The following is a 57,671-nucleotide window of genomic DNA, read 5'->3' as shown; positions in this document are numbered from 1 at the left end:
CCTGACGCGCGAAACCGCCGCCCCAGCACCACTGTTCGGCTGCGGACCGCTCCGCTGTCCGCGCGGCGAGAGCGCGTTCGGCGAAGAACCGGGCGCTCCACGACAGGAAGTAGTGACAGCCGAGCAATTGACCGATCGCGCCGTCGGCCGCGGCGATCTCCCGGACGACGGCGTAGGCCGTGGGCCAGTCCGGGCCGCCGACCTGGGACTCGGCGGGCGTCAGGAGCGTCAGCAGTCCCGCCTCGCGCAGCCGGGACACCTCGTCGATCGGGGTTTTGCCCGCCTGCTCCCGGGCCGCCGCGTCCGTGGCCAGGTCGTCCGCCGTCTCGCGGGCCACACGCAGCCAGTGCGCCCGGCCGGGCCCGGTTCGGTCGGACGGCGCGGCGGGGTGGGACGGCGCGGAGGCAAGGCCCATGGAAGTGGTCTCCTCAAGGTCGGCCGCGGAGCGCGGCGTCGGAGCTCGCCTGCCGGCCGGGCAGGTACTTGCGGCCCACGCGCCGAACGGTGACGATGCGGTGCCGTGTCGTGCCGTCAGGCGCGGTGGGCGGGCACGGGCGAAGGTGCGAGTCGCGTGCCTTACGCGCGGCAGCAGGCGGCACTGACGACGTGACCGAAGTCGACGTGCCGACGACGAACGAGTCGTTGCTGCTTACGGGACATGCTCATCATCCTGCGCACCCGCGGCGCACGCAGTCAAGGCTTCCCTAGTAATCCAATAGGAAAAGTAGGGAAGGTCTCACACTCTGAGAGGCCGGCCGTCCACCGGTGACGTAGCCGGGTCAGCCTCGGTGGCGCTCAGAGCACGCAGGAGCGCGCGTGCTACCGCGTCGTTCTGGCGGAAGGCCGGGGCGTCGGTGCGGGGGCGGGCGAAGGCGGCGACGGCCCGGCTGTTGGTGGGGGCGCCGAGGGCGATGCGGCGGGGGTGGGGGCTGTCGAGGGACGGGTCGAGGACGTGGCCGTCCGTGGGGGAGACGGCGAGCAGGCCGGAGCTCCGTCCCACAGTTCGGGCGCGTTGGCGGCGATCCGCTCCAGCAGGCCCGTGGCGCGCGGCCCCGCGCCGACGACGACCACGACGGCCGGCGAAGGGGTGCTGCTCACCGGTCACCGCCGATCGCCGGGCGGGCGTCGGCGGCCGTGGCCGCGCTCAGCCGGTGGCGCACGGCGGTCAGGTGGCCGCGCAGCCGTTGCAGCGGGGTCGGCGGCAGGGCGCGGGAGTCCCCGCGCGCGTAGTGCCGCTCGACGTAGAACTGGCCCGCGCCGAGCACCGTGGTGACCGCGATGTACCACAGGGTGGCGACCATCAGCAGCGGGATGACCTGATAGGTCTGGTTGTAGATCAACTGCACCGAGTACAGCAGGTCGTGCACGGCCAGCACACTGACGATGCTGGTGCCCTTCATGGTGCCGATCAGCATGTTCCCGGCCGTGGGCACGATGGAGCGCATCGCCTGCGGCACCACGATCCGGCGCAGGGTGCGGCGTCTGCTCAGCCCGAGCGCCTGTGCTGCCTCGGTCTGCCCGGAGTCCACGGAGAGGATGCCGCCGCGCACCACCTCGGCGGCGTACGCGGTCTCGTGCAGGGTCAGGCCGATGACGGCGGTCAGGGTGGGGCCGAGCAGATTGACCGTCTTGACGGTGAGGAACTGCGGGCCGAACGGGATGCCGAGGCCCAGCGTCGGATACAGGGCGCCGATGTTGAACCAGAACAGCAGCTGCACCAGCAGCGGCGTGGACCGGAAGATCCACACATAGCCCCAACTCAGCGTGCGCAGAACAGGGTTGGCCGATAGCCGCATCACCGCCAGCACGGTGCCGAGCAGGAATCCGAGCACCATCACCACAGCCGTCAGCCACAGGGACAGCAGCAGTCCGTCGAGCACGGCGGCGGTGGTGAAGTACCGGCCCACCACGCTCCATTGGAAGGCGTCATTGCGGACGACGGAGTTGAGCACCATCGCGAACAGCAGCAGCGCGACCGCAGCGGTCAGCCACCGGCCGACGTGCCGGCGTGGCACGATCCGCGGAAGGTCGGGGCCAGGCGCGCTCGCCTGTTTCGGGGGTTTCGTCGCAGGGGCCGGCGTGACTTCGGAAGGCGTGACCATCGAGAGGCTCTCCGGGGGAGGGAATCGCAGGCGTGGGTGACCACCCGGTGGCACTCGCAGGGAGCGCAACGGCACAGGCGCTGCGTGCCTACGGTGCGGCCGGGGCTCGGCGTCGTCACATTCGCCGCGTCCCTCAACGCGGCCGGAGAGGCTGCCGCGCAGGGCGGCCGATCCGCTGTCGATCGTATGTGCCCAGGGCATCGATGTGTCAACAGCGCCCACGGCAGCGCCGGTCCCGGGCGGTCCGGCATCCGGGCGCTGCTTGACGAGCGCCACGATGTACTGCTCAATTAGTCGCATGAATGCCCAGCAGCGCTTGGTCTCGCGCGATCACATCGACTTCGGTCGGGTGTGGTCCGCCGCGTGTTGCGTCTGACTCGGCAGCGGGCCGTCTGACCGGCCCTTCCCTCCCTCGGTGACCCCGTCGCGGGCCGAGTTCTCTCCTTACGCGCGCTGCCGCAGCTCTGCTTCTCCCGACGCTCGACGTCGTCACGACTGCACCGACCCGTCCGCCTGACGGTCTGTGCGCTCATGCCTGCACGCAAGGCCAGTCCCTCATGCCTGCGTGTCGCCGCACCCGGAAAGGCCATCTCCCATGCCAGTGGAGTTCCTTGGCATCGCCGCCACCAACGACGGCTCCGAAACCACCCCGCGTTCCGGCCCCGCCTTCGACAAGGAGTACACGCTCCGGCTCGCCCGGGCCCACGAGGACCACGGCTGGGACCGGGTGCTGTTCGCCTACGGCTCCGGATCGCCGGACCCCGCACCGGCCGCCGCGTACATCGCGAGCAGGCTGGAGCGCCTGCAGATCCTGCTCGCCCACCGGCCCAATGTCTCCTACCCCACCTTCGCCGCCAAGACCTTCGCCACCCTCGACCAGATCAGCGAGGGCCGGCTGACCGTGCACTTCATCACCGGCGGCAACGACCACGAGCAGGGCCGCGAGGGCGACACCCTCACCAAGGACGAGCGCTACGCCCGCACCCGTGAATACATCCGGATCGTCAAGAAGATCTGGACCACGCACGAGCCCTTCGACCACGAGGGCGAGCACTACCGCTTCCACGACTTCGTCAGCGACGTCTACCCGGTCCAACAGCCCCGCCCGAACGTGTTGTTCGGCGGTTCGTCGCCCGCCGCGTACGCCGCGGGCGGCGCGGAGGCCGACATCTACTGCCTGTGGGGCGAACCCCTCGCGAAGACCGCCGAGCAGATCGAGAACGTGAAGGCCGCCGCGAAGGCCGCGGGCCGCACCGACCCGCCCCGCATCCAGGTGGCGTTCCGCCCGATCATCGCCCCGACCGAGGAGCTGGCCTGGGAGAAGGCCCACCGCACGGTCGGCGTGATCAAGGCGCGCAAGGAGAGGGGCGAGGCGATCACCAAGCGCCACAACGGGCACGCGCGGCCGCAGGCCGCAACACCTCAGAACGTCGGCTCGCAGCGGCTGATCACCATCGCCGAGGCGGGGGAGCGCTACGACCGCGCCCTGTGGACCCCGACCGCCGCAGCGACCGGCGGCGCGGGCAACTCCAATGCCCTGGTCGGCACGCCCGAGACCGTGGCCCAGGCGCTCCTCGACTACTACGACCTCGGCGTCGACATCCTCTCCGCGCGCGGCTACGACCTGCTGGGCGACGCCATCGACTTCGGCCGGTACGTGATCCCGATCGTCCGCGAGGAGGTCGCCAAGCGCGACGCGGAGCGGGCGGCACGCGGGACGCAAACCCTTGCGGCGGTGGGCGAATGACCTCCGTGGCCCAACCGTCATCATCAGCCGGGGACGTGACCGTGCTTCATGTCCCCGTCTGCGACCCGCGCGTGAGACCCCTGCTGCGCGAACTCGGCCGCGAGTACTCCACGCGCTACGGCAAGGACGCCCACGCCGAGATCTCCCGCTACCCCGACGAGGAGTTCACCGAACCGTACGGCGGCCTGCTGCTCCTGCTGCTGGAGCGCGGCGAGCCCGTCGCGGGCGGCGCCTTCCGCCGGTACGACGCGACCACGGCCGAGCTGAAGCGGATCTGGACCCACTCCGCCCACCGGCGGCGCGGCCTCGCCCGCCGTGTCATCGCCGAGCTGGAACGCGAGGCGGGCACACGCGGCTACCGGCGGATCCACCTGACCACCGGGCCACGCCAGCCAGAGGCCCGGGGCCTGTACCTGGCCACCGGCTACACACCGCTGTTCGACACCGAGGCCGAACCGGAAACCATCGGCCCGCTGCCCTTCGAGAAGCATCTGCCGGCCGAAGCACGCGCAGCACGCACGGGAAAGGCAGCCGACCTGTGAACCTTCGTCCGATCAGAAGCCGCCTGCGTATCGCCGCGACCATGGCGCTGCTGCCCGTGCTGGCGCTGACCGCCTGCGGCTCCGGCGACACCTCCGGCACCACACCGGCGGGCGCTCAGGCGTCCCTCGCGCCGACCGACGACCCGGTGGCCGCGGTGCGCAAGGTGGATTCCGTCGCGGCCCTGCTCCCCGCCGACGTACGCAAGGCGGGGACGCTCCGGGTCGGCAGCTCGGTCGGATTCCCGCCCGGGGCGTACTACCCGAACGGGCAGGACAAGCCATCTGCCGGCCAGGACATCGACATCGCCGACGCGGTGGCCAAGGTCCTCGGTGTGAAGCTGGAGCGGCAGGACGCCTCCTTCGAGACGATCCTGCCCGCCCTGGGCAGCGGCAAGTACGACTTCGGGACCGGCAACTTCGGCGTCACCACCGAACGCTTGAAGACCATCGACTTCGTCACCTACATCAACGACGGTCAGGGCTTCGCGGTGAAGACGGGCAACACCGCCGTCGGGGAGAGAGTCACCGACCTCACCCAGCTGTGCGGGCTGACCATCGGCACCGGCGCCGGGACCACCTTCGAAGCGACCCTCACCGCGCAGAAGGGGGTGTGCGCGAAGGCGGGCAGGAAGCCGTACGACGTGAAGGTCTACTCGGAGAACGCGGCGACCCTCACCGCGCTCCAGCAGGGCCGTATCGACGTGATCATGTCGACCATCAACGGCCTGCGTCACCAGGCGGCCCAGCCCGCCTCGCAGACCACCTTCCTCGGCGAGTTCCACCGCCTCGACGTCGGCTTCGCCTTCAAGAAGGGCTCCCCCCTCACCAAGGCCTTCCAGGCCGCCGTCAACGAGCTGATCAAGGACGGCACGTACGCCCGGATCCTCAAGAAGTGGGGCACCTCCGCCTCCGCGATCGACACATCGCGCGTCAACCCGCCCGAGCACACCTGAGAGTTGAGCAGGAACCTTCACGATGTCCACGCTGCCGTCCACCACCGACACCGCGCCGCCCGGCGCGGCCACCCCGGGCACCGGCCCCGGGGCCCCGCCCGCACCGGACGATCCGGCCTCCCTCAAGGTCGTCCCCGCCCGCCACTACGCCCGCTGGGTGGCGGCCGTCGCCGTGATCGTGCTGGTCGCCCAGTTCGCGCACGGGCTGGCCACCAACCCGGTCTGGGAGTGGGGTGTCTTCGGCGACTACGTGCTGTCCGAGACGATCGTGCAGGCGGTGTGGGTGACCCTCCAGCTCACCGCCTACGCCACCGTGCTCGGTTTCCTCCTCGGCACCGTGCTGGCCTTCATGCGGCTGTCGCGCAGTCCGGTGCTGCAGACCGTCGCCTGGACCTACATCTGGATCTTCCGATCCATCCCGATGATCGTCCAGCTGGTGTTCTGGTTCAACCTGAGCGCGCTGTACGAGGAGTTGGGCTTCGGCATCCCCTTCGGCCCGGTGTTCTGGTCCGTCGACAGCAACAGCGTCATCGGCACCATGGGCGCGGCCATCATCGGGCTGACGCTGCACCAGGCCGCCTATGCCGCCGAGATCGTGCGCGGTGGTGTCATCGCCGTCGACCACGGGCAGCTGGAGGCGGCCGCCGCGCAGGGCATCCCCCGGCTGCGGCAGATCCGCCGGATCGTGCTGCCGCAGGCCATGCGCGCCATCCTGCCCACGGCCGGCAACGAGATCATCGGACTGCTCAAGGGCACCTCGGTGGTCTACGTGATGTCCATCGGCGAGCTGTTCTACCAGGTGCAGGTGATCTACGGCCGCAACGGCCGGGTGATCCCGCTGCTGCTGGTCGCCACCGCCTGGTACGTGGTGCTGACCTCCCTGCTGTCGGTCGCGCAGTACTACGTGGAGCGCCGCTACGCCCGGGGTGCCAACCGCACCCCGCCGCCCACCCCGATCCAGCGCGCCCGCCGCTTCCTCCGCACCCTGCGCGCGGCCGCCGCCCAGCGCAACCAGCCCGTCATACCCCTGAAGCCCTTGGGAGACAGCCGATGAGCGACGTGATGGTGGACGTCCACGGCGTCCACAAGAGCTTCGGCCCGCTGGAGGTGCTGCGCGGCGTCGACCTGAAGGTCCGCGCCGGCGAGGTCACCGTGATCCTCGGCCCGTCCGGCTCGGGCAAGTCCACGCTGCTGCGGACGATCAACCACCTGGAGAAGGTCAACAGCGGCTGGATCAGCATCGACGGCGAACTCATCGGCTACCGCCGCTCCGGGAGCAAGCTGCACGAGCTGAAGGAGAAGGACGTACTGAAGCAGCGCACCCACATCGGGTTCGTCTTCCAGAACTTCAACCTCTTCCCGCACCTGACCGTGCTGGACAACCTCGTCGAGGCACCGGTCTCCGCGCTGCGCCGCCCGCGCAAGGCAGCGGAGGAGACCGCCCGCCGGCTCCTCGACCGGGTGGGCCTCGCCGACAAGGCGGACGCCTACCCCCGGCAGCTGTCCGGCGGCCAGCAGCAGCGCGTGGCCATCGCCCGCGCGCTCGCCCTCGAACCGAAGGTGCTGCTCTTCGACGAGCCCACCTCGGCGCTCGACCCGGAACTGGTCGGCGAGGTCCTCGACGTCATCAAGGACCTGGCAGGCACCGGAACCACCATGATCGTCGTGACCCACGAGATCGGCTTCGCCCGCGAGGTCGCCGACACCGTGGTGTTCATGGACGGCGGTGTCGTCGTGGAGCAGGGCCCGCCCGCGGCCGTCCTGGACGACCCGCGGCACGAGCGCACCCGCGCCTTCCTCTCCAAGGTCCTCTGACCACCCTCACCCCTTTTCGCCGGCAAGGAGCCCGACCATGTCCACCTCGATCACCCGCCGCACCGCCGCAGCCGCGCTCGGGCTCGCCACCGCCCTCGTCCTCGCCGCGTGCAGCAACCCCGACGACGGCGGCACGACCGAGGTCGCGGCCGCGTCCGGCGGCAAGACGAAGATCAACATCAGTCCCGACCAGAACCGCGTCACCACCGACAAGGTCGGCTCCATAGCCGCCGAGGTCCCCCAGAAGATTCGCGAGAGGGGCACCCTGGAGATCGTCGACTCGTCCGGCTCCGCCGCGCCGCTGACCTTCTTCGCCACCGACAACAAGACCGTCATCGGCGTCGAGCCCGACATCGCCTCCCTGGTCGCCGACGTGCTCGGCCTCAAGCCGCACATCAACACGGTCTCCTGGGAAAACATCTTCGTCGGCCTGGACAGCGGCAAGTACGACGTCGGCTTCAGCAACATCACCGTCACCGAGGAGCGCAAGGAGAAGTACGACTTCGCCACCTACCGCGAGGACAACCTGGGCTTCGAGGCGAAGAAGGGCAGCGGCCTGAAGGTCACCGGGCCCGAGGACGTGGCGGGCAAGACGGTCGCCGTGGGCAGCGGTACCAACCAGGAGAAGCTGCTCATCGAGTGGAGCAAGGAGAACGAGAAGGCCGGCCGCAAGCCGGTGAACATCAAGTACTACCAGAACGACAGCGACACCTACCTCGCCCTCCAGGCCGGCCGCATCGACCTCTACCTCGGCCCCAATCCGACCGCCTCCTACCACGCGGCCACCACCGGCAAGACCGAGGTCGTCGGCACCTACTCCGGTGCCGGCTCCACCCTCCAGGGCCTGATCGCGGCCACCACCAAGAAGGACAGCGGCCTGGCCAAGCCGCTCGCCGACGCCCTCAACCACGTCGTCGAGAACGGCACGTACGCCAAGGTGCTCAAGCGCTGGGGCCTGTCCGACGAGGCCGTGACCAAGTCCGAGATCAACCCGCCCGGCCTGCCCAAGACCAACAAGTAGCCGACCCGGGGTGCGCGGACCGTACGACGCCTGCGCACCCCCGTCTTCGTCCAGGACACGAGGCCATGCCCGGCGAACCCCACCTCTCCATCCCACTCGACGGGACCGGCCACCTCGCCGCTCACTCCCCGGCGTCGACAACACCACCGGTCATCCGCACGTCCGCGAAGGAGTACGCGTGAACTGGTTCAGAACCCGTCATCCCGTCCGTCCCGTCCTGGTGGCGCTGGGCTCGGCCGTCCTGCTGGCCGCCTCCGTCAGCGTCCCGTCCGCCGCGGCTGCCGTGGTGGAGGAACAGCCGCGTTCGTCCGTCGCGCTCGACTGGTACGACACGACAGCGGCCACCATCGCGGCGGACGCCGCCCCTACGCAGATCACGAACAGCCGTACCTGGGCCGTCAGTTGGCTCGCGGCGGCCCGAGCCACCCGCGTGGTGCCGTCCGGCGTCGACCGGGGCGACTTCCAGGACGCGGCCCTGGCGTCCGCCGTACACGGCGCTCTGGTGGCGCTGGTCCCCTCCCGCACTCAGGAACTGGACGCCGCTCTGCGCGCGACGCTTCAGGGCGTTCCCGACGGAGCGGCCGAGTCGAAGGGCGTGGCGGCCGGCGCCCGCCAGGCGCGGCTGGTGCTCGCCGCCCGCGAGGGTGACGGCCTCGACCCGGCCTCGGTCAACGCGCCGTTCACCCTCCCACCGGCGGCTCCTGGAGTGTGGCAGCCGACCCCGCCCGCCTACGCCCCGGCCGCGCAGTACGGCAACCGGCTCGCCCGGCCCTTCCTGCTGGACAGCCCCGACCAGTACCGGCTGCCCGCACCGCCCGCCCCGGACTCCGCGCGTTACCGCGCCGATCTGGCCGAAGTCCGTGCGTACGGGGCCGTGGACAGCACCGTACGCACGCAGAGGCAGACAGAGACCGCCACCTTCTGGCTCGGTTCCTCACTGACGCTGTACACCGAGCCACTGCGGGTGGCCCTCGCCCGGTCACCGCATTCCAGCGCCGGACGGGCCCGGCTGGTGGCCCTGTTCCACGTCGCCCTGGTGGACACGCAGATCGCCACCTCCGACAGCAAGTACGCCCATCTGCGGTGGCGCCCGGTCACGGCCATCCGTACCGGTTCGATCGACCCCGACCCCGCGTGGACGCCGCTGCACACCACGCCGGCTCATCCCGACCACCCCAGCGGCCACAACACGTTCTCGGGCGCGGCGGAAGCGGTCCTGTCGGCGCTCGTCGGGCCGCGCACGGCGCCCTTCAAGCTGACCAGCCCCACCGCCCCCGGAGTGACCCGCACCTACACGACCTGGAGCCGACTGTCCCAGGAGAACGTGGACGCCCGCGTGTACTCCGGCATCCACACCCGCTCGGCCGACGAGGCCGGTCTCGTCCTCGGCGAGCGGGTCGCGACGCACGCCCTGCGCAACGCCGCGCGCCTGTTCGGCACGCTGTGAGCGGCACCGGCACCAGGTGCGGCAGCCCACGGAGTGTCCCTCGCCATCACCGGACTCGGCGTCGTAGCGGCCGGCCGTCGCGAGCACCCGGGCTCGGGAGGACCCACCGCCTCGCTGTCGAGCCTGCTCACGTCCACGCTCGGTGCGAGGCGGCACCTCTCGGCGCTCGGGCGGACGAATCCACGCATGACCCCAGAGACGGAGGTGGTGGACGTGACGCACATCTTCCACGCCGTCCACCTCCACTCCCGGCCCCACATGGACCTCCAGCGCGTGGCCGGCGCGCTCTGTTGTTCCTGACCCGTTCCTTCACCGCCGTTGCCTCCTCCTGTGGGAAGGGGCGGCGTTCTCGTCACGGACTTCCAGGAAGGCACCCACTCGTGTCCTCGACACCTCCTTCTTCCCTGCACCTTGCCGTCGCCCTGGACGGCACCGGCTGGCACCCGTCCTCCTGGCGCGAGCCGGTGGCCCGCCCGCGCGACCTGTTCACTGCCGGATACTGGGCCGATCTGGTCACCGAGGCCGAACGCGGTCTGCTGGACTTCGTGACCATCGAGGACGGCCTCGGCCCGCAGTCCTCCCACTTCCTGGACCCGGACGAGCGCACCGACCAGGTCCGCGGCCGCCTCGACGCCGTCCTCATCGCCTCCCGCGTCGCACCGCTGACCCGGCACATGGGCCTGGTGCCGACGGTGGTCTCCACGCACACGGAGCCGTTCCACATCTCCAAGGCGATCGCCACCCTCGACTACGTCAGCGCCGGCCGTGCCGGCCTGCGCGTGCAGATCACCGCCCGCCCGAACGAGGCCGCGCACTTCGGCCGCCGCACCATCCCGCGCATCGAGGCCTACGACAGCCCGGCCGCCCAGGAGGTGGTGACCGACCTGCTCGACGAGGCCGCCGACTACGTGGAGGTGGTGCGCCGCCTGTGGGACAGCTGGGAGGACGACGCCGAGATCCGGGACGCCGCCACCGGCCGCTTCATCGACCGCGACAAGCTGCACTACATCGACTTCGAGGGCAGGCACTTCAGCGTCAGAGGCCCCAGCATCACGCCCCGCCCGCCGCAGGGCCAGCCGATCGTCAGCGCCCTCGCCCACGACACCATCCCGTACCGGCTGGTGGCCCGCGCCGCCGACATCGGGTACGTCACCCCGCACGACGCCGACGAGGCCCGCGCGATCGTCGCCCGGATCCGCGCCGAGCAGAACGCCGTGGGGCGAGCCACCGAACCCCTCCATGTCTTCGGCGACCTGGTCGTCTTCCTCGACGACGACCCGGCCGCCGCGACCGCCCGCCGGGAAAGGCTCGACGCGCTCGCGGGACAGCCGTACACGAGTGATGCCCGCATCTTCACCGGCACGCCCGGCGAACTCGCCGATCTGCTCCAGGAGTTGCACGGCGCCGGGCTGACCGGTTTCCGGCTGCGTCCCGCCGTCGCCGGCCACGACCTCCCGGCGATCACCCGGGGGCTGGTCCCCGAACTGCAGCGCCGGGGCGCCTTCCGCCGCGCCTACGAGGCAGACACCCTGCGCGGCCTGCTGGGCCTGGCCCGCCCCACCAACCGCTACGCCGCTGCCTGAGCCGGAAGGATCCCCCACCCGATGACCAAGCCGCTGAAGCAGATCCATCTGGCCGCCCACTTCCCGGGCGTCAACAACACCACCGTGTGGAGCGACCCGAAGGCCGGCAGCCACATCGAGTTCAGCTCCTTCGTCCACTTCGCGCAGACCGCCGAACGCGCCAAGTTCGACTTCCTGTTCCTCGCCGAGGGACTCCGGCTGCGCGAACAGGGCGGAAAGATCTACGACCTCGACGTCGTCGGCCGCCCCGACACCTTCACCGTGCTCGCCGCACTTGCCGCCGTCACCGAGCACCTCGGACTGACCGGCACCATCAACTCCACCTTCAACGAGCCCTACGAGGTCGCGCGCCAGTTCGCCAGCCTCGACCACCTCTCCGGCGGACGCTCCGCCTGGAACGTCGTCACCTCCTGGGACGCCTTCACCGGCGAGAACTTCCGCCGCGGCGGCTTCCTGCCGCAGGAGGAGCGCTACTCCCGCGCCAAGGAGTTCCTGGCCACGGCGAACGAGCTCTTCGACTCCTGGCACGGCGACGAGATCCTCGCCGACCAGGAGACCGGCACCTTCCTGCGGGACGCCAAGGCCGGCGCCTTCGTCCACACCGGACAGCACTTCGACATCCACGGGCAGTTCAACGTGCCGCGCTCCCCGCAGGGCCGCCCGGTGATCTTCCAGGCCGGCGACTCCGAGGAGGGCCGCGAGTTCGCCGCCTCCGAAGCCGACGCGATCTTCAGCCGGCACGCCACCCTCGAAGCGGGCCAGGCCTTCTACACCGACGTCAAGAAGCGCCTCGCCAGGTACGGCCGCCACCACGACCAGTTGCTGATCCTGCCCGCCGCCACCTTCACCCTCGCCGACACCGACGCCGAGGCGCAGGAGCTGGCCAAGCTGGTGCGCCGCCAGCAGGTCAGCGGCGCCACCGCCCTCAAGCATCTGGAGTTCGTCTGGAACCGGGACCTGTCCTCCTACGACCCGGACGGGCCGCTCCCCGACATCGACCCCGACGTCAGCGACCGGCACATCTCCCAGGGCCGCGCCCAGGTCCGCATGTACCGCGACCCGCTGGCCACCGCCCGCGAGTGGCGCGAGCTCGCCGCCGCCAACAACTGGTCGATCCGCGACCTGGTCATCGAGAAGGGCAACCGGCAGAACTTCATCGGTTCGGCGGACACGATCGCCCGCACCATCAACGAGTTCGTGCAGGCCGACGCCAGTGACGGCTTCATCCTCGTCCCGCACATCACCCCGACCGGCCTCGACGAGTTCGCCGACAAGGTCGTCCCGCTCCTGCAGGAACAAGGCGTGTTCCGCACGGAGTACGAGGGCCCGACCCTGCGCGACCACCTCGGCCTGGCCCTCCCCCACTCTCGGCTTCGCTCGAGCGGGGGGACCCTCATCGACGACGTTCGTGAGGAACGGGCAGCGTCGTGAAGTTCCTCGCCATCACCCTGATCGTGCACCGGCCGGATCCGATCACCGGCGGGCACAAGACGACCCAGGACCGCTTCCGTGAGGTTCTCGCGGGCGCCCTGCTCGCCGAGGAACTCGGCTTCGACGGCTTCGGAGTGGGGGAGCGGCACGAGCGGCCGTTCATCTCCTCCTCGCCGGCCGTCGTCCTCAGCCACATCGCGGCACTGACCCGGCGCATCCGGCTGTTCACCGCCGTGACCACGCTCAGCCTCCTGGACCCGGTGCGCGCCTACGAGGACTACGCCACCCTCGACCATCTCTCCGGCGGACGCCTGGAGCTGATCATCGGCAAGGGCAACGGCGCCGCCCAGCGCGAGCTGTTCCATGTCACTCCCGAGGACCAGTGGGACCGCAACGCCGAGAGCTATGAGGTGTTCCGGCAGATCTGGCGGCAGGACAAGGTGACCGCGGCGACCCGCTTCCGCCCTCCGCTGACGGACGCCGAGGTTTGGCCGCGGCCCTACCAGCAGCCCATCCGGGTCTGGCACGGCAGCGCCACCAGCAAGGAGTCGGTGGATCTGGCCGCCCGCTACGGCGACCCGCTGTTCTCGGCGAACGTCACCAACCCCATCGAGCCGTACGCCGAGTTGATCAGGTACTACCGCGAGCGCTGGGAGTTCCACGGCCACGACCCGGCGAAGATCGCGGTCGGTGCCGGCACGGCCGGGCTCCTCGTGACCCGCACCTCCCAGGAAGCGATCGAGGTGTACCGGCCGATCTTCGAGTCGACGCTGGCGTTCCAGAAGCAGTTCGGCCTGCCGGTGGTCTTCGAGACCGTGGAGGACTTCGTCGAGCGCAGCTCCGCCCTGATCGGCAGCCCGCAGCAGATCATCGACAAGGTGCACCGCTACCACGAGCAGTTCGGGCACACGGTGCTCCATCTGCACGCGGACGCGAACGGGTTGACGGACGCCCAGCACCGCGGCTCGCTCCAGCTTTTCCAGTCCGATGTCGCCCCGGTACTGCGCCGTGACATCCCGGACCCGCCCTTCGTCTGGGGACCGGTCCTGCCCGTCACCGAGGAGGAGCCCGCCCATGCCTGACATCCCCCTCGGCGTCCTCGACCTGGTGCCGATACCGTCCGGCTCGACGGCCGCCGACGCCCTGCGCAACTCCATCGACCTGGCACAGCAGACCGAGCGCTTCGGGTACGCCCGGTACTGGTTCGCCGAGCACCACCTCAACCCGGGCGTCGCGGGCACGTCCCCCGCGGTCGTCCTCGCGCTGACCGCCTCCGCCACCTCCACGATCCGGCTCGGCTCCGGCGCCGTACAGCTCGGCCACCGCACCGCGCTCAGCACGGTCGAGGAGTTCGGCCTGATCGACGCCCTGCATCCCGGACGCTTCGACCTCGGCCTGGGCCGCTCGGGCGGCCGTCCGCCGGGACGATCGACCGCAGCCCCTGCGACCGCCACCCCCGTCGTGGACGGCCGGGCCCCGAACGGCCTGCTCATCCCGCCCCGCTTCTCCTTCGAACGCCTCCTCGGCTCACCCCGCATCGCCTTGCAGCGCAAGCTGCTCCTGCTGCCCGGTGCCGAGTCGCAGGACTACGCCGAGCAGATCGACGACATCCTCGCCCTGCTGGCCGGCACCTACCGGTCCCCGGAGGGCGTCGAGGCGCACGCCGTGCCGGGCGAGGGCGCCGACGTCGAGGTGTGGATCCTGGGCAGCAGCGGCGGCCAGAGCGCCGAGGTCGCGGGCGCGCGAGGGCTGCGGTTCGCCGCGAACTACCACGTCAGCCCCGCCACCGTGCTGGAGGCCGTGGACGGCTACCGGGCCTTCTTCCAGCCCTCCGACGTCCTCGACAAGCCGTACGTCAGTGTCTCGGCCGACGTGGTCGTGGCGGAGGACGAGCAGACGGCCCGCGAGCTCGCCACCGGTTACGCGGCCTGGGTCCGCAGCATCCGCACCGCCGAGGGCGCCATCGAGTACCCGACGCCGGATCAGGCCCGGGCCTTCGAGTGGAGTGAGGAGGACCGGGAGCTGGTGCGGGACCGCGTGGACACACAGTTCGTCGGCTCACCGGGACAGGTGGCCGACCGCCTGCTGCAGCTCCAAGAGGCCACCGGGGCCGACGAGTTGCTCATCACGACGATCACCCATGACCACGCCGACCGGGTGAGGTCGTACGAACTGCTCGCGCAGGAGTGGAGCCGGAGGTGAGCGGGCGGAGCCCCGGCACGCGGGAGACCCCGGCGCTGACCGGACTGGCCAGCGTGTGGGCGACCCTCCGGCTGCGGGAGCGGGATGCGCACGTGCCGACCGGACATGCCGTACCTCGCCCTGACCGCGACCTTCGCGCGGCGCCGCTCGCTGCGGCGTGAAGTGCGCAGCACTCCCGCCGTCCTGGTGCCGGGACGGCCGGTGGAGTCGCAGCAGGTGGACCGCGAGCCAGTAGGTCCAGCAGCTGACGGTGGTGCGGCACCTGGTGACCGGCTCTGATTGCGCCGCTTCACGAAGGGGCGTCGCAGCCGCGGGCGTTGCGCACGAACAGGCGGTGCAGATCGCGGGCGGCCCGGGGAACCCGGCCGGAAGGGCGGCTCTGCAGGACCAGCAGCACGTCGGTCGCGTCGTGCGCGAGCGGCCGTACCGTGATCGCGGCCCGCCGCAGCGAACCCGACCGGGTGACGGCCGCGAGGTATTCGAGCTGCTCTATACGCACGACAGCGAGACTGCCCACCGTCGCCGACCGGGTTCAAGGGAATCCCTGTCACAACCTCGTGAATTCCTGCTCTCAGCATGTGGAATCAGCTCCGGGCATTCTTGACCGGCCGGACTCCCCGCTGCTTTGATCGATGACATGAAGCGACAGGACCTCACGCGGCGACGCCACGTCGACCTTGCGCGTGTCTCCAGCTCCTGCTGTCGCTGTCGGGGCTGAGCGCATCCGAGGGAAACCCTCGCACTCGCGCTGATTCTTTCTTCGTGAATTTCACTGCAAGCCGTTGCCCACGGTGATTTCGGCTTTTCCCGGGAACGTCGTCCCCGCACGTCCGGATCCCGGTCACTGAACACGTTTCCCTGTCACGCACACGCCCTTTTCGAGTGCGTACTCACGCCAGGAGTTCCCCCATGCCCGCAACCCCCGGACCCGACCCCGCCCGCTTCGCCTACTGGGTGCCGAACGTCAGTGGCGGCCTCGTCACCAGCACCATCGAGCAGCGCACCGACTGGGGCTACGAGTACAACCGCGAACTGGCGGTCCTCGCCGAGAACAACGGCTTCGACTACGCCCTCAGCCAGGTCCGCTACATGGCCAGCTACGGCGCCGAGTACCAGCACGAGTCGACCAGCTTCAGCCTCGCCCTGCTGCTCGCCACCGAGCGGCTGAAGGTCATCGCCGCCGTCCACCCCGGCCTGTGGCACCCGGGCGTCCTCGCCAAGCTCGGCGCCACCGCCGACCACCTGTCGGGCGGCCGCTTCGCCGTCAACGTCGTCAGCGGCTGGTTCAAGGGCGAGTTCACCGCCCTCGGCGAGCCCTGGCTGGAGCACGACGAACGCTACCGGCGCGCGGAGGAGTTCATCACCGCCCTGCGGACGATCTGGACCGAGGACCACGCCGAACTCGCCGGTGACTTCTACCGGGTCCGCGACTTCTCCCTCAAGCCCAAGCCGCTGAACACCCCCGAGCGTCCGCACCCGGAGATCTTCCAGGGCGGCAACTCCACCGCCGCCCGCGCCATGGCGGGCCGCGTCTCCGACTGGTACTTCAGCAACGGCAAGGACTTCGACGGCGTCACCGAGCAGATCGCCGACGTCCGCGCCTCCGCCGCCCAAGCGGGCCGTACGCCACCGAAGTTCGGCCTCAACGGCTTCCTCATCGCCCGCGACACGGAGGCCGAGGCGCGCGAGACGCTCCGCGAGATCGTCGCCAAGGCCGACACGCCGGCCGTTCACGGCTTCCGGGACGCCGTCCAGCAGGCCGGGCAGTCCACCGCCGACGGCAAGGGCATGTGGCAGGACTCCAGCTTCGAGGATCTCGTCCAGTACAACGACGGCTTCCGTACCGGACTCATCGGCACTCCCGAGCAGATCGCGGAGCGGATCGTCGCCTACAAGCGGCTCGGCGTCGACCTCTTCCTCCTCGGCTTCCTGCACTACCTGGAGGAGGTCGAGTACTTCGGCAAGCGGGTGCTGCCCCTCGTACGCGAACTGGAGGCACGACAGCCCGACTCCGAGCCCGTCGCCGTCCGCGCCTGACCACCCGCGACCCGCACCCACAGCGAAAGGGGTTCCCCATGAGCACCGCCGCACCGGCCGACTGGAAGACCGCCCCCGCCCCGACCGACGCCGCCGGCTGGATCGCCCGCGCCGCCGAGGTCGCCGCCGTCCTCGCCTCCGACGCCGCCGCCCGGGACAAGGCCGCCGCCACCCCGTACGCCGAGGTCCGGCTGCTGAAGGAGTCCGGGCTGGTCACCCTCCTCGGCCCCGTCGAGCACGGCGGCGCGGGCCAGGACTGGCCCACCGCCTACCGCGTCGTCCGCGAGGTCGCCAAGGCGGACGGCTCCATCGGCCAGCTGCTCGGCTACCACTACCTGTGGAACTGGGCCGCCCGGCTGGTCGGCACCCGCGAACAGTGGGAGCACGTCGAGGCCGAGGCCGCCCGCAACCAGTGGTTCTTCGGCGGCGCGGTCAACCCGCGCGACCAGGACGTGGTGGTGAAGGACGAGGGCGACACGCTCACCTTCACCGGCCGCAAGTCCTTCTCCACCGGCAGCAGGGTCTCCGACGTCACCGTGCTGGAAGGCGTCCTGGCCGGCACCGACGACCACGTCTTCGCCATCGTCCCGTCCGACAGCGAGGGCCTGACCTTCCACGACGACTGGGACAACATCGGCCAGCGCCTCACCGAGAGCGGCGGCGTCACCCTCGACGCCGTGCGCGTCCCCTGGTCGGCCGCGGCGGGCTATGTCGGCAAGCGGTTCCGGCCGCGCGTCTACAACACCCTCAACGTGCCCACCATCCAGCTCGTCTTCGTCAACTTCTACCTCGGCATCGCCGCCGGCGCACTGGAGACCGCCGCCACCTACACCCGGACCAAGTCACGGCCCTGGCTGCACGGCGGCCACGAACACGCCGTCGACGAGCCGTACGTCATCGACATCTACGGTGACCTCACCGCCAAGCTGTGGGCCGTCGAGGCCCTGGCCGACGCCGTGGCCGCCGAGGGGCAGAAGCTGCACGACGACCCGGACGCGGTCACCGAACAGGCCCGGGGAGAGTTCGAGGTCCGGGTGGCCGCGGTGAAGGCCCGCGCCACCGACGTGGCCCTGGAGATCACCAACCGCATCTTCGAGGTGACCGGCGCGCGTGCCACCGCCTCCGCGGAGGGCCTCGACCGCTTCTGGCGCAACGTCCGCACCCACACCCTCCACGACCCGGTCGCCTACAAGCGCCGCGAGATCGGCCGCCACGTGCTCACCGGCGAACTGCCGCAGCCCACCTGGTACTCCTGAAAGGTCCCCTCATGGCCACCATCCTCTCCATCTCCGGCAGTCCGTCCGCCACCTCCCGCACCGCCCGGCTGCTGCGCCACCTGGACGACCGGCTCACCGCGCAGGGGCACGAGGTGGTCCCGTTCGACGTCCGGACCCTGCCCGCCGAGGCCCTGCTCGGGGCGGACTTCCGGCACCCGGAGATCATCAGGGCCACCGCGCTGGTCGAGCAGGCCGACGGAGTCGTGGTCGGCACCCCCGTGTACAAGGCCGCCTACTCCGGGCTGCTGAAGTCCCTGCTGGACCTGCTCCCGCAGTACGCGCTGGCCGGCAAGACGGTCCTGCCGCTGGCCACCGGTGGCTCCATCGCCCACGTCCTGGCCATCGACTACGCCCTGCGCCCCGTGCTGAGTTCCATGGGCGCCACGCACATCGTCCCGGGCTGGTTCACCCTCGACAAGGACCTCACCGTGGGCGACGACGGCTCGCTGGTCGTCGCGCCCGGCTCGGCCGAGGCACTGGCCCAGGTCACGGACCAGTTCTCGCTCGCGCTGGGTGGCCGTACGGCACTGCTGGCGGCCACCGGATGAGCGCCCCGGTCGTGATCGGCGGCGACGGCGAGGCCCTCGCCGTCGCCGCCGAGCTGGCCGCGGACTTCCGCAAGGACGCCGCGGAGCGGGACGCGGTCCGCCGGTTGCCGCACGCGGAGCTGCAGCGGCTGTCCGCCTCCGGGCTGCTCGGGGTGACGGTGCCGGCCGAGTTCGGCGGCGCGGACGTCCGTGCGGAGACGCTCGCCGAGATCTTCCGGCAGCTGGCCGCCGCCGACGCCAGTCTCGCCCAGATCCCGCAGAGCCACTTCGTCTACGTCAACGTGCTGCGCCGGCAGGGGACGCACGAGCAGCAGAAGTTCTTCTTCGGTGAGGTGCTGCGGGGCAAGCGGTTCGGCAACGCCCAGTCCGAGGCGGGCACCAAGCACGTGCAGGACATCCGCACCAGGCTCGCGCGGCGCCCGGACGGGTCGTACGTCCTCGACGGCGTGAAGCACTACTCCACGGGCGCGCTGTTCGCCCACTGGATCCCCGTCCTCGCCCGCGCCGACGACGACACCCTGCACGTGGCGTACGTACCGCACGACGCGCCCGGCCTCACGGTCGTCGACGACTGGGACGGCATGGGACAGCGCACCACCGCCAGCGGAACCGTCCGCCTGGCGTCGGTGCCCGTCCCCGCCGACCGGGTCGTGCCCCACCACCTCACCTTCCAGGGACCTCAACTCCACGGCGCGGTGGCTCAGTTGCTGCACGCCGCCATCGACGCCGGGATCGCCTCGGGGGCGCTGGGGGAGGCGGTGGAGTTCGTCCGCACCAAGAGCCGCCCCTGGTTCGAGAGCCTCGACGAGGGACACCCGACCGCGGCCGGGGACCCGCTGCTGATCCAGCGGTTCGGCGAACTGGCGATCCGGGTACGGGCCGCCGACGCGCTGCTCGCCGCGGCCGCGAGGTCCGTGGACGCCGCCCGTGCCGCCCTGACCGACGACTCGGCCGCCGAGGCCTCGATCGCGGTGGCCGCGGCCAAGGTGACGGCCGCGGAAACGGCAGTGGAGATCGGCAGCGCCCTCTTCGAGGTCGCCGGCACCCGCGCCGCCCTCGACTCCCTGGGCCTGCACCGCCACTGGCGTGACGCCCGCACGCACACCCTGCACGACCCGGTGCGCTGGAAGGTCCAGCACATCGGCCGCTACGTCCTGAACGGCACCCGGCCGCCCCGGCACGGACTGCTGTAGACAGACGCACCTGAACGGAGACCCCCACGTGTCCCTCACCTTCCACTGGTTCCTGCCCACCAACGGCGACAGCCGCCACGTCGTCGGCGGCGGCCACGGCACCCCGGCCTCCGATTCCGGCCGTGACCGGCCGCCCTCCGTCGCCTACCTGAGCCAGATCGCCGGCGCCGCCGAAGACCTCGGTTTTGTCGGCGCCCTCACCCCCACCGGCGCCTGGTGCGAGGACGCGTGGCTCACCACCGCGATGGTCAGCCAGAACACCGAGCGGCTGAAATTCCTGGTCGCCTTCCGGCCCGGCTTCGTCTCACCCACGCTCGCCGCCCAGATGGCCTCCACCTTCCAGCGGCAGACCGGCGGACGGCTGCTGCTCAACGTCGTCACGGGCGGGGAGAGCCACGAGCAGCGCGCCTACGGCGACTTCCTCGACAAGGACGACCGGTACCGCCGCACCGGCGAATTCCTCCAGATCGTCCGGGGGCTGTGGGAGGGCAAGACCGTCGATCTGGTCGGCGAGCACCTCCAGGTCGAGGACGCCACGCCGGCCCGGGTGCCCGACCCGGTCCCGGAGGTGTACTTCGGCGGCTCCTCACCGATCGCCGGCGAGATCGCCGCCCGCCACGCGGACGTATATCTCACCTGGGGCGAACCGCCCGCCGCGGTCGCGGAGAAGATCGCCTGGATCCGGAGGCTGGCTGCCGAGCAGGGACGCACCGTCCGGTTCGGCATCCGGCTGCACGTCATCACGCGCGACACCTCCGAACAGGCCTGGGCGGAGGCGAACCGGCTCGTGGACGGCTTCGATCCCGAGGCCGTCAAGGCAGTCCAGGCGGGCCTGGCCCGCAGTGAGTCCGAGGGGCAGCGGCGCATGCTCGCCCTGCACGGCGGCAGCCGGGATGCCCTGGAGATCCACCCGAACCTGTGGGCCGGCATCGGGCTGGTCCGGGGCGGCGCGGGCACGGCGCTGGTCGGCAGCCACGAGGAGGTCGCCGAGCGGATCAAGGAGTACGCGGCCCTGGGCATGGAGGAGTTCGTCCTCTCCGGCTACCCGCACCTGGAGGAGGCGTACTGGTTCGGCGAGGGCGTCCTGCCCAAGCTCGCGGCACAGGGGGTGTGGACCCACCCTTCCCGCACGGCGGTGGACGCACCGCCCGCCGCCCAGGTCCCCTTCGCCGGCGCCGGGAGCCCACGACGCCCCGCGTGATCGCTGACGACTCCGAGACGGTGACCGATCCCTGGGACGTCACCGGCACAGCGGTGCCGTCACAGTGCCCGATCGCCGGGTGACCGAAGCCGGCGTGCGACAGGGCCTCGGCGGAAGCGTGCGGACGTCCAGCGGGATCACCTCGTGTTCTTGTGCGGTGAGCCGGGCGTCGAGATCGCGCAGGAGTCGGGCAGTGCGGGAGGTGGGGGAAGGGCTTCCGGAAACGGAGAGAACGGTCGCCATGCGGGATCTCCTCCAGAGGGCTTTGCCCGGGTTGAGGATGTGGTGCGGGTCGAAGGCCGCCTTGATGCGCTGTTGCAGCGCATGCCGCTGCGGACCGAGTTCGTCCGCGAGCCACCGCCGCTTGAGGGTGCCCACGCCGTGCTCCCCGGTGAGGGAGCCGCCCAGGCGCAGGGCGGTGGTGAAGATGTCTCCCGCCGCCTGCCGGGCCGCGTCCGGGATGCCATCTCGTGGCGCTCGGCGATGGCCGTGATCTCCCCTACTGCAGCGGCCAGTCGGGTCCTGGGCACCGCGATGTCCCCGATCGGCACCCGGCCCAGCCGCTCCAGGGCGCGCGAGCCTGCGGGCCGTGAGCGGCCGGTCCGCCTCCGCCGGGTCCGCGGTGGCCTCGACCGATGTCGCGCGCCCGCGCAGCAGCCCCACCGCCAGTTCCGCCTCGGCCGCCGCGGACCGCCCGTCGCACCGCGGAGGCAGCAGCGCACCGCCGCGGGATCGCAGGTCCGTGCCCTGCGCGTCGTCGACGGCGCCGGGCACCGGCCCGTCCAGCGGTTCTGGGACGTCCCGGTGCGGCATGACCGGCCCTCTTGACGCGGCTTGGACGCGGCCCGACACTCGACTACAGGAATCCTAGCGAATTGGTGGGGAATCATGGGCCGTGCTGCGCTGGAAGCCGGCAGTGACGTCGTCCGTACCGCCGTCCGCCCGCTGCCCCTGCTGACGTCCCGCCGCCACATCGACCTCGTGCGTGTGTGCAGTGCGGCAAGTTCTCGTCGCCCCGGCGGCCCGGCCCCCGTACACGCCTGACCCTCCCGTGCAAGTACCGCCGCCCCGGCCGTGCCGAAGCCGCCGCGTGCCGTCGCCTCCGTATGCCCGTATGCCTGTGACCGAGCACCCCAGGGAGACGCATGCCCGCCACATCCCCGACCGCCGTGCCGTCCTTCCGGAGCAGGATCGGCTGTGACGCGCGCAGCGGCTACTACGCCGCGCCGCACCGCTACCGGCTCCACCTCTCGCTGTCCTGCCCGCACTGTCTGAAGATCGCCGTCGCACACAGCTTGCTCGGCCTGGACGACACCCTCGCGGTGACACTGCTGCCCGCCGTGCCCGACGCCCCCGGCGGCGGACACCGGGCCCTGCGCCCGCTGTACGAGGCCAGCTCGCACCAGCACTCCGGTCCGGCCGTGGCGCCGGTCCTCAGCGACGACTGGACCGGACGGATCGTCAGCACGCACACCCCCGACATCCTGCGCGACCTGGCCCGGCAGTTCGCCGGTCACGGTCCCGATCTCCACCCGTGCGGTGCCGACGAGGCGATCGCGGCCGTAGGCCGGCTCTGCGACCAGGGCATCACCTGGGCCGCCCAGCGCGCCGGGCAGCCCGGCGGCGACCCGGCGGCACGCGACACCGCGCTGGCCACCCTGCTGCGCGCGCTGGACGTGCTGGAGTGGCGGCTCGCCTCCCGGGAGCACCTGCTGGGCGGCGACATCACCCTCGCGGACGTGCAGTTGTGGGTGACGCTGGTGCAGCTGGACACCGTGCACCGCCACCACCTGGATGCCGCAGCGGTGCACCGGATCACCGACCATCCCCGTCTGTGGGCGTACGCACGACGGCTGGCGGCGCACCCCGCCTTCGGCTCCCACCTCGACCTGGACGGCATCGCCCGCAGACACCACGCCCACTGCCGGGGACAGGAGGCAGCCGGCGCGGCGGTGCAGATCGTGGACTGGGCGGCGTACGCGCGACAGGAGGCACCGGAGCCGGTGCGGCAGCCCGGCTGACCGGCAAACGGGCGGACGCCCGGCCTCCGGCTGGTCCTCCACCTGCCAGGACAGCGGGTGCGAGCCCGCGACGCCCACACCCTGCCCGACCGGTACGGGCTGACCGGGCCGGAGGCCCGCGACCCGCGCCGGTTACTCGAAGAACTGCTGCACCACGTCTGGCACGGGCTGCGGCCCGGGCAGCACAAGGCGATCCTCGCGGGCGAAGGGGGCGACCCGGACATCGAGGCGCTCATGTCCACCTCACTCTGGCAGTACGCCGGCACCCGGCCGAACCCGGCGTCGGGGTCGACGAAGCGGCGGATCAGCCAGGCGCGGGCACCGCAGGGACCGGGCTGTCCTGGTCGGTCACGCGGGCAGTCCTGGGCAGCGGTGGTTTCCCGTCGCCCAGAGGGTACGGCGCGGGGCGCGGCTCTGCCGCTGCCGACGGCTGCAACGAACTGTTCATCTTCCCCGGTACCTCGCTCCCTTCCACCTCAGGGAATCGTGAGGTAACCATGGTTGCGCCTCACTGATGCCGCCTGGACGGAGACCTCCGCGGATGACCGCCACCGACCGCCCGGCCTCCGAACCGCCGAGGACCGAGCCCGACCGGGGCGATCTCATACCGTTCCGCGATGCCCTGCGGACCTGGTTCGCCATTTCGCTGCAGACCTTCGGCGGCCCCGCCGGGCAGATCGCCGTGATGCAGCGAACGCTCGTCGAGGAGAAGCGGTGGATCGGCCAGCAGCGCTTCAACCACGCCCTCAGCTACTGCATGCTGCTGCCCGGACCCGAGGCCCAGCAGCTGGCGATCTACACCGGCTGGCTGCTCAACGGCACCCGGGGCGGCCTGGCTGCCGGCACCCTCTTCGTGCTGCCGGGTGTGGTGGCGCTGCTCGCGCTGTCCGCCCTGTACGTCGGCCTCGGTACGACCGCCGCGGTGACCGGGCTGTTCGCCGGGCTCGCTCCGGCCGTTGTCGCCATCGTCGCGCAGGCCGTGTGGCGGGTCGGCCGCCGTTCGCTGACGCACCCCCTGCTGGTGGGTCTCGCGGTGGCCTCCTTCGCGGCGCTGGCCCTGTTCCGGATGCCGTTCCCGGTGGTGATCGTCGTCGCCGGGATGGCCGGATGGCTGATCGCCCGTTGGGCGCCCGCCGTCCTCAAGCCCGCCGCCCACGGTTCCGGCGACGAGGGGCCGGTCCCTCTGATTCCGGACGACGCTCTGCACCACGAGGGCCCGAGCCGCCGCCGTACCGCGCGCATCCTGCTGGCCGGCCTGCTGCTGTGGGCCGTCCCGGTGGCCGTCGTGGCCGTACTGACCGGCACCGGCAGCGTCTTCACCACACAGGGACTGTTCTTCTCCGGCACCGCTCTGGTCACGTTCGGCGGCGCCTACGCCGTCCTCGCCTACGTCGCCCAGCAGGCCGTGCAGACGTACGGCTGGCTGAGCGCCGGCGAGATGGTGCGCGGCCTGGCGCTCGCCGAGACCACGCCGGGGCCGCTGATCATGGTGGTGCAGTTCGTCGCGTTCCTCGGCGCCTACCGGGACCCGGGCTCCCTCGACCCGTGGACGGCCGCACTGCTCGGCGCGTTGCTGACCACCTGGGTCACCTTCGTGCCCTGCTTCCTGTTCATCTTCTTGGGCGCCCCCTACATCGAGCGGTTGCGCGGCGACCGCCATGTCTCCGCTGCCCTCAGCGGCATCACGGCGGCCGTCGTCGGCGTCATCGCCAACCTCGCCCTCTACTTCGCCGAGCACACCCTCTTCACCACCGTCGACAACCGCACCTTCGGGCCGCTGCACCTGGGACTGCCGGATCTCACCACCTTCCGCCCCGTCGCCCTCGGCATCGCGCTGGTCTCCGTCGCCCTGATCTTCCGGCTGCGCTGGAGCGTCCTGCGCACCCTGGGTGTGTGCGCCGGCCTCGGGCTCGCCGCGGCCCTGGCCGGGTTGACCGGGAGCTGATCCGGGCCGGCCTTGGGGCCCTCCTCGGTCGAAGACGCGCCCGTCCGGGGCGTGGTGCCACGTCGGCGGGATCTCGTCGGGCGTGGCGCTGGGACCAGGATGGGCGGCCGTCGCGGAGGATCGCCAGGCCTTGCTGCGGTGCTCCGCGAGCCGCAGCCCGGCGCCACGACCGCGATCACGAACGCGGCGCCGGGCAGAAGCCGGTGAGCGGCGGAGTCCTCGCCCACTCGGCGCTTTCGGTCTCGGTCACCGGGACACCCTGCCGGGGCGGGGCCTGAGCTCTGACCATGTCGCGCGGCTCAGCGCTCAGTTCCTCACGATGCGCCACCGGTTGTCCGCAGTGCCGTCGTCCGAGTCCTGGACCGCGAACGCCCCCACAGCGGTGGAGTTGTTCGCGAGGGCGAGCAACTTGCCGCTGTGCTCGTTGCGGATCTTGTAGGTCCCGTCTCGCTGGTCGAGCAGCGTCCATCTGTGGTCGGCGGTGCCGTTGTCCGACCACTGCAGGACGGTCGCGCCGTCTGCCTTCGACATGTCCAGGACGCCGAGCACCTTGCCGCTGTGGGCGTTGCGGAAGCGGACCGCGTTTCCGTCGGTGATCATTTCCCAGTTGTGGTCGGCGGTGCCCGAGTCGTGCCACTGCAGAGCGCGGCCACCGTCGGCCGTGGACATGTTCTGGATGCCCAGCACGAGACCGCTGCCCGCGTTGGCGAGACGGACGGTGCTACCGGTGTTCCAGTAGACGGTGTAGTTGTGGCCGTGCGCGTCGTGGAAGGGGCCCAGGCCGACGGTGGAGCCGTTGGCTGTGGCGGTGAAGGCGAGCGAACCGCCGCTGGTCCGTGCGATCGAGGAGGTGTCCAGCGACGGCAGGGAGCTGAGCGCCGAGTCGCCGTAGTTGCCGGACAGGACCACCGGGCCGTAGGTGATCGCCGCGACGTTCGGGTTGTCGTTGGCCGCTCGCATGGTGACCCGCATGGGCAGGCGGACGGTGACCGTGTCGCCGGAGGTCCAGGAGCGGGTCAGGGTGGCGTAGCCGCCGGGCGTGGTGGTGATGTCCTGTTGCGTGCCGTTGACGCTGATGGTGGCCCCGGAGGTCCAGCCGGGGACGCGGACGCGCATCGCCCAGGTTCCACTGACGTTGCCGGTGACCTGCAGGGTCGTGGTGTCGCTGACGGGGTACGTCGTGGTCTGGGTGACGGTGATCCCGCGCTCCTGCCAGTTGAGCACCGAGGGCACGAACAGGTTCACGATCAGGGTGTCGTCACTGCGGTAGTAGATGGAGTCCATCAGCCTGGTGTGCATCTCCAGGCCGGTGCCCTGGCAGCACCAGAAGGAGTCGTAGTCGGTGCTCCAGGTGCCGCCGCCCCAAGCGGGGCCCACACCGCGCCGGCCTCCCGGGTTGAGGGGCGTGAAGTAGGTGACGTGGCCGTGGTCGCTCGCCGGGTTCTGCTGGCCGATCATCTGGTTCAGCCATGCCCGCTCGTAGTAGTCGAACAGCGCGGCGCGGTCCGGGTCCAGCGCGAACAGTTCCCTGGTGAGGATGAGCATGTTGAAGGTGTTGCAGCTTTCGCACGTGTCCTTGTTCAGGTAGCCGGCGATGGCGTTCGGGGCGCGGAAGTGCTCCGCCTGGCTGTTGCCGCCGATGGCATAGGTGTGCGAGTCGACGCAGATGTTCCAGGCATTCGTGGCGATGTCCCGGTACCGAGTGGTACCGGTGGCCTTGTACTCCCGGGCGGCCCCGATCCACTTGGGCACCTGTGTGTTGGCGTGCAGTCCGCTGAGCCGGTCCTGGCCGGACGCCAGCGGGTCGAACACCGCGGCGTGGTCGAACCTCCGGGCGACGGCGAGCCACCGCGCGTCGCCCGTCTGCTGGTGGATGTCGGTCAGCACGGCGTTCATGCCGCCGAACTCCGTCTGCAGCATCGCCTGCATCTGCTGGCCGCTCAGCCGGCCGGTGCGCCGGTCGACCCATCCCGCCAGGGCGAGCAGCACGTCCCGGGCCTGTGTGCTGCCGATGTGGCGCCACACGTCCAGCAGGCCGGCAAGGGTCTTGTGGATGGTGTAGTACGGCACGTTCCCGTTGTTCAGGGTCCGCTGCTCGAGAGCGGTGAAGTCGGACTCGGGATAGCCGGAGAGGTACCCGGTGCTGAAACCGGCGGCGCCGTTGTTGGCCTGGCACTTGGCCAACTCCGCGACCATGTGGGTTGCCTTGTCCCGGCAGGTGGTGTCCCCGGTCACGGCGTACAGCTGCGCCCATGCCGTGAGGAAGTGTCCTTGCACATGGGTGCGGAAGGGAAAGGCGGGGGCGTCCCAACCGCCGTTTGCGGCCGCCCCGTTGGTGGACAGCCGGTGGTTGGCGCGGAAGTTGTACAGCAGCCGGTCGACGTCGACGAAACGCAGGTAGTTCCGCGTACGGTTCTGGTTGTCCAGCCAGCGGCTCGCGGTGAGCCGGACCTGGCCGAGTGCGAAGGGGTGTGCGGAGACCCCGATGTCGGCTCTCGCGGGAGGGACGGCCGCGTGGGCGTCGGACGCGCCGACGAGGGATCCGGTGACGGAGCCGGCGGCGGTGGCCCCGGCCAATTGGAGCAGGCGCCGTCTGCTGACGGAGGAAGACATCTTGAACCTTCCGGTGAGGGAGAGTGACTGCGTGGTTCAGCACGAAGGACTGGGCCACGTGCGGACGTCCACGGGCCCGGACGTCAGACACGGGACGTCCAGACGGGCCCGCCGGGATAGGCGTACTCCTTGAGGGATTCGGGGTGCATCTGTGCGCTCAGTCCGGGCAGCGTCGGTGCCAGGTAGTGGCCGTCGGCGATGCGCACCGGGTCGACGAAGTGCTCGTGCAGGTGGTCGACGTACTCGATGACGCGGTCCTCGGTCGTGCCGGAGACCGCGGCGTAGTCGAACATCGACAGGTGCTGGACCATCTCGCACAGGCCGACCCCGCCGGCGTGCGGGCAGACCGGCACCGCGAACTTCGCGGCGAGCAGCAGGATCGCGATGTTCTCGTTGACGCCGCCGACCCGCGCGGAGTCGATCTGCACGATGTCGACCGCGCCGGCCTGGAGGAGCTGCTTGAAGACGACCCGGTTGGCGATGTGCTCGCCGGTGGCGACCTTGATCGGGGCAACGGCCCGGCGGACGGCGGCGTGGCCGAGGATGTCGTCGGGGGAGGTGGGCTCCTCGATCCAGTACGGGGCGAAGGGGGCCAGGGCGCGCATCCAGTCGATCGCCGCCTGGACGTCCCATCTCTGGTTGGCGTCCACCGCGATGCGGATGCCGTCCCCGACAGTCTCGCGGGCGGTGCGCATGCGCCGTACGTCGTCCTGGAGGTCCGCGCCGACCTTCAGCTTGATCTGGGTGAAGCCGTCGGCGACGGCTTCACGGGCGAGACGGGCCAGCTTCTCGTCGGAGTAGCCGAGCCAGCCGGGGGTGGTGGTGTAGGCGGGGTAGCCCCGGTCGAGCAGGCGGCCGATGCGCTGCTCGCGGCCGGGCTCGGCGCGACGCAGGATCTCCAGGGCCTCCTCGGGGGTGAGGGCGTCGGACAGCCAGCGGAAGTCGACCTGCGCGACCAGGTCCTCCGGCGACATCTCGCCGAGGAAACGCCACACGGGCTTGCCGGCCCGCTTGGCGGCCAGATCCCAGGCGGCGTTCACGACGGCTCCGGTGGCCATGTGGATGGCGCCCTTCTCCGGGCCCAGCCAGCGCAGTTGCGGATCGTGGACCAGTGAGCGGGAGAACGCGCCGAGATCACCGCAGACTTCTTCGACGGACAGGCCCACCACGTGTGGGGCGAGGGCCGCGATGGCGGCGGCCTGGACATCGTTGCCGCGGCCGGTGGTGAAGGCCAGGGCATGGCCCTCCAGCCCGTCGCCCGCGTCGGTGCGCAGGACCACGTAGGCCGCGGAGTAGTCGGGCTCGGGGTTCATGGCGTCCGAGCCGTCGAGGTGTTCGGAGGTGGGGAACCGCACGTCCAGGACGTCCAGGGCGGTGATGCGGGCGTCTGCGGGCACGGTGGAGGACATGGCGGCAACTCCTGTGAGCGGCAAGGGGGCATCGGTCCCCTCGCGACGAGACGTGGACGCGGCGGAGGCCGGGCGGCCGGCGACGGCCGCCCGGGTCACTCCTGGACCTTGCCGCCGGTGATGCGGGAGATGGCGAGGGCGACCAGGATGATCAGGCCGTTGAGAGCGCCGATCCACTGAGCGGGGACGCCCGCCAGCGTGAGTACGTTCTGGATCACGAAGAGCAGCAGGATGCCGCAGAACGCGCCGAACATGGTGCCCTTGCCGCCGCCCAGGCTGATCCCGCCGATGACGGCGGCCGCGAAGACGGTGAAGATGTAGCCGTTGCCCTGCGCGGACGCGACGGAGGCCAGGCGTCCGGAGAGCATCAGCCCGGCGAGCGCGGCGAGCACGCTGCCGGTGACGATGACGATCCACAGCACCCGGTCGGTGCGGATGCCCGCCGCCTTCGCCGCGTCGACGTTGCCGCCGATGGCGTACAGCGACCGGCCGAAGCTGGTCCAGCCGAGGACCACGATCGCGACGGCGAACAGCGCCAGGCAGATCCAGATGGACGCGGGCATCCCGAACCACTGTGCGGTGCCGAGGTAGAGCATCGACGACGGCAGCTGGAAGAAGGTCTGGCCCCCGGAGATGCCGGTGAGGACACCACGCAGAACGATCAGCATGCCGAGGGTGACGATGAAGCCGTTGAGCCCGAAGCGGATGATGAGCAGGGCGTTGACCACGCCGACGAGCGCGCCCACGGCGAGGGTGACGGGGATGGCCCAGGCGCCGGGGAGCAGCCCGAGGCCGTGTCCGGCGCCGGTCGGCACCACCAGCCAGGCTGCCACGCCGGGCGCGAGGCCCATGGTGGACTCCAGCGACAGGTCCATCTTCTTCACGATCAGGACCATCGCCTGGGCGAGGACCAGCAGGGCGATCTCGGACATCGTCTGGAGGACGTTGACGAGGTTGTCGGCCTGCAGGAAGACCGGGTTGACGAGCTGCCCGACGATCGCGATGACGACGATCGCGGGGACGAGGGCGAGGTCGCGCAGGCGGGCCAGGGGTATGCGGCCGCCGAGCAGCGCGGTGCGCTTGGGCCGGGGTGCCACGGCCTTGGCGGTCGCGTCCGTGACCACGGTTTCAGGCATGGAGGTCCACTCCTTCCATCGCGGCCACGAGGTCGTGGTCGTGCCAGCCGCGGGCGATCTCCGATGTCACACGGCCCTGGAACATCACCAGGACCCGGTCGCACATGCGCAGGTCGTCGAGTTCGTCGGAGGCGATGAGCACTCCGGCGCCGGTCCGTGCGGTCTCCTCGACCTTGCCGAGGAGGAACTCCTTGGAGCGCACGTCCACGCCCGCGGTCGGGTTGATCAGTACCAGCAGTTTCGGGTCGTCGGCGAGGGCGCGGGCCATGACGACCTTCTGCTGGTTGCCGCCCGACAGAGCGGAGACGGGCAGTCCGGGCCCCGGTGTCTTGATCGCCAGCTTCTCGATCATGCTGCCGGCGAGCCGGTCCCGTCGGTCCCGGCTCAGGAATCCGTTTCTGCCGAGCCTGCGGGGAACGGACAGCGTGGTGTTGTCCGCGACCGACATCTCGGGCACGAGTCCCTGGTGGTGCCGGTCCTGCGGGACGAACCCGGCGCCGGCGGCGAGCGCGGCGGGCACGCTGCCCGGCCGGGGCCGCCGCCCGGCGATCCTCACCTCGCCCGCCGCTGCCGTCCGCAGCCCTACGACGGTCTCGGCGACCTCGGTGCGACCGCTGCCCGCGGCACCCGCCAGTCCGACGATCTCCCCGGCGCCCACCTGGAAGGTGACATCACCGTAGGTGCCGTCACCGCCCAGTGCCCGCACGGACAGTGCGGGCGTGGCGGTGCGGTCCAGGGTGCTCGGCCGCGCCCGCAGCCGGTCGGCCGCCGCCTCGCCGGTCATCGCGGCGACCAGTTCGGTGCGGGGCAGTTCCGCGACCGGGGCGGTCACGATGTGCCGGGCGTCACGGAACACCGTCACCATGTCGCAGATCTCGTAGACCTCCTGGAGGTGGTGGCTGATGAACAGAAAGGTGACGCCCTGGCGCTGCAGGCCGCGGATGCGGTCGAAGAGGCGGTTGATGGCCGACCCGTCGAGCTGGGCGGTGGGTTCGTCGAGGATGATGAACCGGGCGCCGAAGGACAGCGCTCTGGCGATCTCGACGAACTGCCTCTGCTCCACGCTCAGTTCCCCCGCGGGGGTCTGCGGATCGACGTCCACCGACCAGGCCGACAGCAGCTCCTGCGCCCGCCGGCGTACCGCGGGCCAGCTGATGAGCCGGCCGCGGCCGTGGTCGTGCCGGTTCAGGAAGAGGTTCTCGGCGACGGTCAGCGTGGGGATGATCGTCGACTTCTGGTAGACGCAGGCCACGCGCTCCCGCCAGGCGTCGCGGTCCGCCAGTCGTGGTGCGGGGCTGCCCCCGAAGGTCACCGTTCCCTCGTCCGGGGCCTGGAGGCCGGTGAGGACCGACACCAGGGTCGACTTGCCGGCCCCGTTGCGGCCGACGAGCGCGTGGGTCTCGCCGGGCCTGATGGTGATGCGGGCGCCGTTCAGAGCCACCGTCGGACCGAATCGTTTGACCAGGCCCGTCGCCTCGACGACGGGCGTACCCGAGGGAGCCCGTCCGTCGTCCGCCGGGGCGGGCTCGGGAGTGACTGTCCGCTCCCCATCGCTCATCTCAACCGCCCAATCATCGTGAGCCGTTACCTGCCCGGGCCGGGGATCAGCCCAGGTTGTTGCCCCACAGCGACGAGTCGTCGCTCTTGACGCTGGGCACGCCGCCGTAGGTACCTCCGTCAGCGGTGACCAGGGGAGCGGAGAGCTGGTCCTCGAGCAGGCCGTCGCGGACCTGGATGATCGTGCTGTCGTGGTCCGTCTTGCCGGGTTCGAACGTCCTTCCGTCGATCGCGGCCTTGAGGTAGTACAGGGCGTACTTGGCGTAGAGGTCGGCCGGCTGGGAGACCGTGGCGTCGATCTTTCCGGCGGCGATGGACTTGAGCTCTTCGGGGATGCCGTCGTTGGAGACGACGAAGACATGCTTCTTGTCCTTCGGGTCCACCAACAGCCCCTCGCGCTTGAGGACTTGCAGCGTCCCGGACAGGGCGAAGCTGGACTGCATGTAGACGCCCCTGATGTCCGGGTGCTGAGTCAGCCGCGTCTGGAGCTTCTGCGCGGCGACGGCGCCGTCCCAGTTGGTGGCCTCACCGAACACCGTGACATCCGGGTAGTTCTTCTTCACGCAGTCGTTGAACGCCTCCGTGCGGTCACGGCCGTTGATGGAGTCCAGGCCGCCCTGGAGCATGACGACCTTACCCTTGCCGCCGAGCTTGGTGCCGAGGTAGTGGCAGGCCTTCTCGCCGTACGCCCGGTTGTCGGCTCGCACGACCATGTAGACCCGGCCGCTGTCGGGCCGGGTGTCGACGGTGACGACCGGGATCTTCTTCGCCTCCAGCTGCGCGAGCGTCGGGGCGATGGCGGCGGTGTCCTGCGGGGCCATCGCAAGGCCCTTGACGCCCTGGCTGATGAAAGTCTGCGCGTTGGCGGTCAGCTTGGCGACATCGTTCTGGGAGTTGGTGGTCCTCAGGCCGACGCCCAGCTTCCTGGCGAACTCCGGCGTGTACTTGATGTACGAGTTCCAGAAGTCGGTGTCGGAACGCGGGTAGTCGACGCCGACCAGAGGCTCGTCGCCCGACGTGGCCGCGTTGCCGGAGTCCCCGCCGCCGCAGGCGGTGAGCAGCGCCAGTGCGGACAGAGCTGAGGCGGTGGAGCGGAGAGCGGTTCTGAGCTTCATCGGCACTTCCTCGCGCTGGTCCCGGGAGCGGGGAGAGGGCTGTGCAGGGCGACAGTTGCTCTGCCGCCGCATCAGAGAGATGGGATGTATGTATAGGTGGCGGCCTGGAGGTCTGTCTAGGTCTCGGACGAAAGGCTTGAAACAAGACGGGAATTGACCTCTCCGTGACGACCAGGGGTCCACATAGATCCCATCAATCGGTCTCTTCATCCCTGCACGCCCGTTGACATCAGTGCGTCACATGGCCGAGCTTCGTGCCTGACACCCGGCGTTGCAGAACGACGGGCGACGCGTGCCCCCTGGTCCCTTGAATCTCCCCCCACTTCAGGGAAGTGCTCATGTCGAGTTCTCTCAACAGACGCCAGTTCCTGTCCGCCGCCACGTGTACAGCTGCCGCAGCCATCGCCGGCGGCGGCCTCGGGTCCGGCGTCGCACAGGCGGCACCGAGCAGGTACACGCCCGACTGGAACTCGGTCGACCAGCACCCGCCGGCTCCGGAGTGGTTCAAGGACGCGAAGTTCGGGATCTACTTCCACTGGGGCGTCTTCAGCGTCCCCGCCTACGGCAACGAGTGGTACCCGCGCACCATGTACCGGGCCGGCGACAGCGTCAACCAGCACCACATCGCGACCTACGGCCGGCCATCGGCTTGGCCGTACCACAACTTCATCAACGGTGCCCGCGACCTGACGGGCGACTTCGTGAAGTTCGCGCCGAAGCTCAAGTCGGCCGGCGGGAAGTTCGACCCCGACGAGTGGGCACAGCTGTTCGTGGACGCCGGCGCGAGGTTCGCGGGCCCGGTCGCCGAGCACCATGACGGCTTCTCCATGTGGGACAGCCAGGTCAACGAGTGGAACTCGGTGAGCAAGGGCCCCGGGCTGGACCTGCTGGGAATCTTCTCCACGGCGATCCGCGCCAAGGGCCTGAAGCTGCTGGTGGCCATGCACCACGCCTACAACTTCACCGGCTTCTACGAGTTCGCCCCCACTCAGACGGACACCGGCCTCAAGAAGCTCTACGGTCAGCTGGCTCCAGCCGCCGAGAACCAGCTCTGGTTCGACAAACTCAAGGAAGTCATCGACCGCGCCCGCCCCGACATCCTGTGGCAGGACTTCAACCTGGACGCCGTCGACGAGCAACAGCGCCTCGACTTCCTGGCGTACTACTACAACCAGGCCGGCGTCTGGGGGCGTGAGGTCGTCGCCACCTACAAGGACGGCATGCACGGCAAGGGCGAGGTCTTCGACTACGAGCGCGGCGGGCCGGCCGACCTCACCACCCCGTACTGGCTGACCGACGACAGCATCTCCAGCTCCAGCTGGTGCTACACGCGGGGAATCGGCTACTACACCGTCCAGCAGATGCTGCACTCCTTCATCGACCGGGTCAGCAAGAACGGCAACATGCTGCTGAACATCGCGCCGATGGCCGACGGCACGATCCCGCAGGCGCAGAAGGACATCCTCCTCGGTATCGGAGACCACCTGAGGCGCTTCGGCGAGTCGGTGTACTCGACCCGCGCCTGGACCGCGTACGGCGAGGGCCCGACGGCCATGGGCGGCGGCTCGTTCACCACCCCGCACGCGGGCACGCCGCAGGACATCCGCTTCACCCGCGACAAGGCCGGTACGGTCCTGTACGCCACCGTCCTGGGCTGGCCCGGCAGCTCGCTGACGATCAAGACTCTCAGCTCGGACCGGATCAACCTCTCCACGCTGTCCTCGGTGAAGCTCCTCGGCACCACCGCCGGCACCTACATCGACCTGCCCACGCCGACCCAGAACTCCTCCGGCCTCACGGTCACCCTGCCCTCCCCGGCGCCGTACGGCGCGGGCGCCTACGTCCTGAAGCTCACCTTCTCCGGCGCGATCCCCGGCCTGCGGCCGCTCACCGGCGCCGTCGCCTTCACCGACATCGACTACACCGGAAAGGCGGGCGTCTTCACCGTCGGCGACCACACCGCGGCCGACCTGGCCGGGGCCGGACTGGGGGCCGGCACGCTCTCCTCTCTCCGGATGGCCCCCGGTTACCAGGTGGTCGGCTACTCCGGAGACGACTTCACGGGCACCTCCTGGACGTTCACCGCCGAGAACCCCGACCTGCGGGTCTCCGGCAACAACGACCGGATCACCTCGCTGAGGGTCCGGTTCAACCCGGCGACGTACTTCCGGATCACCAACGCCACCAACGGCCTCGCTCTGGACAGCGGGGGCGACGTGGCCTCCGGGTCCAACCTCAAGCAGTGGACGTGGGACGGCAGTTCGAACCTTCAGTGGCAGGCGGAAGCGGTCGCGGGCGGCTACTACAGGCTGGTCAACCGTACGAACGGCATGGTCGCCGACGGCTGGGGCGCCACCACCGACGGCTCTCCGGCCAGACAGGCCCCCTGGAACGGTGGCACCAACCAGCAGTGGAAGATCACCCACCGGGGCGGCGACCGCTACACGATAGCCAACCGCACCACCGGCCTGGTCCTCGACGGCGGCGGCGACGTCGACTCGGGCTCCGTCACCAAGCAGTGGACGTACGGCAGCAGCTCCAACCTGCTGTGGACCTTCACCGCCCAGTGACTCTCGCACCGACAGAGATCGAGCCCCTCGAGCGCCGCGTCGGCACCGGCACGGGCTTCGCCCCGCTCCAGGACGTCACCGGCACCTTCGAGTTCCGCCCCGTCCGGAGCGCCGGCGGACGGGCCCCAGCGCGGTCGCCCGTCCGGCACACGTTGCCGTACCCGCGTCCCAGTATCATCGACGTCACCCTCGGCACGCGGACCCCGGAACGGGTCGGACGTGCTCGAGGGGCACGGTGGGGGAGGTGGTTCGCGGTGTCTCTGACGGACAAGGCCATCGAGCAGATCCGTGAGCTGATCCGGACCGGTGCGCTGTCTCCGGGGTCGAAGCTCCCGCCGGAGCCGGACCTGGCCGCCCAGTTGGGACTGTCGCGCAACCTCGCCCGGGAAGCGGTCAAGGCACTGGCCGTCGCGCGGGTCCTGGAAGTCCGGCGAGGTGACGGCACCTATGTGACCAGCCTGCAGCCGAGCCTGCTCCTGGAAGGGCTGGGCGGTGCGGTGGAGCTGCTGCAGGGCGACTCGGTGGCGCTGCGGGACCTCATGGAGGTGCGGCGGCTCCTCGAACCGATGGCCATGGCCCTTGCCGCCACCCGGATCTCCGAGGAGCAGCTGGCCGAGGTGAAGCGGCACCTGGACGCCATGCGCGAGGCCCGCGACGACGTCGAGCAGCTCAACGCCCACGACGCCGCATTCCACCGCGCCGTCGTCTCGGCCACGGGCAACGAAACCCTCCTCACCCTCTTGGACGGGATCTCCGGCCGCACTCTGCGCGCCCGCATCTGGCGCGGTCTGGTCGACGACAAGGCAGCGGGCCGGACCCTCGCCGAGCACGAGGCGATCTTCAACGCCCTCTCCACTCGTGACGCCGCCCTCAGTCAGGCCGCCGCGCTGCTGCACGTGAGCAACACCGAGCAATGGCTGAGGGAGTACCTGCGCTCGGCGTGAAACGCTCCGCTTGGGGACTGCAACGAGCTTGTGTTCAACGCGTTGATCACCCAGCGCACCGGGTGACGGCGATGGGGACGGGCCCTCTTCCGGGCACGGCCTGGACACGGGTGACGGACAGCCTGACTCAAGCGGGGCGGACGTTCCGCGGCGGCGGACGATCCGGCAGGCAGCGCTCCAGGGAGAGGCCGATGAGCGTTCTCGACCGGATCCTCGCGGGCGGCAGCGCCTCATCGCCGCAGCGGTGCGTGTGCCGTCTCCGGCAACCGCAGGTACACCAGCGACGACAGCAGGCACAGCACCGCGACGTACCACGGGAACAGTCCGGAATGCCCCAGCTCCTTGAACAGGGTGCCGACGTACGGAGCGGTGCCGCCGAACAGCGCGACCGTCAGCGAGTAGGGGAAGCCGATGCCGGCCGCGCGGACCCGGGGCGGGAAGACCTCCGCGTTCACGGCCGCGCTGATCGAGGTGAAGCCGGTCAGCAGCACCATGCCCGCGCAACTCACGAGCAACAGCACGGCGAACGAGTCACGCAGGATGTGCAGCAGGGGCACCGTGAGCAGGGCGAAGCCCAGACCGAAGAAGAGGAGCAGGGGGCGGCGGCCGAAGCGGTCCGAGAGCAGGCCGCCCAGCGGTTGCAGCAGGGCGAAGAAGGCCAGTGAGATCGTGCCCGCGAGCAGTGCGTCCGGCTTCTCGATGCCCGTGTTGAGTTCGGCGTACGTCGGCAGGTACGACGTCCACGTGTAGTAGGCGATGGTGCCGCCCGCCGTGATGCCGCAGATGAGGAGCGACTCGCGGGGGTGCCGGCGCAGCGCCTCGAACAGGCCCGGGCGCGGTGCCCGCTGCTGCTCCGCGCTGCGGGTCTCCTCAGCGCCCCGCCGGATCCAGAAGCCGACCAGGCTCAGCACGGCCCCGAGCGCGAACGGGACCCGCCAGCCCCAGCCGTTCATCTGCCCGTCGCTCAGCGTGTCCACCAGCAGGGTCGCGATGCCGGAGGCGACGAGCTGCCCGACGGTCGTCGACACGTACTGGAAGCTGGAGAACAGCCCGCGCCGGCCGGGGCCCGCCGACTCGACCAGGAACGTCGTCGAGGCCGCGAACTCCCCGCCCACGGACAGGCCCTGCAGCAGCCGGGCGAGGACGAGGATCACCGGCGCGAGCACGCCCGCGGCCGCGTAGGTGGGGGTGAGGCCGACCAGCAGGCTGCTGCCGCCCATCAGCAGGATGGTGACCGTCAGCGCGGCCCGCCGCCCGTGCCGGTCCGCGACCGCGCCCATCAGCAGTCCGCCGACCGGCCGCATGAAGAAGCCCACGGCGAACACCGCGAACGTCGACAGCAGCGGCACCAGCGAGTTGTCCGCGCTCTTCGGGAAGACCTGCGCGGCGATGTAGGTGGCCAGAAACGTGTAGGCGTACCAGTCGTACCACTCCACGGCGTTGCCCACCGAGGCGGCGAGGAGCTGGCGAACGGGCCGTTTCGTCGGCGGGGAAACCGTCTGCGTCTCTGTCACGCCCCTCACCCTCCCCTGCCACGGCCCGGGCACACCTGCCGTACCGGCGACTTTCACACGAGTGTCACGCGCCCCTTCCTTGACGTTTGGTGTCCCTGAAACACTCCTTCCGCGCAGATTCCGTCACGTTCCGGCCATCCCGCACCTCAGGATGAGAGGTCTGTCCTACATGTCCGAAGTCAATCGGCGCCGCTTTCTCCAACTCGCGGGCGCCACAACGGCCTTCAGCGCACTGTCCGCCAGCATTCAGCGGGCGGCCGCGCTTCCGGCGAACCACCGCACCGGGTCGATCGAGGACGTCGAGCACATCGTGGTCCTCATGCAGGAGAACCGTTCCTTCGACCATTACTTCGGCACCCTGAGAGGCGTCCGCGGCTTCGGCGACCCCCGCCCGGTCACCCTCGACAACGGCAAGACCGTCTGGCACCAGGAGAAGGACGGCAAGGAGGTCCTGCCGTTCCACCCGGACGCCGACGACCTCGGCATGCAGTTCCTGGAGGGCCTGCCCCACTCCTGGCCCGACGGCCACCAGGCCTACAACGGCGGCAAGTACGACAGGTGGGTGCCCGCCAAGGGCACCACGACCATGGCGTACCTGACGCGCGAGGACATCCCCTTCCACTACGCCCTCGCCGACGCCTTCACGGTCTGCGACGCCTACCACTGCTCGTTCATCGGCTCCACCGACCCGAACCGCTACTACATGTGGTCGGGCTGCACGGGCAACGACGGCACCGGCGGCGGCCCGGTGCTCGGCAACGACGAACTCGGTTACGGCTGGACGACGTACCCCGAACGCCTGGAGCAGGCCGGCGTCTCCTGGAAGGTCTACCAGGACATCGGCGACGGCCTCGACGCGAAGGGCTCCTGGGGCTGGATCCAGGACGCCTACCGCGGCAACTACGGCGACAACTCGCTGCTCTACTTCAACAAGTACCGGGACGCCCAGCCGGGCGACCCCTGGTACGACAAGGCCCGCACCGGCACGAACGTCAAGGCCGGCGAGGGCTACTTCGACCTGCTGCGCGCCGACGTGAAGGCCGGCAAGCTCCCGCAGATCTCCTGGATCGCCGCCCCCGAGGCCTTCTCCGAGCACTCCAACTGGCCGTCGAACTACGGCGCCTGGTACATCGCCCAGGTCCTGGACGCCCTCACCTCCAACCCGGAGGTGTGGTCGAAGACCGCCCTGTTCATCACCTACGACGAGAACGACGGCTTCTTCGACCACGTCGTGCCGCCGCTGCCGCCGAAGGACGCCTCCCGCGGCCGGTCCACCGTCGACGTCTCCCTCGACCTCTTCCCCGGCGACAGCAAGAACACCGCCGGCCCCTACGGCCTCGGCCCCCGCGTGCCCATGCTGGTCGTCTCACCGTGGAGCAAGGGCGGCTACGTCTGTTCCGAGACCCTCGACCACACCTCGATCCTGCGCTTCATGGAGCGCCGCTTCGGCGTGCGCGAGACCAGCATCTCGCCGTGGCGCCGGGCGGTCTGCGGTGACCTGACGGCCGCGTTCGACTTCTCCCGCAAGGACACGCGTCCCGCGGCGCTGCCCGGCACCGACGGGTACGAACCGCAGGACCGCGAGCGCCACCCCGACTACCGGCCGACCCCGCCGGCCGACCCGCGCATGCCCCGGCAGGAACCCGGCCTGCGCCGCTCCCGGCCGCTGAAGTACGCCCCGCACGTGGACGCCTCGGTCGACGCGGCGGCGGGCAGGCTCACGCTCACCTTCGCCTCCGGGCCGAAGGCGGGCGCCGCCTTCCACGTCACCTCCGGCAACCGCGCCGACGGCCCCTGGATGTACACCACCGAGGCCGGCAAGACACTCTCCGACACCTGGAACTCGGCCTACTCGGCGGGCTCCTACGACCTGACCGTGCACGGCCCGAACGGCTTTGTGCGGGCCTTCAAGGGCTCGAACAGGACGGCCGGCTGCGAGGTCACCGCACGTCACACCGGCGACGACATCGAACTGGTCTTCACCAACGAGGGCTCCGGCGCCGCCCGGCTGAAGCTCTCCGACGGCTACGGCGGCCGGCCCTCGACCATCACCGTCCGCCCGGGCGCCACCGTACGGCGGACGGTCGGACTCGCCGCCAGCCGCCGCTGGTACGACCTGACCGTCACCGCGGAAGGCGACAAGGCGTTCCTGCGGCGCTTCGCCGGCCATGTCGAGAACGGCAGGCCGGGGGTGAGCGACCCGGCGATCATCACCGGCTAGCGGTGGTGAGGTGTCCCGGGTCGTGCGGTCGGGGCGCCCGGGCCGGTCCGGTCGCCGCCGGGCCGGGCTCCAGGGCCAGGACGGCGGTCACCGGGCGGTCGGCGTCCACCGGGTGATCCGTAGAAGTCCTGCTGAGCGGCACCACGTCCCCCTTCCGGGCGCCAGGGTCACCCCGGCGAGCGTGAGCAGCACGCCCGCCGGGGCGGCCCTGGAGGCGACCAGCGACAGACCGGTCGGGCGCTTGTCGCCCGTCAGACGTCCTGGCCGTTGCCGCTGCCCGTCGACACCTTGATGCCCTTGGTGATCTCGTCCAGGACGGCCTCCTTCTGGTCGGCGTCGACGCCGAAGCGGACGACGACCATCTGCCGCGCGTTCGCGGGGGAGGGGAACGCGAGCGACTCCACGATGCCGTCGGCGCCCTTGCTCGTGACGGCCTTCCACCGGACCATGTAGCCCTTCTGCCCGGCCACGGTCACGGCCTTGGCGGCCAGCACGTCGTGCGAGGTGATTCCGCCGTAGGACTTGCCGCCGTAGGACTCCTTGGCGTTCGCCGCGATGTCCGCCTTCGCGACCTCCTCGGCGGTGCCGCCCTTGGTGCCGAGGAGCAGGGCCGGTGCGGAGTAGGCGCCGCCCTTCGTGCACGTCGAGGAGGTGTCGCCGGGGCACTTGTAAGAGTCGTCGGACGTCACCTGCGCGCCGGCCCGTCCCTCCTGGCCGTACCAGCCCTTCGGGATCGGCAGGCTGATGCCGGAGATCGCGTCGGTCACCGAGCCGCTCCTGACCTTCGGCGGCTCCGACTGCTCGGGCGACGGGCTCTGCCCACCGGGCCCACCGGAACCCCCGGATCCACCTGAACCTCCGGACCCCCCGGAGCCGCCGGGCCCCCCGAACGGCCCGCCCGGGCCCCCGGACCCGCCCGGACCGCCCGGCCCCTGCGAGGCCGGCGAACCACCGCGGTCGTCCGTCAGTGCGTACACCCCCACACCGATGCTGGCCAGCACCACGACCGCAGCCGCCACAGCGGCCCCGACCCGCAGCCGCCGCCCGGGGGCGGCCGGAGGTGCGGTGGGGTAGGCGGGGTAGGCGGCATACGCGGGATGCCCGGCGGTCTGCGAGTGCCCGCCGGTGGTCATGTGCCCGGCGCCTGGATGTCCGACGACGCTCGATTGCCCGACCCCGACCGACTGTCCGGCTTCGCCCCATTGCCCGGTCCCGCCCGGTTGCCCGGTGGTGCCTGGTCTCCCGGCCGTCTCCGGCTCTCCGGCAGGGCCGGGATGTCCGACGGTGCCCGATTGTCCGATCTCGCTCGGTTGCCCGGTGTTGCCCGGTTGTCGGTCGGTGTCTGGTTTCCGGACCGTCTCCGGTTCCCCGGCGGAGCCGGGGTGCCCGGCGTTCTCCGGACCGCCCGCCCCGCCTGGTTCCCCGGTCGCGCCGGTGCGCCCGGCACTCTCCGGGCCTCCGGTGCCCGCGCCATGCCCGATCGCTCCCGGGCCGCCGGCAGCCGTCGGCCCCGCGTCAGAAGCCGGATGCCCCGGCTGCGGATCGGCGGACGACGGCGGTGCCGGGGGAGTCCAGGCCGCGGCCGGTTCCGCAGGGCGGATGCGGTCGGTCCAGGCCTTGCCGTCCCACCAGCGCACGGTGGCGGGCCCGTCACTTGTCTGTCCGGGGTCGGGGTACCACCCGGGGGGAGTCTCCTGCGTCATGCCCCCACCGTATGAGGCGTGCGTGAAAGGGGCATGAGAGGAGTCGGCCCGCGGCCGCGGCACCTCAGCGCGGCGGGGCGCCGGCAGCGGGATCGGGAACCTCGCCGCCGTGATCGTCGCGAGCAGCCCTCCGGACGCCTGACTCGTGCCACTCGACGAGATCGCCCACCGAGAGCCTGCGTCCGGCGCACGGCGGCCACGCGGTGAGTCCCCGTTCCCTGAGTGAACGTCACTTGTCTTACAAAGCACCCTCGTTGGCGTGAGGGCGATGGGTGGGGCACCCGGTGTCACCGGCACGGCGACTGGTGCCGGGTCCATCCTCCACTCGGGCATGAGGAGGGCTACGCTCGATGTCTGTACGTCATTCGGGCGACTAGGGGAGGTAGCGAAGATGACGGAGGTACGGCCCACGGCCGCGGCCTCGGCCTCCCTGTGGGAGCGCGACGAGGAAGTCGCCGCCGTGACGCGGGCGCTCGACAGCCTGTGCGCGGACCGCTCCTCGTCCGGCGGGCTGCTGGTCTTCCGGGGCGAGGCGGGACTCGGCAAGACCGCGCTGCTGGCCGAAACCCGCCGCATCGCCGAGGCCCGGGGCTGCACGGTCTGGTCGGCGCGCGGCGGCGAGACCCTCAGGTCGGTCCCTTTCAACGTGGTACGGCAGTTACTGCAACCGGCACTGGTGCCCATGCTGCCCGAGGAGGCGCGCGAGTACCTCGGCGACTGGTACGACATCGCCGGCCCCGCCCTCGGCATCGCGGACCCCGGCGACCGGCAGGCCGACCCGCAGGGCGTCTGCGACGGGCTGGTCGCCGCGGTGCGCCGCCTCTCCCGCCGGGACTGGCCGCTGGTGCTGCTCATCGACGACGTCCACTGGGCCGACCAGGAGACCCTGCACTGGCTCGCGGCGTTCGCCGAGCGGCTCGACGAGACCTCCGTCCTGGTCGTGGTCACCCGCCGCCCGGACGAGGTCCCCGGCGCGAGCGCCCGCCATCTCGCCGCCGTCGCCGCCGCCGCGAACCGGCCCGTCGCCACCCTGAACGCCCTCACCCCGGCCGCCACGGCCGGACTCACCCGCGCCACCCTCGGCGAACACGCCGACGCCGCGTTCTGCCGCGAGGTCTGGGCCGTCACCGCCGGCAACCCCTACGACACCGTCGAACTCCTCGCCAAGGTGCGGGACAGTGAGCTCGAACCGGTCGAGGCCCGGGCCGGGGAACTGCGTGAGCTGAACCGCTCGGCCCGCGGCGGCGGTCTCGTCGCCCGCCTGGAGGAACTCGGCATCGACGCCACACGGTTCGCCTGGGCGGCCGCCATCCTCGGCACCGGCATCTCCATCGACCTGGTCGCCAAGCTCGCCACGCTGCGCCCCGACGACGCCCGACGCTGCGCCGAACTGCTGCGCTCCGCCCGGATCCTCACCGCCCCCGCCGCCGGCCATCGCGGCGACGGCGACCTGGAGTTCGTCCACCCGCTGATCGCCACCGCCGTCTACGACTCCATCCCCGGCGCCCTGCGCACGGCCATGCACGGCATCGCCGCCCGGATCGTCACCGACGAGGGTCACGGCGCCGCGGCCGCCGCCCGCCACTTGCTGCAGGTCCACCCGGACGACGACGAGGAACTCGTGGGGCAACTGCGCGAGGCCGCCCGAGAGCACCTCGCCGTCGGCGCGCCCGACGCGGCCCGCCGCTGCCTGGAGCGGGCCCTGAAGGAACCGCCCCGGCCCGAGTCCCATCCGCACGTCCTGTACGAACTGGCCGAGGCGACTTTCCTGACCGCACCCGCCCGCACCATCAACCATCTGCGGACCGCCCTCGGCATGCCCGGCCTCGACGGCGACCAGCGGGTGGACGCCGTCTTCCGGCTCTCCCAGGCACTGCTGCACAACGACCAACTCGAGGAGGCCGTCCGCACGGTCGAGGCGGAGGCCGCCCGGCTCCCGCCCGGGCCCGCCCGGATGCGGCTGCAGGCCGTGCACTTCATGTGGGAGGGCATACACGCCGGCGAGGCCGCCTCCCCCGACCGTTCCCGTCGGCTCGCCGACCTCGCCGCCACCTGCACCGGCCGGGACAACTCCGAACGCGCCCTGCTCATCCTGCGGGGCTTCGACGCCCTGATGCACGGCGAGAACGCCGAGGAGGTCACCGAGGCGTGCGACCGCGCCCTCGTCAACGGCCGCCTCGCCCCCGGGCTCGGCTGGACCGACACCGAGTGGGGCATCGAACTGCTGCTGATGCTGGCCAACGCGTACGGGTTCACCGACCGCCTCGACCGTGCCGAGTCCCTCTACAACGAAGCCCTGCGCGCCTACGAGACCGCCGGCTGGAGCGGCGGCCACCTCGCCCTGGCCCACGCCTACGTGGGGCTCGGCCACCGCAGGCGGGGCCGCCTGCGGGAGGCGGAGGCGTCCCTGCGCGAGTCGCTGCGCCTCGCCGAGCGCGTCGGCCGCGGCCTGCCCCTGTACTGGACCGCGACCTGCAACCTCGTCGACACGCTGCTCGCCCGCGGCCGTGTGGAGGAGGCCTGGGAGGTCGCCGAACGGCACGGTTTCGCCCCGCCCTACCCGTCCACCATCGTCCTGCCCGACCCTCGCTCGGTCCGCGGCCGGCTGCTGCTCGCCGTGGGCCGCACCAAGGACGGCGTCAACGAACTGGAGGCCGCCGAGAAGGCCGCGGCGGCGCGCGGCCACCACAATCCCGTACTCGTGCCCTGGGCCGCCGATCTGGCCCGGGCCCTCAGTACCGAGGACCCGGCCCGCGCAGCCCGGCTCGCCGTCGACGTCCGCCGCCGGGCCGAGCGCTTCGGCACGGACACCGCCATCGGCGAGGCCCTGCGCTGCGCCGCCGCCCTGGAGACCGGCCAGCGCGCGGTCCGGCTCGCCGCCCAGGCCGTCACCTATCTGGAGGCCTCACCCTGCCAGTACGAACACGCGGCGGCCCGTATCGAGTACGGCATCGCGGCCCGCTCGGTGCCCGACCTCGAGCGAGGCCTGGACCTGGCGGTCTCGTGCGGCGCGGACGGCCTCGCGGCGCGGGCCCGGGCCGAACTCGACACGGGTGTGGGGCTGCGCTGAGCACGGCCCGGCCGCCCCTGCCCGTGTCCGTGATGCCGGCGGTCCGCAATCAGGTCCGCGCCGACGGCTCGGCTCCCACGGCCGCTCCCGCCCTGCGCCGAGACCGCCGCGCCGGGTCAGGTCCGCGCCGACTGGCCGGTCACCGCGGCCGGTCGCGCCGCCGGGGCTACGGCCGACGGGGTCATCCCGGCGCGCCGTCCTCTTCGGCCAGCACCCGCTGGGCCGTCGCGAACGCCGAGTTCGCCGCCGGCACCCCGCAGTACACCGCCGTCTGGAGCAGCACCGCGCCGATCTCCTCCGGCGTGAGCCCGCCCCGGCGCGCCGCGCGGACGTGCATGGCCAGCTCCTCGTAGTGGCCGTGCGCGACCAGCGCGGTGAGGGTGATCATGCTGCGCTCGCGGCGGGAGAGCGTCGGGTCGGTCCAGATCTCGCCCCAGGCGTAGCGCGAGATGAAGTCCTGGAAACGCGCGGTGAAGGGGGTCTGCCGGGCCTGCGCCCGGTCGACGTGCGCATCGCCGAGCACCTCGCGCCGCACCTCCGTCCCACGCCCCGGGAGCCCGTCGAAGTGCGCCCGCAGCGCGGTCAGCACGGCCTCCGGGCACTGGGCGGGAGCCAGATGGGAGGCACCCGGGATCTCCACGAGTGCCGCGCCCGGCACCGCGTCGGCGATCTCCCGGAGGTGCGCGGGCGGTGTCGCCGGGTCCTCACGGCCGGCGACGAGCAGGGCCGGTACGGCGATCTCCGGCAGCCGGTCCCGCAGATCGAACGCGGCGAGCGCGTCACAGCAGGCGGCGTACGCCGCCGGGTCGGCGTCCCGGTGGTCCTGAACCAGTTCCGGCACGGTGAAGCCGGATGCGAACCAGCGCGCGTCCGCGTTCTCCGCCAGCCCGGCCAGCCCCTCCCGCCGCACCAGCGCCGCCCGCTCCTCCCAGGGTTGCGACCCGTCGAAGTGCGCCGACGAGCAGATCACGGCCAGCGACGACAGCCGTTCGGGGTGATGGACCGCGAGATGCAGCCCCACGGCCCCGCCCAGCGACACACCGGCGTACGCGAACCGCTCGATGCCCAGCGAGTCGGCGAGCGCGAGCACCAGAGCGGCGAGGTCACCGACGGTCGCGCCCGGCTCGACGAGACCGGCGGCCGAGCCCCCGTGTCCCGGCAGATCCCAGCGGACCACCCGATGGGTGGCCGACAGTTCGGGCGCCACCTTGTCCCACAGGGCGTACGAGGTGCCCAGCGAGGGGCCCAGCAGCAGCGGGGGCGCGGAGGCGGGCCCTTCGGCACGGTGGTTGAGGAGTGTCAACGTCGCTCCAGAGCACGGTCGGTGAGGGCTCCGGCGGAGCCGGTGTAGTGGGTCGGGTCGAGGTCGGCGTCCGCCAGCTCCGGTACGTCGGAAAGCGGCCGTCCCTCGCAGGCCGGCCCGGAGAGCAGTTCCTTGGCGCGGGCCCGGCCCAGCACCGGGGCCAGCTCGGCGGACAACCGCTCGGAGACGATCAACCCGCCGGTCAGGTCCAGATGTTCGCGCATGACCTCGGGCCGGACCCGTAGCCCCTCGGCCAGTTCGGCGGCGTCCCGGGCGGCTCCGCCGACCAGCCGCAGCAGGTCCCTCAGCGGCTCCCACTCCGCGTGCCAGGCCCCGGCCGGCCGCTCGTCCTCCGCCGCCAGCGCTCCGTACAGCGTGGCCGCGAGCTGGGGCGCCCGCCGAGCCGCGGAGGCGATGAGGGTGGACCGTACGGGGTTGGACTTGTGCGGCATCGCGGAGGAACCCCCGCCGCTGCCCTCCACGACCTCGGCGATCTCGGTGCGGGAGAGGGTGAGGACGTCCACGGCGGCCTTGCCCAGCGCGCCCGCCGTGAAGGCGAGGCACCCCGCCAGGTCGGCGACGGGCGTGCGCAGCGTGTGCCAGGGCAGGTCGGGCGCCCGGAGACCGAGTTCACGGGCGTACGCCCACGGCAGCTCCGTCGGGTCGGGGGCGCCGTAGGCACCGAAGGCGGCCAATGTCCCGGCGGCGCCCCCCAGTTGGACGGGCAGTGCGTCCCGTACGGCCGTCACCCGGTCCCGTGCGTCGAGCACCAGCGACCGCCACCCGGCCGCCTTCAGCCCGAACGTCGTGGGTACGGCGTGCTGGGTGAGGGTCCGCCCCGGCATCGCGGTGTCCCGGTGCTCAGCGGCGAGGACGGCCAGCGCCCGCTCGGTGCGGCCGAGATCGTCGAGGACCAGGCCGAGTGTGCGCACGGCGACCAGCATCGTCGCCGTGTCCATGATGTCCTGGCTGGTCGCGCCCCGGTGGACGTAGGGGCCGTACTCGGCGCCGACGGCCTTCGTCAGATCCGCGACCAGGGGGATGACGGGGTTGCCGCCCGCTCGGGCCCGCTCGGCGAGGGCCCGTACATCGAAGGCGCCGGTGCCGGCCGCCTCGGTCACCGCCGTCGCCGCCCCTGCGGGGGCGAGGCCCAGCGCGGCCTGAGCCCGGGTCAGCGCGGCCTCGGCGTCGAGCAGCGCCCGCAGGTACGCGTGGTCGCTGGTGGCGGAGGAGGCCGCCGAGCCGGCCCGTCCGGGGGCGAGCAGGGCGGGATCGTCCTGAGCGGCTGTCACCGGAACTCCAGGAAGACCGTCTCGCCTTCGCCCTGGAGGCGGATGTCGAAACGGTACGTGGCGCCGTCCTCCGCCTCGGCGATCAGCGTGTCGCGGCGCTGGTCCTCGAGCCGGGACAGCAGCGGGTCGGCGGTGAGCGCCTCCGTGTCGCCCGGCAGGTAGATCCGGGTGTACAGGTGCACGAGGAGCCCGCGCGCGAAGACGCACACGCTGAGATACGGGGCGTTCCGTCCGCGCGCACCGGGCCGCAGGGTGCGTGCGTACCAGTGGCCGTTCGCGTCGGTCTGGATGCGCCCCCAGCCGGTGAACTCCACGCCGTTGCGCCCCAGGAAGCCGCCTGAGGCGGGGTCGCGGCGCATCGAGCCGTCGGCTGTCGCGACGTTGCCGCCGGGATCCGGGCCCCACAGTTCGATCAGCGCGTCGGGCAGCGGCCTGCCCTCGCCGTCCAGGACGTACCCGTGCACGGTGACCGTGTCCGGGTGCCCGAGGGGCGCGATGTCCTCACCGCCGCGGAACGGCAGGGCGTGGCCGTAGAACGGGCCGACGGTGTGCGAGGGGGTGGGCAGCACGCTCTCCGGCCTGCTGGTGTCGATCTTCGTCATGACAGGTCAGCGCCCTTCCTCGATCCAGGTGGCGTACGGGCCGTCCAGCACGATGTCCCAGTGGTAGCCCATCGAGAACTCCGGCACCGACAGGCTGTGGTCGTACGTCGCGACCAGCCGCTGCCGGGCCGCGTCGTCCGTCACCGACTGGATGATCGGGTCGTGGGGGAACAGCGGGTCGCTCGGGAAGTACATCTGCGTCACGAGCCGCTGGGTGAACGCCGTACCGAAGAGTGAGAAGTGGATGTGCGCCGGCCGCCAGGCGTTGACGTGCTGGCGCCAGGGGTAGGGGCCCGGCTGGATCGTGGTGAAGTGGTAGCGGCCGTCGTCGTCGGTGAGCGTGCGGCCCACTCCGGTGAAGTTGGGGTCCAGTGGCGCGTCGTGCTGCTCGCGCTGGTGGGCGTATCGTCCCGCGGAGTTCGCCTGCCAGATCTCCACGAGCTGGCCGCGCACCGGGCGCCCGCCGCGGTCCAGGAGACGGCCGGAGACGGTGATGCGCTCACCGATCGGCTCCCCGTCGTGCTGCCGGGTGAGGTCGTTGTCGATCTCGGTGATGTCCCGCTCCCCGAAGGCCGGGGAGGACAGCTCCACCAGCTCCGGATCCTTGCTGACGTCGATGGTGACCGGGGGCTGCTTCGGGTGGCGGAGCACCGAGGAGCGGTACGGCGCGTAGTCGCGGCGCGGCTGGTGCTCGACCGGCCCGCCGTCCGCGAGGCGCTTCTCGTAGGCGGCGCGGCCGGCTGCGATCTCCTGGTCGATGTCGTGCTGTGTGAGAGTCATGGAAGCACCGTCTTCTCCGAGCGCCCCGACCCCGTTTAGTCAGGGCACTGAGTATTTCCGTGAAGCTTTCGCTCACGCTGTCATCAGGGGGGCGGGGCGTCAAGCCCCTGTCCTCTCGTCCTTGTTTCCCTGTGCGGAGGGCGGCCGGCTCCGGGACGGCCGGGGTATTGTTCAGTGCACCGACTGAAATGACGAGGGGTGCACATGGCGGCGGCGGACCTCACGACCCACCCCGGCCACCTGGCCCGGCGGCTTCAGCAGGCGCACTACCTGCTGTGGAACACGATGGTCTCCGAGGAGACCACCTCGCCCCAGTTCGCGGTCCTCAACGCGCTCGTCGCCGAGCCCGGCCTGGACCAGCGGACGGTGGGGGAGCGGGTGGGGCTGGACCGGTCGACGATCGCCGAGGTGATCAGCCGGCTCAGCCGGCGCGGACTGCTCGACAAGGTCCGCGACCCGGAGGACGGCCGCCGGTTCCTGCTGCGCCTCACGGAGGAGGGTGCACGGACACACCGCAGGCTGACCGTGCGCACCGCCCGGATGAACCAGGTGTTTCTCGCGCCGCTGACCGCCGAGGAGCGGACTGTGTTCTTCGACCTCATCCGGCGGGTGGCGGACGCCGCCGAGGGGCTGCGCGACCCGGGGGATCCCCTGCCGGCGCCCCGCTGACCGGCGCCCCCTGCCCATGCGGGTCAGGGCGCCTCGGCGTACACCACCCACACCTGGCCCTTCGCGAAGTTCACCGGTGTTCCGTCGCCGGTGGTGAAGGCCGTGCCGTCCGTGGCGTTCGCGCGCTCCCAGTCCACGTCGTAGGCCCGCCCGTCGCGCAGCACCTCCGCCTTCCCCGAGCCGACCGTCTCGGTGTACGGGGTGTTGTTGCCGAGGAAGTCCCCGAAGGCCGACTCGCGCACCTTCACGTACTGCACGACGACCGTCGCCGCTGTCATCCGCTCCCCGTCGGCCGTCGTCGCCGGGGCGCCGTCCATGCCGACCAGCCAGCGGTTGCGGGACTCGGACCAGGTGAAGGTGAAACGGGCCGCCGGGTAGCGCACCGTCCGCTCGGTCTCCGCGGTGCCGCCGGCGGGGGCGGAGCCGTAGTGGAAGCCGGTGGTCAGGGCGGCCGCACCCGGGGCGTCGGGCATGATCTGCCCGGGCCGCAGGAAGAGGTTGTGCGGGGCCGGTCTCCCGGAGTCGCGGACATACGCGTCGGAGGCGTTGCCCGGTGTCTCCGCCCGCAGTGGAGCCTTGTCGATCAGCGGCAGGAGCTTCGTCTGCGCGCCGGAGAAGGCGAGCGTCGGCCGGTCGAACTGGCGCAGCAGCTCCAGATCCGACTCGCGGGCGCTGCGCACCGGGCCCACGCTCTTCGGCAGCCGGGTCGCGTACACCGCCATCAGCCGGCTCAGACCGCCTTCGACCTGCTCGACGTACACCACGTCCGCGGCGTCGACACCCGTGTGCGGCCGGGCCGCGCCGGTGTTGTCGATCTTGACCGCGAGGACGCCGGGGCCGGTGGCCGTCGGATACGTCCCCTGTCTCGACTCCTTCGGCGACCCCCGTCCGTCATCGTCCGAGCCGCCCCCTCCGACGCAGCCCCCGGCCAGGGCGGCCGTCACCGTGGCGGCCAGCAGCGCCGCCGTCGTCGCGGCGCGCCGTCCGCGCATCCCTCGTCCCGAGATCACCGTCGCCACCACAGCCCAATATCATCGATTCACCCTGATTGTGCTCTTATATGCCTGCGAATGACCACAGGAGTGGTTCCTGACGGAGAATCTCCGTTTCGTCCATCGATCGGCGCAAGGTTGCACACGGAACGCCCGGGTACTCGGGCCTCGCCGTACGACCGACGCGCACGCTACGGAGGGAGCGCGAGGCGATGAGGGCAGTGACCTGGCAGGGCAAACGGGACGTGCGGGTGGAGAACGTGCCCGATCCGAAGATCGAGGAGCCGACGGACGCGATCATCCGGATCACCTCCAGCGGGCTGTGCGGCTCCGACCTGCACCTGTACGAAGTGCTCACGCCGTTCATGACCCCGGGCGACATCCTCGGCCATGAACCCATGGGCATCGTCGAGGAGGTCGGAGCGGGCGTCCCGGACCTCCAGGTGGGGGACCGGGTCGTGGTCCCGTTCCAGATCGCCTGCGGCAACTGCTGGATGTGTCTGACCGGCCTGCCCACCCAGTGCGAGACCACCCAGGTCCACGGCGAGGGCATGGGCGCCGCCCTGTTCGGCTACACCCGCCTGTACGGCGCCGTGCCGGGTGCCCAGGCCGAGTACCTGCGCGTCCCGCAGGCCCAGTTCGGCCCGATCAAGGTTCCCGAAGGCCCGTCCGACGACCGGTTCGTCTACCTTTCCGACGTGCTGCCCACCGCCTGGCAGGCGGTCGTCTACGCCGACGTCCCGCAGGGCGGCAGCGTCGCCGTGCTCGGTCTCGGACCCATCGGTGACATGGCGTGCCGAATCGCCCAGGTGCGCGGCGCCGGACGCGTCTTCGGCGTGGACCTGGTGCCTGAGCGGCTGCGCCGGGCCCGCTCGCGGGGCGTGGAGACGTACGACCTCAGGTCGTTCGACAACGAGAAGGAACTCGTGGCCGCGATCCGCGACGAGACCGACGGACGCGGACCCGACGCCGTGATCGACGCGGTCGGCACCGAGGCCCACGGCAGCGCGGCGGCCAAGCTCGCCCAGACGGCCTCGGCGATGCTGCCGCGCAAGATCAGCGGACCGTTCGCCGAACGCTTCAGCGTCGACCGGCTCGCCGCCCTCCACACCGCGATCGACCTGGTGCGCCGCGGCGGCACCATCTCGCTGTCCGGTGTCTACGGCGGCACGGCGGACCCGATGCCGATGCTCACCCTGTTCGACAAGCAGATCCAGATGCGGATGGGGCAGGCCAACGTCCGCCGCTGGAGCGACGACATCATCCCGTACCTGACCGACGAGGACCCGCTCGGCGTCGACGACTTCGCCACCCACCGGGTGCCGCTGTCCGAGGCCCCGCGCGCCTACGAGATGTTCCAGCGCAAGGAGGACGGCGCGGTCAAGGTGCTGATGCAGCCCTGACCTGCTGTCAGGAGCCGAGGATCTCCGCCAGGTCGTAGCGGACGGGCTCCTCCAGCTGCGCGTAGGTGCAGCTCTCGGGAGTCCGGTCCGGCCGCCAGCGCCGGAAACGGGCGGTGTGCCGGAAGCGCTGCCCGTTCTCCATGTGGTCGTACGCCACCTCGGCCACCCGCTCCGGCCGCAGCGGCACCCACGACAGGTCCTTACGGCCCGACCAGCGGCTCGGCGCCCCCGGCAGCCGGGCCTTCTCGTGGGCGGCCTCGTCCGCCCAGGCCGCCCACGGATGGCCCTGCACGTCGTCCATGCGCAGCGGCTCCAGCTCCGCCACCAGCTCGGCACGCCGCTTCATCGGGAACGCGGCGGAGACGCCCACGTGCTGGAGGGCGCCCCGGTCGTCGTACAGGCCCAGCAGCAGCGAGCCGACGACGGGGCCGCTCTTGTGCAGGCGGTACCCGGCGACGACCACGTCCGCCGTCCGCTCGTGCTTGATCTTGAACATGGCGCGCTCGTCCGGGCGGTAGCGCACGGTCAGCGGCTTGGCGATGACACCGTCCAGCCCCGCCCCCTCGTACTCCTCGAACCACTGCCGCGCCACCTCGATGTCCGTCGTAGCCGGAGCCAGGTGCACCGGCGCCGCCACCCCGGACAGCTCCCTGGCCAGCAGCTCCCGACGCTCGGTCAGCTCCGCGCCCATCAGCGACTCGTCCCCCAGCGCCAGCAGGTCGAAGACGACCAGGGACGCGGGCGTCCGCTCGGCCAGCGTCCGCACCCGCGAGTCGGCCGGATGGATCCGCTCCGTCAGGGCGTCGAAGTCCAGATGCCCCTCCCGCGCGATCACGATCTCCCCGTCGACCACACAGCGCTCCGGCAACCGTTCCCGCACCGCCGCCACCAGCTCGGGAAAATACCTGGTCAGGGGCTTACCGGTACGGCTGCCGAGCTCCACCTCGTCCCCGTCGCGGAACACGATCGCCCGGAAACCGTCCCACTTCGCCTCGTACTGCATGCCCGCCGGAATCGCCGCCACGGACTTGGCGAGCATCGGCAGCACAGGAGGCATCACCGGCAGATCCATGGGTCGATTCTGCGCCTACCTGGCCTGCTGCGCCCGATATGCGATACATGCGTGGTACGCCTACCGTGGCGAGCATGGGTGAAGCGGTGGAACTGCAGGCGGGTGGCCGGACCGTACGGCTGTCCAGCCCGGACAAGGTGTTCTTCCCCGAGCGCGGCTTCACCAAGCTGGACCTCGCCCGCTACTACCTGGCCGTCGGCCCCGGCATCCTGCGCGCCCTGCGCGACCGGCCCACCACCCTGGAGCGCTACCCCGAGGGGGTGAACGGGGAGAACTTCTTCCAGAAACGGGCGCCGAAGAACATGCCCGACTGGATCCCGACCGCGCACATCACCTTCCCCAGCGGCCGCAGCGCCGACGAGATGTGCCCGACCGAGGTCGGCGCGGTGGTGTGGGCCGCCCAGTTCGGCACCCTCACGTTCCACCCCTGGCCGGTCCGCCGCGACGACGTCGACCACCCCGACGAACTGCGCATCGACCTCGACCCGCAGCCCGGCACCGACTACGGCGACCCCGCCCGCGCCGCCCACGAACTGCGTTCCGTGCTCGACGAGTTCGGCGGACTGCGCGGCTTCCCCAAGACCTCCGGCGGCCGGGGCCTGCACGTCTTCGTGCCGATCGAACCGCGCTGGACCTTCACCCAGGTCCGGCGCGCCGCCATCGCCGTGGGCCGGGAGATGGAGCGGCGGATGCCGGACCAGGTGACGATCAAGTGGTGGAAGGAGGAGCGGGGCAGACGCATCTTCATCGACTACAACCAGACGGCACGCGACCGCACCATCGCCTCCGCCTACTCCGTACGCCCCCGCCCGCACGCCCCCGTCTCAGCACCCCTGCGCTGGGACGAGGTCGGGGTCGCGCACCCCCAGGACTTCGACCTCGCGACGATGCCCGCGCGCTTCGCCGAACTCGGCGACGTGCACGAGGACATGGACGACCGCCGCTACTCCCTTCAGGCCCTGCTCGACCTCGCCCGCCGCGACGAACACGACCACGGGCTGGGAGATCTGCCGTACCCGCCCGAGTATCCGAAGATGCCGGGAGAGCCCAGGCGGGTACAGCCGAGCAGGGCCAGGAAGGCGCCCGGAGGGCCTACAACTCCTTGATCCGGATGTCGCGGTACGAGACCACGTCCGTCGTGCCGTGGACCTGGAGCCCGATGTAGCCCGAGGAGAAGCGCCGCCCGTCCGTGCCCGGGTCGTCCGAGCGGGGCGGGGTGAACTCCTGGCCGCCGGTGTTGTCGAACTCGTTGATCAGCACACCGTTGCGGAACACCGAGAAGTGCTGGCCCTCCACGCGGATCTCGTAGTCGTTCCAGGTGCCCTTCTGGGTCACGCCGGCACCGGCGAGACCCACCCGGTCGAAACCGTAGACCGAGCCCGTCTTGTACATGTCGCCGTCGGGCCGGTCGAGCACCTGCACCTCGTGCCCGTACTTGATGGCGACCCACTCGGGCCGGGGCTCCTCCGGGTGGTCGTGGACCCAGGGAAAGCGCACGAAGACGCCCGAGTTGGCGTTCCCGGTGCCGGGCGCGTCGTCACGCCACTGGAGCTTCAGCGAGAAGTCGCCGTACTTGCGCTGCGGGAACCACAGCATGCCCATGCCGGGCGTGGTGGTGCTGGAGGTGATCGTCCCGTCCGGGTTCAGCCCGAACGATCCGCCGCCCACCTGCTGCCACTTGCCGAGGGACTCGGCGGTGCCGTCGAAGAGCGCGCGGTAGCCCTCGGTCTGCCCCGGCCTGCCGATCCCCGACTGGCGGGCAGCCTTCCGGATCGCCATGGACTCCCGCTGGTCGACGACCCCTTCCTTCAGCAGCCCGTCGAGGACGGACGTCACGTGCTTGAGGAACAGCGCGTGGGACGTCCACTCCCTCTCGTCCTCGATCAGCTCGCCGATCCGGCAGCGGTTGTCGGTGACCCGGTTGCGCACGCCCGAGTCGACCGTGCCGACGATCACCGTCAGCCGCTCGTCGTACTCCGGGCAGTCCGGCGCCGGAACCTGCCCGGAGACGACCGTGAAGGTCACCGTGCGGGCCGCCGCGGTGTTGCCGGCCTTGTCCGTCGCCCGGTAGGCCACCGTGTGCGCGCCCGCCCGGTCGACCACCACCGGCGCCGAGTAGGCGAGATAAGGCCCTCCGTCCAGCGAGTACTCGATCCTCTCGACGCCCGAGCCGTGCTCGTCGGTCGCCGTGACGGTCACCCGGGCGCTGTTGACGTACGCCCCCGCGGAGTTCCTCGTGCCCTCCACGGCCACGCCCGTCACCGGCGGGGTGGTGTCCTGCGGCGGCGCCGCCACGACCGTGAACCGCACGCTCTTCTCGGCCGCCACGTTGCCCGCCTTGTCGGTGGCCCGGTAGCGGACGGTGTGTTCGCCCACCTCGTGCACCATCACCGGCGCGGTGTAGGTCCGCCAGGCGCTGGAGCCGATCGCGTACTCGATCGTGTTGACCCCGGAGCCGGTGTCGGACGCGGAGACGGTGACCGTCGCCATGGCGATGTACGCCCCGCCCTGATCACGTTCCCCGGTCACCGTCGCCGAGGTATCCGGCGCGGTGGTGTCGTCCGACTGCGGTGCCACGACCGTGAACGCGGTGCTCTTCTCGGCGGAGACGTTGCCCGCCTTGTCGAAGGCCCGGTAGCGGACCGTGTGCTCGCCGACCTGGTCGACCACGACCGGCGCGGTGTACGGCTGCCAGGCACCCGCGGCGCCGAGCGCGTACTCGATCCGGTCGAGACCGGACCCGCCCTCGTCGGTGGCGTGCAGGGCCACGCTCGCGGAGCCGACGTACTGGCCCTGCGTGTTCTGCGTGCCGCTCACGTGCGCCGAAACCTCGGGCGCGGTGGTGTCCTCACCCGTGCCCTCGGTCACCGTCAGGATGCCCTGCATCTGGCCGTGGCCGGGGATCGTGCAGTGGTAGAAGTACCGGCCCGGCGTGAGCGTGACCTGGGCGGTGTGCTTGCCGCCCTGGGCGTCGTTCGGATTGGCGAGGATGTTGAGCTGCACGTCGCTGTTGAACTCGGGATCGCTGGTGACGAACGTCAGCGTGTGCGGCATGCCCGTGGTGTTGCCGGTGGCCGCGCTGTTCTCGAAGACGATGGTGGCCCGACCGGCGACCGCCGTCTGCGGCGCCGACAGGTACTTGTCGATGTCGTTGCCGGCCGTCCAGGTGAGCACCTGTTCCGCGGCCGGTGCCTGTGCCTGCCCGGCGGCGGGCAGCGCCTGCACGCCGAGCATCACGAGCAGGGCGGCCAGCAGGGCGGCCCAGATTCTTCGCTGCCGGATCACTCGGTCCCCCTCGCCAGCTGACCGGCGGCCGGGGTGGGCCCGCCGCCCTTGTACGTGACCCGCCACAGAGCCGACTTGGAGTCCGAGGTGAAGAAGCCGCGTCCGTAGTCGAGGACGTACAGCGCCCCGTCCGGGCCGAACTTCCAGTCCATGAGGTTCCTGATGCCGTCGTTGCCGGTCGGCACGATCCTCTTCAGCGACTCCGAGTGCACGGGCAGGCCACCGTCGCCCTGCGTCTTCGGGTCCATGAGCACCGCGTTGCGCGGCTGGTCGGCGTCGTAGAAGTCGCCGACGAACCACTTGCCGTCCCAGTAGGCCGGCCACTTGACGGTGCTGTCGGCCGCGACCGCGTCGGACCGGTACACCGGCCCGTTCATGGCCGCCTGGCCGCCGCCCTTCAGCCAGGGCAGCCGGTAGGTGGCCTCCTCCGGCTTGTAGGAGGGGACCCCGTTCGCGTCCCGCGGGTAGTCCGGCGCCCCGCCCGAGGGCGAGTACCAGATGTTGTTGCCGGTCACCGGCGGCAGGTTGACCAGTCCGTCGTTGTTCGGCGACTCGTTCCTAGGGTGGTCGCAGTCGTACCAGCCCAGCGGCTTGGACGGGTCCGGCAGACCGCGGTCGCGGTAGGGCTGCTTGTTGCCCATGCAGAACGGCCAGCCGCGGTTGCCCGCCCTGGTGATCGCGGCGAACGTGTCGTACTTGGCCGGACCCCAGGTCGTCGAGGGCGCGCTCGCGTCCGGGCCGACCCAGCCCGCGTACAGCACGTCGGTCGACCGGTCGACGAAGATGCGCGCCGGGTTCCGCACGCCCATCACATAGATCTCGCCGCGCGTCTTGCCGCCGCCCTCGTCCGTCTCCTTCCCGGTGAAGAGGTTGCCCTCGGGCAGCGTGTACGTGCCGTCCGGCTCCGGGTGGATGCGCAGGATCTTGCCGTTGAGGTTGTTGGTGTTGCCGGCCGTGCGGCGCGCGTCCGCGAAGGACACGCCCTTGTAGCTCGGCTCCGGGTTGTTGCCCGAGTAACCGCCGCTGAAGCCGCTGGAGTTGTTGTCACCGGTGGCGATGTACAGATTTCCCTTGGAGTCCCAGGCCATCCCGCCGCCGGCGTGGCAGCAGCTGTGGATCTGCACCGGCCACTTCAGCAGGACCTTCTCACTGGACAGGTCCAGCTTGCCGGTGGCCTGGTCGAGGGTGAACCGGGAGACCCGCCGCTCGGCCATCCGCGTGTCGCGGTTGATCCGGGAGTGGGGCGTGTAGTGCAGGTACACCCAGCCGTTCCGGGCGAACCCCGGGTCCAGCTCGATGCCGAGCAGGCCCTCCTCGACCTTGACCAGCTCGTCGCCGCCGCCCTTGTTGCCGAAG

46 protein-coding genes and 4 pseudogenes (2 of these 50 only partly in view) are annotated in these 57,671 nt (G+C 71.2%); 28 read left to right on the top strand and 22 right to left on the bottom strand.

The window, feature by feature from the left end:
* From IE212_RS05790 to IE212_RS05780, 3 genes and pseudogenes are all read right to left on the bottom strand, one after another.
* On the bottom strand, nt 1-415 hold the beginning of the coding sequence (locus tag IE212_RS05790) for an acyl-CoA dehydrogenase family protein (protein WP_190196589.1). It extends 815 nt beyond the left edge of the window; only the first 415 of its 1,230 coding nucleotides appear in the window; its start codon is at nt 413-415; its stop codon lies beyond the left edge, outside the window.
* A 321-nt stretch (nt 416-736) separates the two neighbouring features.
* Nucleotides 737-988 (bottom strand): annotated as a pseudogene (locus IE212_RS05785) (FAD/NAD(P)-binding protein); the annotation flags it as partial.
* A gap of 106 nt (nt 989-1,094) precedes the next feature.
* The gene (locus tag IE212_RS05780) at nt 1,095-2,102 is read right to left on the bottom strand and encodes an amino acid ABC transporter permease (RefSeq protein ID WP_190196588.1); all 1,008 of its coding nucleotides are present in this window, start codon (nt 2,100-2,102) and stop codon (nt 1,095-1,097) included.
* A 595-nt stretch (nt 2,103-2,697) separates the two neighbouring features.
* On the opposite strand from IE212_RS05780, the gene IE212_RS05775 reads away from it, so the two are divergent.
* The 13 genes from IE212_RS05775 (at nt 2,698) to IE212_RS05720 (ending at nt 15,122) form a co-directional block, all read left to right on the top strand.
* Nucleotides 2,698-3,849: an LLM class flavin-dependent oxidoreductase gene (locus IE212_RS05775; protein ID WP_190196587.1), complete on the top strand. Its 1,152-nt coding sequence runs from the start codon at nt 2,698-2,700 to the stop codon at nt 3,847-3,849.
* Nucleotides 3,846-4,391 (top strand): GNAT family N-acetyltransferase, encoded by a 546-nt coding sequence (locus tag IE212_RS05770; protein WP_190196586.1) that lies wholly within the window; start codon nt 3,846-3,848, stop codon nt 4,389-4,391. The genes IE212_RS05775 and IE212_RS05770 overlap by 4 nt, the downstream gene beginning before the upstream one ends.
* Nucleotides 4,392-4,432: 41 nt before the next feature.
* Entirely contained in the window at nt 4,433-5,344 is a 912-nt protein-coding gene (locus IE212_RS05765) for an ABC transporter substrate-binding protein (RefSeq protein WP_190196585.1), read from the top strand.
* A gap of 31 nt (nt 5,345-5,375) precedes the next feature.
* Nucleotides 5,376-6,398, top strand: coding sequence for an amino acid ABC transporter permease (locus IE212_RS05760; protein ID WP_190196629.1), 1,023 nt, complete (start codon nt 5,376-5,378; stop codon nt 6,396-6,398).
* On the top strand, nt 6,395-7,159 hold the full coding sequence (locus IE212_RS05755) for an amino acid ABC transporter ATP-binding protein (protein WP_308430172.1): 765 nt from the start codon (nt 6,395-6,397) through the stop codon (nt 7,157-7,159). Before IE212_RS05760 ends, IE212_RS05755 begins: the two co-directional genes overlap by 4 nt.
* Nucleotides 7,160-7,196: 37 nt before the next feature.
* Entirely contained in the window at nt 7,197-8,180 is a 984-nt protein-coding gene (locus IE212_RS05750; RefSeq protein ID WP_190196584.1) for an ABC transporter substrate-binding protein, read from the top strand.
* Between the two features lie 178 nt (nt 8,181-8,358).
* Nucleotides 8,359-9,627, top strand: coding sequence for a vanadium-dependent haloperoxidase (locus IE212_RS05745; RefSeq protein WP_229864072.1), 1,269 nt, complete (start codon nt 8,359-8,361; stop codon nt 9,625-9,627).
* Between the two features lie 186 nt (nt 9,628-9,813).
* Nucleotides 9,814-9,927 (top strand): putative leader peptide, encoded by a 114-nt coding sequence (locus tag IE212_RS35585; protein WP_373301344.1) that lies wholly within the window; start codon nt 9,814-9,816, stop codon nt 9,925-9,927.
* Between the two features lie 80 nt (nt 9,928-10,007).
* The gene (locus IE212_RS05740) at nt 10,008-11,210 is read left to right on the top strand and encodes an LLM class flavin-dependent oxidoreductase (RefSeq protein WP_190196583.1); all 1,203 of its coding nucleotides are present in this window, start codon (nt 10,008-10,010) and stop codon (nt 11,208-11,210) included.
* 21 nt (nt 11,211-11,231) lie between these two features.
* Nucleotides 11,232-12,641 carry an NtaA/DmoA family FMN-dependent monooxygenase gene (locus IE212_RS05735; protein WP_229864071.1) on the top strand — a complete coding sequence of 470 codons (1,410 nt, stop codon included), beginning with the start codon at nt 11,232-11,234 and terminating at the stop codon, nt 12,639-12,641.
* Nucleotides 12,638-13,723, top strand: a complete 1,086-nt coding sequence (locus tag IE212_RS05730) for an LLM class flavin-dependent oxidoreductase (protein ID WP_190196582.1) — start codon at nt 12,638-12,640, stop codon at nt 13,721-13,723. The genes IE212_RS05735 and IE212_RS05730 overlap by 4 nt, the downstream gene beginning before the upstream one ends.
* Nucleotides 13,716-14,843: an LLM class flavin-dependent oxidoreductase gene (locus tag IE212_RS05725; protein ID WP_190196581.1), complete on the top strand. Its 1,128-nt coding sequence runs from the start codon at nt 13,716-13,718 to the stop codon at nt 14,841-14,843. Before IE212_RS05730 ends, IE212_RS05725 begins: the two co-directional genes overlap by 8 nt.
* 84 nt (nt 14,844-14,927) lie before the next feature.
* Nucleotides 14,928-15,122: a hypothetical protein gene (locus IE212_RS05720; protein WP_190196580.1), complete on the top strand. Its 195-nt coding sequence runs from the start codon at nt 14,928-14,930 to the stop codon at nt 15,120-15,122.
* A 10-nt stretch (nt 15,123-15,132) separates the two neighbouring features.
* Here the strand turns inward: IE212_RS05720 and IE212_RS05715 are convergent, their stop codons facing one another.
* Nucleotides 15,133-15,342, bottom strand: a complete 210-nt coding sequence (locus IE212_RS05715) for a hypothetical protein (protein ID WP_373301343.1) — start codon at nt 15,340-15,342, stop codon at nt 15,133-15,135.
* A gap of 138 nt (nt 15,343-15,480) precedes the next feature.
* Between IE212_RS05715 and IE212_RS35580 the strand changes: the two genes are divergently transcribed.
* The 6 genes from IE212_RS35580 (at nt 15,481) to IE212_RS05690 (ending at nt 21,099) form a co-directional block, all read left to right on the top strand.
* A complete protein-coding gene (locus IE212_RS35580; protein ID WP_358556123.1) occupies nt 15,481-15,561 on the top strand; it encodes a putative leader peptide in 81 nt (26 codons plus the stop codon).
* Nucleotides 15,562-15,752: 191 nt separating this feature from the next.
* Nucleotides 15,753-16,880: a dimethylsulfone monooxygenase SfnG gene (sfnG, locus tag IE212_RS05710; protein WP_190196579.1), complete on the top strand. Its 1,128-nt coding sequence runs from the start codon at nt 15,753-15,755 to the stop codon at nt 16,878-16,880.
* A gap of 38 nt (nt 16,881-16,918) precedes the next feature.
* Nucleotides 16,919-18,136 (top strand): acyl-CoA dehydrogenase family protein, encoded by a 1,218-nt coding sequence (locus IE212_RS05705; RefSeq protein ID WP_190196578.1) that lies wholly within the window; start codon nt 16,919-16,921, stop codon nt 18,134-18,136.
* 11 nt (nt 18,137-18,147) lie between these two features.
* On the top strand, nt 18,148-18,705 hold the full coding sequence (gene ssuE / locus IE212_RS05700; protein ID WP_190196577.1) for an NADPH-dependent FMN reductase: 558 nt from the start codon (nt 18,148-18,150) through the stop codon (nt 18,703-18,705).
* Nucleotides 18,702-19,898, top strand: coding sequence for an SfnB family sulfur acquisition oxidoreductase (locus IE212_RS05695; RefSeq protein WP_190196576.1), 1,197 nt, complete (start codon nt 18,702-18,704; stop codon nt 19,896-19,898). The genes ssuE and IE212_RS05695 overlap by 4 nt, the downstream gene beginning before the upstream one ends.
* A 28-nt stretch (nt 19,899-19,926) precedes the next feature.
* Nucleotides 19,927-21,099 carry an LLM class flavin-dependent oxidoreductase gene (locus IE212_RS05690; protein WP_190196575.1) on the top strand — a complete coding sequence of 391 codons (1,173 nt, stop codon included), beginning with the start codon at nt 19,927-19,929 and terminating at the stop codon, nt 21,097-21,099.
* A gap of 70 nt (nt 21,100-21,169) precedes the next feature.
* Here the strand turns inward: IE212_RS05690 and IE212_RS34805 are convergent.
* Nucleotides 21,170-21,342: pseudogene (locus tag IE212_RS34805) on the bottom strand (NADPH-dependent FMN reductase); the annotation flags it as partial.
* An 81-nt stretch (nt 21,343-21,423) separates the two neighbouring features.
* Nucleotides 21,424-21,912, bottom strand: a pseudogene (locus IE212_RS05685) (FAD-linked oxidase C-terminal domain-containing protein); the annotation flags it as partial.
* 332 nt (nt 21,913-22,244) lie between these two features.
* On the opposite strand from IE212_RS05685, the gene IE212_RS05680 reads away from it, so the two are divergent.
* Nucleotides 22,245-23,120 (top strand): glutathione S-transferase C-terminal domain-containing protein, encoded by an 876-nt coding sequence (locus IE212_RS05680; protein WP_190196574.1) that lies wholly within the window; start codon nt 22,245-22,247, stop codon nt 23,118-23,120.
* Nucleotides 23,121-23,661: 541 nt separating this feature from the next.
* Nucleotides 23,662-25,065: a chromate efflux transporter gene (chrA, locus tag IE212_RS05675; RefSeq protein ID WP_190196573.1), complete on the top strand. Its 1,404-nt coding sequence runs from the start codon at nt 23,662-23,664 to the stop codon at nt 25,063-25,065.
* 306 nt (nt 25,066-25,371) lie between these two features.
* Here chrA and IE212_RS05670 read toward each other — a convergent pair whose 3' ends face one another.
* From IE212_RS05670 to IE212_RS05650, 5 genes are all read right to left on the bottom strand, one after another.
* Nucleotides 25,372-27,678 carry a beta-L-arabinofuranosidase domain-containing protein gene (locus IE212_RS05670; protein ID WP_190196572.1) on the bottom strand — a complete coding sequence of 769 codons (2,307 nt, stop codon included), beginning with the start codon at nt 27,676-27,678 and terminating at the stop codon, nt 25,372-25,374.
* An 83-nt stretch (nt 27,679-27,761) separates the two neighbouring features.
* Nucleotides 27,762-29,087: an L-fuconate dehydratase gene (locus IE212_RS05665; protein WP_190196571.1), complete on the bottom strand. Its 1,326-nt coding sequence runs from the start codon at nt 29,085-29,087 to the stop codon at nt 27,762-27,764.
* A 95-nt stretch (nt 29,088-29,182) separates the two neighbouring features.
* Nucleotides 29,183-30,223, bottom strand: a complete 1,041-nt coding sequence (locus IE212_RS05660) for an ABC transporter permease (RefSeq protein ID WP_190196570.1) — start codon at nt 30,221-30,223, stop codon at nt 29,183-29,185.
* Nucleotides 30,216-31,781, bottom strand: coding sequence for a sugar ABC transporter ATP-binding protein (locus IE212_RS05655; protein ID WP_190196569.1), 1,566 nt, complete (start codon nt 31,779-31,781; stop codon nt 30,216-30,218). The genes IE212_RS05660 and IE212_RS05655 overlap by 8 nt, the downstream gene beginning before the upstream one ends.
* Nucleotides 31,782-31,827: 46 nt before the next feature.
* Nucleotides 31,828-32,895 (bottom strand): sugar ABC transporter substrate-binding protein, encoded by a 1,068-nt coding sequence (locus IE212_RS05650; protein ID WP_190196568.1) that lies wholly within the window; start codon nt 32,893-32,895, stop codon nt 31,828-31,830.
* A 338-nt stretch (nt 32,896-33,233) separates the two neighbouring features.
* On the opposite strand from IE212_RS05650, the gene IE212_RS05645 reads away from it, so the two are divergent.
* Together IE212_RS05645 and IE212_RS05640 are read left to right on the top strand one after the other, a co-directional pair.
* The gene (locus IE212_RS05645; protein ID WP_190196567.1) at nt 33,234-35,465 is read left to right on the top strand and encodes an alpha-L-fucosidase; all 2,232 of its coding nucleotides are present in this window, start codon (nt 33,234-33,236) and stop codon (nt 35,463-35,465) included.
* A gap of 254 nt (nt 35,466-35,719) precedes the next feature.
* Complete coding sequence (locus tag IE212_RS05640; protein ID WP_190196566.1) at nt 35,720-36,409, top strand: FadR/GntR family transcriptional regulator; 690 nt, start codon at nt 35,720-35,722, stop codon at nt 36,407-36,409.
* A gap of 230 nt (nt 36,410-36,639) precedes the next feature.
* Here IE212_RS05640 and IE212_RS05635 read toward each other — a convergent pair whose 3' ends face one another.
* Nucleotides 36,640-37,923 (bottom strand): MFS transporter, encoded by a 1,284-nt coding sequence (locus tag IE212_RS05635; RefSeq protein ID WP_190196565.1) that lies wholly within the window; start codon nt 37,921-37,923, stop codon nt 36,640-36,642.
* 169 nt (nt 37,924-38,092) lie between these two features.
* Between IE212_RS05635 and IE212_RS05630 the strand changes: the two genes are divergently transcribed.
* Nucleotides 38,093-40,144, top strand: a complete 2,052-nt coding sequence (locus IE212_RS05630) for a phosphocholine-specific phospholipase C (RefSeq protein ID WP_190196564.1) — start codon at nt 38,093-38,095, stop codon at nt 40,142-40,144.
* Between the two features lie 251 nt (nt 40,145-40,395).
* On the opposite strand, the gene IE212_RS05625 is transcribed toward IE212_RS05630, so the two are convergent.
* Together IE212_RS05625 and IE212_RS34800 are read right to left on the bottom strand one after the other, a co-directional pair.
* Nucleotides 40,396-41,445 carry a hypothetical protein gene (locus tag IE212_RS05625; RefSeq protein ID WP_229864086.1) on the bottom strand — a complete coding sequence of 350 codons (1,050 nt, stop codon included), beginning with the start codon at nt 41,443-41,445 and terminating at the stop codon, nt 40,396-40,398.
* Nucleotides 41,446-41,727: 282 nt separating this feature from the next.
* Nucleotides 41,728-41,847, bottom strand: a pseudogene (locus tag IE212_RS34800) (DUF2510 domain-containing protein); the annotation flags it as partial.
* A 391-nt stretch (nt 41,848-42,238) separates the two neighbouring features.
* On the opposite strand from IE212_RS34800, the gene IE212_RS05615 reads away from it, so the two are divergent.
* Nucleotides 42,239-44,917, top strand: a complete 2,679-nt coding sequence (locus IE212_RS05615) for an ATP-binding protein (RefSeq protein ID WP_190196563.1) — start codon at nt 42,239-42,241, stop codon at nt 44,915-44,917.
* 181 nt (nt 44,918-45,098) lie between these two features.
* Here the strand turns inward: IE212_RS05615 and pcaDC are convergent, their stop codons facing one another.
* Genes pcaDC through pcaH form a run of 4 tightly spaced genes read right to left on the bottom strand, consistent with a single transcriptional unit; the run spans nt 45,099 to nt 48,894 of the window.
* Nucleotides 45,099-46,220 (bottom strand): bifunctional 3-oxoadipate enol-lactonase/4-carboxymuconolactone decarboxylase PcaDC, encoded by a 1,122-nt coding sequence (gene pcaDC / locus IE212_RS05610; RefSeq protein ID WP_190196562.1) that lies wholly within the window; start codon nt 46,218-46,220, stop codon nt 45,099-45,101.
* Nucleotides 46,217-47,512 carry a 3-carboxy-cis,cis-muconate cycloisomerase gene (pcaB, locus tag IE212_RS05605; protein ID WP_190196561.1) on the bottom strand — a complete coding sequence of 432 codons (1,296 nt, stop codon included), beginning with the start codon at nt 47,510-47,512 and terminating at the stop codon, nt 46,217-46,219. The genes pcaDC and pcaB overlap by 4 nt, the downstream gene beginning before the upstream one ends.
* The gene (pcaG, locus tag IE212_RS05600; protein WP_190196560.1) at nt 47,509-48,114 is read right to left on the bottom strand and encodes a protocatechuate 3,4-dioxygenase subunit alpha; all 606 of its coding nucleotides are present in this window, start codon (nt 48,112-48,114) and stop codon (nt 47,509-47,511) included. The genes pcaB and pcaG overlap by 4 nt, the downstream gene beginning before the upstream one ends.
* Before the next feature lie 6 nt (nt 48,115-48,120).
* A complete protein-coding gene (gene pcaH, locus IE212_RS05595) occupies nt 48,121-48,894 on the bottom strand; it encodes a protocatechuate 3,4-dioxygenase subunit beta (protein WP_190196559.1) in 774 nt (257 codons plus the stop codon).
* A gap of 204 nt (nt 48,895-49,098) precedes the next feature.
* On the opposite strand from pcaH, the gene IE212_RS05590 reads away from it, so the two are divergent.
* Nucleotides 49,099-49,563, top strand: coding sequence for a MarR family winged helix-turn-helix transcriptional regulator (locus tag IE212_RS05590; RefSeq protein ID WP_190196558.1), 465 nt, complete (start codon nt 49,099-49,101; stop codon nt 49,561-49,563).
* 23 nt (nt 49,564-49,586) lie between these two features.
* Here the strand turns inward: IE212_RS05590 and IE212_RS05585 are convergent, their stop codons facing one another.
* A complete protein-coding gene (locus IE212_RS05585) occupies nt 49,587-50,555 on the bottom strand; it encodes a DUF3048 domain-containing protein (protein ID WP_190196557.1) in 969 nt (322 codons plus the stop codon).
* Between the two features lie 212 nt (nt 50,556-50,767).
* Between IE212_RS05585 and IE212_RS05580 the strand changes: the two genes are divergently transcribed.
* Complete coding sequence (locus IE212_RS05580) at nt 50,768-51,958, top strand: zinc-dependent alcohol dehydrogenase (RefSeq protein ID WP_190196556.1); 1,191 nt, start codon at nt 50,768-50,770, stop codon at nt 51,956-51,958.
* Between the two features lie 7 nt (nt 51,959-51,965).
* Here IE212_RS05580 and IE212_RS05575 read toward each other — a convergent pair whose 3' ends face one another.
* On the bottom strand, nt 51,966-53,030 hold the full coding sequence (locus tag IE212_RS05575) for an ATP-dependent DNA ligase (RefSeq protein ID WP_190196555.1): 1,065 nt from the start codon (nt 53,028-53,030) through the stop codon (nt 51,966-51,968).
* A gap of 74 nt (nt 53,031-53,104) precedes the next feature.
* On the opposite strand from IE212_RS05575, the gene ligD reads away from it, so the two are divergent.
* Nucleotides 53,105-54,136 carry a non-homologous end-joining DNA ligase gene (ligD, locus tag IE212_RS05570; protein WP_190196554.1) on the top strand — a complete coding sequence of 344 codons (1,032 nt, stop codon included), beginning with the start codon at nt 53,105-53,107 and terminating at the stop codon, nt 54,134-54,136.
* Here ligD and IE212_RS05565 read toward each other — a convergent pair.
* The gene (locus IE212_RS05565; RefSeq protein ID WP_229864084.1) at nt 54,123-56,264 is read right to left on the bottom strand and encodes an OmpL47-type beta-barrel domain-containing protein; all 2,142 of its coding nucleotides are present in this window, start codon (nt 56,262-56,264) and stop codon (nt 54,123-54,125) included. The genes ligD and IE212_RS05565 overlap by 14 nt on opposite strands.
* A 47-nt stretch (nt 56,265-56,311) precedes the next feature.
* Nucleotides 56,312-57,671 carry the 3' portion of a ThuA domain-containing protein gene (locus tag IE212_RS05560; protein ID WP_229864082.1) on the bottom strand. 1,073 nt of this gene lie beyond the right edge of the window, so the window shows 1,360 of its 2,433 coding nt (coding positions 1,074-2,433); its start codon lies off the right edge, out of view — the gene reads right to left on this strand; the stop codon is at nt 56,312-56,314.

Source organism: Streptomyces djakartensis (genome assembly GCF_014651075.1).
Taxonomy (GTDB): domain Bacteria; phylum Actinomycetota; class Actinomycetes; order Streptomycetales; family Streptomycetaceae; genus Streptomyces; species Streptomyces djakartensis.
This window is presented reverse-complemented; position numbering and strand designations above follow the sequence as displayed.

Bases quoted from the DNA above. Each gene is read 5' to 3' on its own strand.
- IE212_RS05780 (WP_190196588.1), bottom strand. From the start codon at position 2,102: ATGGTCACGCCTTCCGAAGTCACGCCGGCCCCTGCGACGAAACCCCCG.
- IE212_RS05775 (WP_190196587.1), top strand. From the start codon at position 2,698: ATGCCAGTGGAGTTCCTTGGCATCGCCGCCACCAACGACGGCTCCGAA.
- IE212_RS05770 (WP_190196586.1), top strand. From the start codon at position 3,846: ATGACCTCCGTGGCCCAACCGTCATCATCAGCCGGGGACGTGACCGTG.
- IE212_RS05765 (WP_190196585.1), top strand. From the start codon at position 4,433: ATGGCGCTGCTGCCCGTGCTGGCGCTGACCGCCTGCGGCTCCGGCGAC.
- IE212_RS05755 (WP_308430172.1), top strand. From the start codon at position 6,395: ATGAGCGACGTGATGGTGGACGTCCACGGCGTCCACAAGAGCTTCGGC.
- IE212_RS05750 (WP_190196584.1), top strand. From the start codon at position 7,197: ATGTCCACCTCGATCACCCGCCGCACCGCCGCAGCCGCGCTCGGGCTC.
- IE212_RS35585 (WP_373301344.1), top strand. From the start codon at position 9,814: ATGACCCCAGAGACGGAGGTGGTGGACGTGACGCACATCTTCCACGCC.
- IE212_RS05735 (WP_229864071.1), top strand. From the start codon at position 11,232: ATGACCAAGCCGCTGAAGCAGATCCATCTGGCCGCCCACTTCCCGGGC.
- IE212_RS05725 (WP_190196581.1), top strand. From the start codon at position 13,716: ATGCCTGACATCCCCCTCGGCGTCCTCGACCTGGTGCCGATACCGTCC.
- IE212_RS05720 (WP_190196580.1), top strand. From the start codon at position 14,928: ATGCGCACGTGCCGACCGGACATGCCGTACCTCGCCCTGACCGCGACC.
- IE212_RS35580 (WP_358556123.1), top strand. From the start codon at position 15,481: ATGAAGCGACAGGACCTCACGCGGCGACGCCACGTCGACCTTGCGCGT.
- sfnG (WP_190196579.1), top strand. From the start codon at position 15,753: ATGCCCGCAACCCCCGGACCCGACCCCGCCCGCTTCGCCTACTGGGTG.
- IE212_RS05705 (WP_190196578.1), top strand. From the start codon at position 16,919: ATGAGCACCGCCGCACCGGCCGACTGGAAGACCGCCCCCGCCCCGACC.
- ssuE (WP_190196577.1), top strand. From the start codon at position 18,148: ATGGCCACCATCCTCTCCATCTCCGGCAGTCCGTCCGCCACCTCCCGC.
- IE212_RS05695 (WP_190196576.1), top strand. From the start codon at position 18,702: ATGAGCGCCCCGGTCGTGATCGGCGGCGACGGCGAGGCCCTCGCCGTC.
- IE212_RS05680 (WP_190196574.1), top strand. From the start codon at position 22,245: ATGCCCGCCACATCCCCGACCGCCGTGCCGTCCTTCCGGAGCAGGATC.
- chrA (WP_190196573.1), top strand. From the start codon at position 23,662: ATGACCGCCACCGACCGCCCGGCCTCCGAACCGCCGAGGACCGAGCCC.
- IE212_RS05670 (WP_190196572.1), bottom strand. From the start codon at position 27,678: ATGTCTTCCTCCGTCAGCAGACGGCGCCTGCTCCAATTGGCCGGGGCC.
- IE212_RS05665 (WP_190196571.1), bottom strand. From the start codon at position 29,087: ATGTCCTCCACCGTGCCCGCAGACGCCCGCATCACCGCCCTGGACGTC.
- IE212_RS05660 (WP_190196570.1), bottom strand. From the start codon at position 30,223: ATGCCTGAAACCGTGGTCACGGACGCGACCGCCAAGGCCGTGGCACCC.
- IE212_RS05655 (WP_190196569.1), bottom strand. From the start codon at position 31,781: ATGAGCGATGGGGAGCGGACAGTCACTCCCGAGCCCGCCCCGGCGGAC.
- IE212_RS05650 (WP_190196568.1), bottom strand. From the start codon at position 32,895: ATGAAGCTCAGAACCGCTCTCCGCTCCACCGCCTCAGCTCTGTCCGCA.
- IE212_RS05645 (WP_190196567.1), top strand. From the start codon at position 33,234: ATGTCGAGTTCTCTCAACAGACGCCAGTTCCTGTCCGCCGCCACGTGT.
- IE212_RS05630 (WP_190196564.1), top strand. From the start codon at position 38,093: ATGTCCGAAGTCAATCGGCGCCGCTTTCTCCAACTCGCGGGCGCCACA.
- IE212_RS05615 (WP_190196563.1), top strand. From the start codon at position 42,239: ATGACGGAGGTACGGCCCACGGCCGCGGCCTCGGCCTCCCTGTGGGAG.
- pcaG (WP_190196560.1), bottom strand. From the start codon at position 48,114: ATGACGAAGATCGACACCAGCAGGCCGGAGAGCGTGCTGCCCACCCCC.
- pcaH (WP_190196559.1), bottom strand. From the start codon at position 48,894: ATGACTCTCACACAGCACGACATCGACCAGGAGATCGCAGCCGGCCGC.
- IE212_RS05590 (WP_190196558.1), top strand. From the start codon at position 49,099: ATGGCGGCGGCGGACCTCACGACCCACCCCGGCCACCTGGCCCGGCGG.
- IE212_RS05585 (WP_190196557.1), bottom strand. From the start codon at position 50,555: ATGCGCGGACGGCGCGCCGCGACGACGGCGGCGCTGCTGGCCGCCACG.
- IE212_RS05580 (WP_190196556.1), top strand. From the start codon at position 50,768: ATGAGGGCAGTGACCTGGCAGGGCAAACGGGACGTGCGGGTGGAGAAC.
- IE212_RS05575 (WP_190196555.1), bottom strand. From the start codon at position 53,030: ATGGATCTGCCGGTGATGCCTCCTGTGCTGCCGATGCTCGCCAAGTCC.
- ligD (WP_190196554.1), top strand. From the start codon at position 53,105: ATGGGTGAAGCGGTGGAACTGCAGGCGGGTGGCCGGACCGTACGGCTG.
- IE212_RS05565 (WP_229864084.1), bottom strand. From the start codon at position 56,264: ATGCTCGGCGTGCAGGCGCTGCCCGCCGCCGGGCAGGCACAGGCACCG.